48 protein-coding genes, 5 pseudogenes and 1 other annotated feature (1 of these 54 running past the window's edge) are annotated in these 57671 nt (G+C 72.7%); of the genes and pseudogenes, 39 read left to right on the plus strand and 14 right to left on the minus strand.

Features of this window, described 5'->3' with window-relative positions; translation table 11 throughout:
* Positions 1 to 117: 117 nt before the first annotated feature.
* The 4 genes and pseudogenes from O3T09_RS06305 to O3T09_RS06320 all read right to left on the minus strand — a co-directional run.
* A pseudogene (locus O3T09_RS06305) lies at positions 118 to 1061 on the minus strand (IS3 family transposase); the annotation flags it as partial.
* Positions 628 to 762: a sequence feature (AL1L pseudoknot), on the minus strand. Its footprint overlaps the pseudogene before it by 135 nt.
* Before the next feature lie 59 nt (positions 1062 to 1120).
* Positions 1121 to 1318, minus strand: a complete 198-nt coding sequence (locus O3T09_RS06310) for a hypothetical protein (RefSeq protein WP_010078466.1) — start codon at positions 1316 to 1318, stop codon at positions 1121 to 1123.
* A gap of 44 nt (positions 1319 to 1362) precedes the next feature.
* Positions 1363 to 1695 (minus strand): DUF3024 domain-containing protein, encoded by a 333-nt coding sequence (locus tag O3T09_RS06315; protein ID WP_036315702.1) that lies wholly within the window; start codon positions 1693 to 1695, stop codon positions 1363 to 1365.
* Positions 1696 to 1757: 62 nt separating this feature from the next.
* Positions 1758 to 3041 (minus strand): IS256 family transposase, encoded by a 1284-nt coding sequence (locus tag O3T09_RS06320; protein WP_100057176.1) that lies wholly within the window; start codon positions 3039 to 3041, stop codon positions 1758 to 1760.
* 137 nt (positions 3042 to 3178) lie between these two features.
* Between O3T09_RS06320 and O3T09_RS06325 the strand changes: the two are divergent.
* Positions 3179 to 3619, plus strand: a pseudogene (locus tag O3T09_RS06325) (ISL3 family transposase); the annotation flags it as partial.
* Positions 3620 to 3626: 7 nt separating this feature from the next.
* Here O3T09_RS06325 and O3T09_RS06330 read toward each other — a convergent pair.
* Positions 3627 to 4765, minus strand: a pseudogene (locus tag O3T09_RS06330) (IS1380 family transposase); the annotation flags it as partial.
* A gap of 46 nt (positions 4766 to 4811) precedes the next feature.
* Here O3T09_RS06330 and O3T09_RS06335 point away from each other — a divergent pair.
* A protein-coding gene (locus O3T09_RS06335; RefSeq protein WP_136940265.1) for an IS5 family transposase occupies positions 4812 to 5706 on the plus strand; the annotation gives its coding sequence in 2 pieces (ribosomal slippage) (positions 4812 to 5168 and positions 5170 to 5706; 894 coding nt in all).
* Here O3T09_RS06335 and O3T09_RS06340 read toward each other — a convergent pair.
* Positions 5704 to 5901: pseudogene (locus O3T09_RS06340) on the minus strand (IS1380 family transposase); the annotation flags it as partial. The gene O3T09_RS06335 and the pseudogene O3T09_RS06340 sit on opposite strands and share 3 nt — an antisense overlap.
* A gap of 172 nt (positions 5902 to 6073) precedes the next feature.
* Here O3T09_RS06340 and O3T09_RS06345 point away from each other — a divergent pair.
* The gene (locus O3T09_RS06345; protein ID WP_043282823.1) at positions 6074 to 7216 is read left to right on the plus strand and encodes a calcium/sodium antiporter; all 1143 of its coding nucleotides are present in this window, start codon (positions 6074 to 6076) and stop codon (positions 7214 to 7216) included.
* A 141-nt stretch (positions 7217 to 7357) separates the two neighbouring features.
* Positions 7358 to 7720 (plus strand): annotated as a pseudogene (locus O3T09_RS06350) (transposase); the annotation flags it as partial.
* 12 nt (positions 7721 to 7732) lie between these two features.
* Here O3T09_RS06350 and O3T09_RS06355 read toward each other — a convergent pair.
* Both O3T09_RS06355 and O3T09_RS06360 read right to left on the minus strand, forming a co-directional pair.
* Positions 7733 to 8883, minus strand: a protein-coding gene (locus O3T09_RS06355; protein WP_206400145.1) for an IS3 family transposase whose coding sequence is annotated in 2 segments (ribosomal slippage) — positions 7733 to 8613 and positions 8613 to 8883 — 1152 coding nt in all. Because the reading frame shifts where the segments join, the coding sequence is not laid out codon by codon here.
* 287 nt (positions 8884 to 9170) lie between these two features.
* Positions 9171 to 9692 (minus strand): adenine phosphoribosyltransferase, encoded by a 522-nt coding sequence (locus tag O3T09_RS06360; RefSeq protein ID WP_043278777.1) that lies wholly within the window; start codon positions 9690 to 9692, stop codon positions 9171 to 9173.
* A 100-nt stretch (positions 9693 to 9792) separates the two neighbouring features.
* Between O3T09_RS06360 and O3T09_RS06365 the strand changes: the two genes are divergently transcribed.
* From O3T09_RS06365 to O3T09_RS06400, 8 genes are all read left to right on the plus strand, one after another.
* Complete coding sequence (locus tag O3T09_RS06365; RefSeq protein ID WP_136939948.1) at positions 9793 to 11328, plus strand: peptide MFS transporter; 1536 nt, start codon at positions 9793 to 9795, stop codon at positions 11326 to 11328.
* Positions 11329 to 11413: 85 nt separating this feature from the next.
* Complete coding sequence (gcvH, locus tag O3T09_RS06370) at positions 11414 to 11800, plus strand: glycine cleavage system protein GcvH (protein ID WP_002854607.1); 387 nt, start codon at positions 11414 to 11416, stop codon at positions 11798 to 11800.
* 101 nt (positions 11801 to 11901) lie between these two features.
* A complete protein-coding gene (locus O3T09_RS06375) occupies positions 11902 to 12327 on the plus strand; it encodes an FHA domain-containing protein (RefSeq protein WP_002854606.1) in 426 nt (141 codons plus the stop codon).
* 12 nt (positions 12328 to 12339) lie between these two features.
* Positions 12340 to 13083 (plus strand): transcriptional regulator FtsR, encoded by a 744-nt coding sequence (ftsR, locus tag O3T09_RS06380; protein WP_136939949.1) that lies wholly within the window; start codon positions 12340 to 12342, stop codon positions 13081 to 13083.
* Positions 13076 to 13591, plus strand: coding sequence for a bifunctional nuclease family protein (locus O3T09_RS06385; RefSeq protein WP_136939950.1), 516 nt, complete (start codon positions 13076 to 13078; stop codon positions 13589 to 13591). The genes ftsR and O3T09_RS06385 overlap by 8 nt, the downstream gene beginning before the upstream one ends.
* 212 nt (positions 13592 to 13803) lie before the next feature.
* Positions 13804 to 14367: a MerR family transcriptional regulator gene (locus tag O3T09_RS06390; RefSeq protein WP_036384587.1), complete on the plus strand. Its 564-nt coding sequence runs from the start codon at positions 13804 to 13806 to the stop codon at positions 14365 to 14367.
* A gap of 158 nt (positions 14368 to 14525) precedes the next feature.
* Positions 14526 to 18044, plus strand: coding sequence for a pyruvate carboxylase (locus O3T09_RS06395; RefSeq protein ID WP_269295445.1), 3519 nt, complete (start codon positions 14526 to 14528; stop codon positions 18042 to 18044).
* 82 nt (positions 18045 to 18126) lie between these two features.
* On the plus strand, positions 18127 to 19590 hold the full coding sequence (locus O3T09_RS06400; RefSeq protein ID WP_269295446.1) for a mycothione reductase: 1464 nt from the start codon (positions 18127 to 18129) through the stop codon (positions 19588 to 19590).
* Positions 19591 to 19651: 61 nt separating this feature from the next.
* Here O3T09_RS06400 and O3T09_RS06405 read toward each other — a convergent pair whose 3' ends face one another.
* Together O3T09_RS06405 and O3T09_RS06410 are read right to left on the minus strand one after the other, a co-directional pair.
* Positions 19652 to 21487, minus strand: a complete 1836-nt coding sequence (locus O3T09_RS06405; protein WP_122054385.1) for an AMP-dependent synthetase/ligase — start codon at positions 21485 to 21487, stop codon at positions 19652 to 19654.
* Between the two features lie 114 nt (positions 21488 to 21601).
* Positions 21602 to 22372, minus strand: a complete 771-nt coding sequence (locus O3T09_RS06410; RefSeq protein ID WP_060974301.1) for an alpha/beta hydrolase — start codon at positions 22370 to 22372, stop codon at positions 21602 to 21604.
* Between the two features lie 68 nt (positions 22373 to 22440).
* Between O3T09_RS06410 and O3T09_RS06415 the strand changes: the two genes are divergently transcribed.
* The gene (locus tag O3T09_RS06415) at positions 22441 to 23148 is read left to right on the plus strand and encodes a lysophospholipid acyltransferase family protein (protein WP_098092486.1); all 708 of its coding nucleotides are present in this window, start codon (positions 22441 to 22443) and stop codon (positions 23146 to 23148) included.
* A gap of 71 nt (positions 23149 to 23219) precedes the next feature.
* The gene (locus O3T09_RS06420) at positions 23220 to 24632 is read left to right on the plus strand and encodes a class II 3-deoxy-7-phosphoheptulonate synthase (RefSeq protein ID WP_002854593.1); all 1413 of its coding nucleotides are present in this window, start codon (positions 23220 to 23222) and stop codon (positions 24630 to 24632) included.
* Positions 24633 to 24656: 24 nt separating this feature from the next.
* Here the strand turns inward: O3T09_RS06420 and pknB are convergent, their stop codons facing one another.
* Positions 24657 to 26594 (minus strand): Stk1 family PASTA domain-containing Ser/Thr kinase, encoded by a 1938-nt coding sequence (gene pknB / locus O3T09_RS06425; RefSeq protein ID WP_223247544.1) that lies wholly within the window; start codon positions 26592 to 26594, stop codon positions 24657 to 24659.
* A 55-nt stretch (positions 26595 to 26649) separates the two neighbouring features.
* Positions 26650 to 27765 (minus strand): LysM peptidoglycan-binding domain-containing protein, encoded by a 1116-nt coding sequence (locus tag O3T09_RS06430; protein WP_269295447.1) that lies wholly within the window; start codon positions 27763 to 27765, stop codon positions 26650 to 26652.
* A gap of 267 nt (positions 27766 to 28032) precedes the next feature.
* Between O3T09_RS06430 and O3T09_RS06435 the strand changes: the two genes are divergently transcribed.
* A complete protein-coding gene (locus O3T09_RS06435) occupies positions 28033 to 28431 on the plus strand; it encodes an Rv2175c family DNA-binding protein (RefSeq protein WP_044659490.1) in 399 nt (132 codons plus the stop codon).
* A 43-nt stretch (positions 28432 to 28474) separates the two neighbouring features.
* Here O3T09_RS06435 and O3T09_RS06440 read toward each other — a convergent pair whose 3' ends face one another.
* Positions 28475 to 29590 carry a polyprenyl synthetase family protein gene (locus O3T09_RS06440; protein ID WP_036384567.1) on the minus strand — a complete coding sequence of 372 codons (1116 nt, stop codon included), beginning with the start codon at positions 29588 to 29590 and terminating at the stop codon, positions 28475 to 28477.
* 56 nt (positions 29591 to 29646) lie between these two features.
* Between O3T09_RS06440 and dinB the strand changes: the two genes are divergently transcribed.
* The 24 genes from dinB (at position 29647) to nrdR (ending at position 57180) form a co-directional block, all read left to right on the plus strand.
* Entirely contained in the window at positions 29647 to 30942 is a 1296-nt protein-coding gene (gene dinB, locus O3T09_RS06445; protein WP_269295448.1) for a DNA polymerase IV, read from the plus strand.
* A gap of 133 nt (positions 30943 to 31075) precedes the next feature.
* A complete protein-coding gene (locus O3T09_RS06450) occupies positions 31076 to 31462 on the plus strand; it encodes a DUF3040 domain-containing protein (RefSeq protein WP_012750919.1) in 387 nt (128 codons plus the stop codon).
* 322 nt (positions 31463 to 31784) lie between these two features.
* Positions 31785 to 32216 (plus strand): division/cell wall cluster transcriptional repressor MraZ, encoded by a 432-nt coding sequence (mraZ, locus tag O3T09_RS06455; RefSeq protein ID WP_044659496.1) that lies wholly within the window; start codon positions 31785 to 31787, stop codon positions 32214 to 32216.
* Between the two features lie 142 nt (positions 32217 to 32358).
* Positions 32359 to 33354: a 16S rRNA (cytosine(1402)-N(4))-methyltransferase RsmH gene (gene rsmH / locus O3T09_RS06460; RefSeq protein WP_095694689.1), complete on the plus strand. Its 996-nt coding sequence runs from the start codon at positions 32359 to 32361 to the stop codon at positions 33352 to 33354.
* A 20-nt stretch (positions 33355 to 33374) separates the two neighbouring features.
* A complete protein-coding gene (locus O3T09_RS06465) occupies positions 33375 to 33941 on the plus strand; it encodes a hypothetical protein (protein ID WP_230956246.1) in 567 nt (188 codons plus the stop codon).
* 68 nt (positions 33942 to 34009) lie between these two features.
* Positions 34010 to 35764 carry a peptidoglycan D,D-transpeptidase FtsI family protein gene (locus O3T09_RS06470; RefSeq protein ID WP_269295449.1) on the plus strand — a complete coding sequence of 585 codons (1755 nt, stop codon included), beginning with the start codon at positions 34010 to 34012 and terminating at the stop codon, positions 35762 to 35764.
* Positions 35765 to 35802: 38 nt separating this feature from the next.
* Positions 35803 to 37560, plus strand: a complete 1758-nt coding sequence (locus tag O3T09_RS06475; protein WP_144862065.1) for a Mur ligase family protein — start codon at positions 35803 to 35805, stop codon at positions 37558 to 37560.
* A complete protein-coding gene (locus tag O3T09_RS06480) occupies positions 37557 to 39071 on the plus strand; it encodes a UDP-N-acetylmuramoyl-tripeptide--D-alanyl-D-alanine ligase (protein ID WP_144862063.1) in 1515 nt (504 codons plus the stop codon). The genes O3T09_RS06475 and O3T09_RS06480 overlap by 4 nt, the downstream gene beginning before the upstream one ends.
* A complete protein-coding gene (gene mraY / locus O3T09_RS06485) occupies positions 39068 to 40195 on the plus strand; it encodes a phospho-N-acetylmuramoyl-pentapeptide-transferase (protein WP_036341564.1) in 1128 nt (375 codons plus the stop codon). The genes O3T09_RS06480 and mraY overlap by 4 nt, the downstream gene beginning before the upstream one ends.
* Positions 40192 to 41787, plus strand: coding sequence for a UDP-N-acetylmuramoyl-L-alanine--D-glutamate ligase (gene murD / locus O3T09_RS06490; RefSeq protein WP_060973594.1), 1596 nt, complete (start codon positions 40192 to 40194; stop codon positions 41785 to 41787). The genes mraY and murD overlap by 4 nt, the downstream gene beginning before the upstream one ends.
* Before the next feature lie 44 nt (positions 41788 to 41831).
* Complete coding sequence (gene ftsW / locus O3T09_RS06495; protein ID WP_144820191.1) at positions 41832 to 43124, plus strand: putative lipid II flippase FtsW; 1293 nt, start codon at positions 41832 to 41834, stop codon at positions 43122 to 43124.
* Positions 43121 to 44251, plus strand: a complete 1131-nt coding sequence (gene murG / locus O3T09_RS06500; protein WP_144820190.1) for an undecaprenyldiphospho-muramoylpentapeptide beta-N-acetylglucosaminyltransferase — start codon at positions 43121 to 43123, stop codon at positions 44249 to 44251. The genes ftsW and murG overlap by 4 nt, the downstream gene beginning before the upstream one ends.
* Positions 44248 to 45735: a UDP-N-acetylmuramate--L-alanine ligase gene (gene murC / locus O3T09_RS06505; protein ID WP_144820189.1), complete on the plus strand. Its 1488-nt coding sequence runs from the start codon at positions 44248 to 44250 to the stop codon at positions 45733 to 45735. Before murG ends, murC begins: the two co-directional genes overlap by 4 nt.
* On the plus strand, positions 45732 to 46517 hold the full coding sequence (locus O3T09_RS06510; protein ID WP_239664496.1) for a cell division protein FtsQ/DivIB: 786 nt from the start codon (positions 45732 to 45734) through the stop codon (positions 46515 to 46517). The genes murC and O3T09_RS06510 overlap by 4 nt, the downstream gene beginning before the upstream one ends.
* 317 nt (positions 46518 to 46834) lie before the next feature.
* Positions 46835 to 48055: a cell division protein FtsZ gene (gene ftsZ / locus O3T09_RS06515; RefSeq protein ID WP_169577780.1), complete on the plus strand. Its 1221-nt coding sequence runs from the start codon at positions 46835 to 46837 to the stop codon at positions 48053 to 48055.
* On the plus strand, positions 48052 to 48873 hold the full coding sequence (locus tag O3T09_RS06520) for a polyphenol oxidase family protein (protein WP_102708623.1): 822 nt from the start codon (positions 48052 to 48054) through the stop codon (positions 48871 to 48873). Before ftsZ ends, O3T09_RS06520 begins: the two co-directional genes overlap by 4 nt.
* Positions 48870 to 49658, plus strand: a complete 789-nt coding sequence (locus tag O3T09_RS06525) for a YggS family pyridoxal phosphate-dependent enzyme (protein WP_101966004.1) — start codon at positions 48870 to 48872, stop codon at positions 49656 to 49658. The genes O3T09_RS06520 and O3T09_RS06525 overlap by 4 nt, the downstream gene beginning before the upstream one ends.
* A 110-nt stretch (positions 49659 to 49768) precedes the next feature.
* On the plus strand, positions 49769 to 50401 hold the full coding sequence (gene sepF / locus O3T09_RS06530; protein ID WP_101966003.1) for a cell division protein SepF: 633 nt from the start codon (positions 49769 to 49771) through the stop codon (positions 50399 to 50401).
* Positions 50402 to 50408: 7 nt separating this feature from the next.
* A complete protein-coding gene (locus tag O3T09_RS06535) occupies positions 50409 to 50705 on the plus strand; it encodes a YggT family protein (protein ID WP_100059287.1) in 297 nt (98 codons plus the stop codon).
* A 139-nt stretch (positions 50706 to 50844) separates the two neighbouring features.
* Positions 50845 to 51444 carry a DivIVA domain-containing protein gene (locus O3T09_RS06540; RefSeq protein WP_036314182.1) on the plus strand — a complete coding sequence of 200 codons (600 nt, stop codon included), beginning with the start codon at positions 50845 to 50847 and terminating at the stop codon, positions 51442 to 51444.
* Between the two features lie 56 nt (positions 51445 to 51500).
* Positions 51501 to 51971: a signal peptidase II gene (gene lspA, locus O3T09_RS06545; RefSeq protein WP_036314214.1), complete on the plus strand. Its 471-nt coding sequence runs from the start codon at positions 51501 to 51503 to the stop codon at positions 51969 to 51971.
* 4 nt (positions 51972 to 51975) lie between these two features.
* Positions 51976 to 52938, plus strand: a complete 963-nt coding sequence (locus tag O3T09_RS06550) for an RluA family pseudouridine synthase (RefSeq protein WP_078025836.1) — start codon at positions 51976 to 51978, stop codon at positions 52936 to 52938.
* Between the two features lie 107 nt (positions 52939 to 53045).
* A complete protein-coding gene (dnaE, locus tag O3T09_RS06555) occupies positions 53046 to 56642 on the plus strand; it encodes a DNA polymerase III subunit alpha (protein WP_049146940.1) in 3597 nt (1198 codons plus the stop codon).
* A gap of 43 nt (positions 56643 to 56685) precedes the next feature.
* On the plus strand, positions 56686 to 57180 hold the full coding sequence (gene nrdR / locus O3T09_RS06560; protein ID WP_002855838.1) for a transcriptional regulator NrdR: 495 nt from the start codon (positions 56686 to 56688) through the stop codon (positions 57178 to 57180).
* A gap of 158 nt (positions 57181 to 57338) precedes the next feature.
* On the opposite strand, the gene ppgK is transcribed toward nrdR, so the two are convergent.
* Positions 57339 to 57671, minus strand: partial view of a polyphosphate--glucose phosphotransferase gene (gene ppgK / locus O3T09_RS06565; RefSeq protein WP_136939963.1) — the end only. Its footprint extends 492 nt past the window's final position; the window shows 333 of its 825 coding nt (coding positions 493-825); its start codon lies beyond the right edge, outside the window; it ends in the stop codon at positions 57339 to 57341.

Below are 57671 nucleotides of genomic sequence, written 5' to 3' on the forward strand. Positions count from 1 at the left end.
CCCATCACGGTGGCCAGCACCACCACCCAAACGGGCAAACCAGCTGGCCACCAGTGGGCAGTTCTGATGGCCACCAGCGGGAAGAAACACTGGCCGCCTATGGGCAGAACTCAATGGCCCTTGACAGCTGTGGCAGCGCAGGTCCTCGTGGCGAGCGCCGCGGGACCAGCGGGCCATCTCGATCGCGTCGAGGACCATCTCGGTGCGCATGTGTGACGCGCACCGCCACCCGACGATCATCCGGGAGAACGCGTCGACGATGAAGCAGACGTACGCGACGCCGGCCCACGTCGGCACGAACGCCAGGTCGGTGACCCAGAGCCGGTTCGGGGCAGGCGCGGTGAACTCCCGCTTCACGAGGTCCGGGTGCCGCGCCGCGGTCGGATCTGGCCGGGTCGTCTTCACCCGCTTCGACCTGGTCGCGCCCTTAATCCCTGCGGCGCGCATGAGCCGGCCCGTCTGATCTCGGCCGATGTCGATCCCGGCGCGACGCGCGGTCTTCCAGAGCTTTCTGACCCCGTAGACGCGGTAGTTCGTCTCCTAGAGCTCGACCAGCTGCGGGATCAGCTCCTCGTCCCGCACCGCGCGAGCCGAGGGGGCGCGGGTCTTGGCGGCGTAGTAGCTGCTCGGAGCCACCTGCAGCAGCCTGCAGATGAGCTCGACTCCGAGCCGGCGAGCGTCGACCAGGTCATCCTTGTTCGCGTCGATGAACGCGACTACTTCCGGTAGTGGCGGTCGAGCTCCGCCCCGAAGAAAGACGCAGCACGCTTGAGGACCTCGTTGGCCCGCCGCAACTCCCGGACTTCCTGCTCCAGTTCACGCACCCGCCGCGCCTCAGCGCTGCTCACGCCAGAGGTGACGCCGTCGTCGATGTCGGCTTGCTTGACCCACATCCGCACGGACTCGACCCCGTACCCGAGCTGCGTCGCGACCCGATTGACGGTCCCATGCTCGGTCCCCAGCTCGGCACGCAGCGTCCTCACCATCCGGACCGCCGCGGCCTTCTCCTCCGGCGAATACCGACGCGTCGTCGGCTTCCCCGCTGTCTGCTCTTTCGGCATAACTCCATCCTCGTTTCCAAGGTCAGGAGTCTCCAACAAACCCAGGGCGCTTCAATCGGTCAGGAAGGCAGCAGGAGCACCTTGATGTCGTAGTCGAGCTTGCAGAGATAGAAGATCAACTCGACGACGGGACGGTGACTATCCCAGCGGGGCTGTGAGGGGCCGATCTCGCAGAACCTTGCGGCAAACTCAACCTTCTCGCGCGCGGCCGGGATCGATGCGCGGAAGGCCGCTTCATCCCATTGCTCTTCGCTCATACTCCCGACCGTAGCGGTGAGTACCGACACGGCCGTGGGAGCTCTCAGCCCCAGAAGATCGGATCCTGGTGGCTGCCGATGTAGTCGAGCAGACTCTGGACGTTCTTCGTCGGGCGCCTCTTCGTGTACTCGTGGAACTTCATGTGCCGGTCACGCCAGTAGATGCTCCACTGGCCGGTCTTGACGGTGTATCGCAGGCGCGCGACCGGGAACCGCGTCCAGTCGCCCTGCCCGTCCCACGGCGGCCGCGTCTCGATGATCGTGACGTGCCGGTCGGCGATCTCGGCTTCTACTCTCACCTGATCCCACAGGTGCTCGGGCACGCGTTCACGGCACCAGCGGCCGATGCGCAGCAGGTCGGTCTCGGGCATAGCCATGGTCAAGTCCTTTTGAGTGGTGTATCGAGGCTTTGTCGGGTTCCTCGTGGTCGGGTGGGTTGTCAGGCGGCGAGTGCCGCGTGGCCGGGGTCGTCGGTCATGGTGTCGCTGACCTGTAGGGCGGCTTGTTCAGCCGCGGCTTTCGCGGCTGCTTCGGCGAGCATCGTGTCGGTCGCGGTCAGCAATTCCAGGCTCATGTAGCGCCGTGATTCGGTCCATTCGTCGTGCTGCTCGGCCAGCACCGCGCCGAGGAGTCTAATCACCGCGACTCGGCTGGGGAAGATGCCGACGACGTCGGTGCGTCTCCGGATCTCCTTGTTGAGCCGTTCGTTCGGGTTGTTCGACCAGATCTTCTTCCACACCTCCTTCGGGAACTTCGTGAACGTGAGCACCTCATCGCGGGCGCCCTCGAGGTGCTCGGCAGCGGCCGGCAGATGGGTGGCCAGGCTGTCGATCATGTGCTCGTACTGGGCGATCACCGCCTCGACGTCGGGCTGGGTGTAGACGCTGTGCAGCAGCGCTTTCACCGCGGGCCACTGCGACTTCGGGCACACCGCCATCAGGTTGGCCGCGTAGTGGGTGCGGCAGCGCTGCCACTGCGCCGTCCCGAACACCGCCCCGGCCGCTTCGACCAGCCCGGCATGGGCATCGGAGGTGATCAGCTCCACCCCCGACAGGCCGCGGGCAGCCAGATCACGGAAGAACCCGAGCCACCCCTCCCTGGTCTCCGCGGTGCCCAGTTGCAGGCCGAGGATCTCGCGGTAGCCGTCGTTGTTGATGCCGGTGGCGACCATGGCGGCGACCTTGACGACCCGGCCGTGTTCACGCACTTTGAGCACGAGCGCGTCGGCGGCGACAAACCGATACGGCCCAGCATCGAGCGGCCGGGTGCGGAACGCTTCGACCGGTGCATCCAGGTCTTTACTCATCTCTGAGACCTGCGATTTCGACAGGCCCGTGATGCCGAGAGTCTGCACCAGTTTGTCCATCCGGCGGGTGGAGACGCCGAGCAGGTAGCAGGTGGCGACCACCGTGGTCAGCGCTGCCTCGGCGCGGCGGCGCCGCTCCAGGAGCCAGTCGGGAAAGTAGGTGCCTTCGCGCAGTTTCGGGATCGCGACGTCGATGGTGCCGGCGCGGGTGTCCAGGTCCCGGTGCCGGTAGCCGTTACGCCGGTTGGTGCGCTCATCCGAGCGGGCGCCGTAGGCGGCGCCGCACACGCTGTCAGCCTCGGCCGACAGCAGGGCATTGATGAAGGTGGTGAGCATCTGACGCATCAAGTCCGGCGAGGCCTGGGTGAGCAGATCGGACAGAAACGCCTGGGGGTCGATATCGTGGGGAGCGGTCATCGCGGGTGTCCCTTTCGAGTGGGATGTGAGAGTTTCCTCGAAAGCCTCCCGCGGTGACCGCTTCTACTTCGCGGTCGACACGCCAACCGGAGTCAACGTGCTGCGGGATTCGTACACCACTCTGCCGGACGCAACTGCGCCGCACCCTCCACACCGGGATGAGCCTGCTGACCGACCGCCAAAAAGAACACCTCAGCGTCCTCTTCGCCCACGAGAAGCACGCCGCGGTCGAAGCGGCCTGGGAGATCTACCAGGCCATGGTCGCCGCGTATCGAGAATTCGACCGCGCAAAGGCTAAGGCCAAGATGGAGAAGGTGATCGCGGCGCTGAGCAAGAAGGTCCCCGACACCCTCGAGGAACTGGGCAAGCTCGGCCGGACACTGACCAAACGCGCCGCCGACGTGCTGGCGTTCTTCGAGCGACTGGGCACCAGCAACGGTCCGACGGAGGCGATCAACGGCCGGCTCGAACACCTGCGCGGCTCCGCCCTCGGCTTCCGCAACCTCACCAACTACATCGCCCGCAGCCTCCTCGAATCAGGCGGCTTCAGACCCTTGCTACACCCTCAAATGCGATGAGCCTCGAATGCAGGATCTTGTGCCGACAGCGGCGCACGATGGTCGCGGGGATCTCGAACAACCGTGCGCGAAACCGTTTGGGCTCCCAGCGACGTGCATCATGGCCGGCCAGCGCGATGGCCTGCATCCAGGCGACGATGACGCCGGCGAGCTGGACGATCTGGCACCAGACCTGGTTCTGCGCGAATCCCTGCAGCGGGAACTTCATCAGGCCCATGTCCTTGGCGTTGCGGATCCGGTCCTCGCAGCGCGCGCGGCGGCGGTGACGCAGCTCCAGCACTGGAAGCTGGCCGCGTGGGGCGTTGGTCGCGAACGCAGTGATCCGCATCCCTTTGTGATCGGTGATCCGTAGCTGCACTCCGGGGTGGGGGCGTTCCTTCCTTACGGTTACCCGCATTCCGGGGGCCACCCGGGCAGGTCCAGTAGTCCGGTCAGTTCCGCGACCCATGCCCCATCGCGGATCCCTTCGGTGTCGGTGTCGTAGGCAGGAGTCCACGCCTTCGCCTCATCAATACGTTCCAACAGGTCAGGAGTGTTCGCGGGGAGGGTGAACCCGACTGAGTAGGCCAGACGCTGCCGCTCCAGCCAGCCCGCGAAGTCCTTGGGGCCGCCGGCCCCGTCGGTGCGAATCAGGACCTTTTTCGATCCCCGCCCGCCCCGGCCCAGCAGGGCCGGTGGGAGCTGCGCAAGGGCCAGACGGGTGACGGCGATGTGATCGCTGGCGGTGTTCGAGCCCGCGTTGCCGGGGCGAAGGTGGATCGCGAGCGGTTCCCCGGTTCCTTCGCTGCCGTGGTCCAGGAACGCGTACAGAGGGTGGTAGCCGAAGCCGCGTTTGAACGTCGGGGCGGCTTGCTCCTTCTCACTGTGGACGTTGATCAGGGTGGCGTCGAGGTCGATGACCAGCGGGGTCTTCGCGCTCGTCCCCTCGGCCGGGGAATGCTCGCCGGCCAGGGCCCAGGCCTGCTCGCGCGCGGTCCTGCGAGCCCTGGCGATCGCGGTCATCACGGCGGGCGCGTCCTCAGCGAGGGTGGTGAGCGTGCGGGAGATCGTTGGGGCCGAGGCGACGTCACCGAACAGGCCCGGCTCGCACCGCAGCAGGTCGGTGTCACGGGCGACCTCCCCGCCCACCGCGAGAGTCATCGCTAGGGCGTGTCTGAGAATAGATGCACGAGTCAGCTGAGACCCTGGGGACATGTCCCGGTTCCAGATGCTCTCTGACGCCCAATGGGAGTTGATCGCCCCGATGCTCCCGACCCGGACCGGCCGCGCCGGCAGGCCGTTCGCCGACGCCCGCACCATGGTGGAGGCGATCATCTACCGATACAGGTGCGGAATCGCTTGGAGGGATCTGCCCGAGGTCTACGGGCCCTGGCAGACCGTGTGGACCTGGCATCGGCGCTTGGCCGAAGAAGGCACATGGGACACGGTGCTGGCCACGCTGACCGCCGCCGCTGACGCCGAAGGCCTGATCGATTGGTCGGTCTCGGTGGACTCCACGATCGCCCGCGCGCATCAGCACGCGACGAACATCACCCGCCTCACAGGGGGATGGGTCGAACTACAAGAATCCGCGTGAGGAGCCGGCCGATCACGGCATCGGGCGCTCCCGTGGCGGGCTGAGCACGAAGATCCATCAGCTCGTGGACGGGACCGGGCTGCCGCTGGTCAGCCTGATCACCCCCGGCCAGGCAGGGGACTCCCCGATGCTGCTTCCTCTTCTGGAGCAGCTGCGCGTGACCCGGCCAGTAGGGCGGCCCCGGACCCGCCCTGCGGCGGTGCTGGGCGATAAGGCGTACTCCTCCCGGGCGATCCGCACTCACCTACGTGCCCGTGGGATCAAAGCGGTCATCCCCGAACCGGCCGACCAGCAGGGCCACCGCAGACGGCGCGGTGCCCGCGGCGGGCGCCCCGTCAGCCTCGACGCGGACGCCTACAAGGGCCGCAACGTCATCGAGCGTCAGTACGCTCACCTGAAGCAGTGGCGGGGTCTGGCGACCCGGTATGACAAGTACGCGATCATCTACAGGGCCGCTGTGGTCCTGAATGCTGTGCTCGCATGGTCAAAACGATTGTCAGACATGCCCTAGGTCCAGCAGGACCTTGGAGGCGTGATGCTCGGCCAGCGGTTTCGTCCATGAACCCAACGCTTCACGCAGCGAAGAGGCGAGGCCGGTGGCGTGGATCGTGTCGGTCAGCAGCACCGCGCCCGCATGCGAGGCCGCCGGGACCTCAGCGACGTCCACACGCGGGCGGGGGTAGAAGAACACGGTAGGGTGGGACACCTGAAAGGTGCTCCTTCCGGCCAGGGATTACGAGACTCGACACCCCGTATCATCCCAGGCCAGGAGCACCTTTCTCTATGACGCCCACCCGTCGAGACCACACCCCAGTGAAATCTCGAGGTCAGCGGGTGCTCGTGGCAGGGCCTGAACTGTGGTCCGTACACTCCTACTCATGGATGCGCTTGATATTGGACGGATCGTGGCCGGACTGGTGCTGCTGGTCTTGGGTGGGGAATTTTTGGTGCGTGGGGCGTCAGCACTGGCCGGACGTTTCGGGATTTCGTCATTGGTGATCGGTCTCACCGTAGTGTCAGCGGCGACGTCGGCACCCGAGTTCGCAGTGAGCGTCGGTGCTGTACTGCGTGATGAACCGGGGCTTGCCGTGGGCAATGCGGTTGGCAGCAACATCATTAATGTCCTGCTCATCCTGGGACTGTCCGCGCTGGTCGTTCCCCTCGCTGTAAAGCGGAGGCTGATCCGCTTTGACCTGCCCCTGATGGTCGTCTTGTCAGTTCTACTGCTCCTTGTGTCCCTGGATGGGAGGATCAGTGCGGTGGACGGGCTGATACTATTTTTCGGTGTGGTGGTCCACACCATAATGTCCGTGGTGATTAGTCGGCGGGACGCCAAGACCGCGGTGAATGCCCGGGAAGGGACAGGAGATTCGGCAACCGTCGATCCAGCCGACGAGGAAGGGGCTGCGCTAGGCGCCTCGGTCAGCAGGTCGCTCTTCTTTGTGCTGCTGGGGGTCGCGTTGCTGGTCGCCGGTGCCACGCTGCTCGTGGAAGGAGCAGTGAACATAGCCACCACGTTGGGCGTAAGCAGCCTCGTGGTCGGACTGACCGTTGTGGCTGTCGGGACATCGCTGCCCGAGCTGGCGACGTCCATCATTGCCGTGCGTCGCGGTGAACGCGACCTAGCGGTGGGCAACGTGGTCGGCAGCAATATCTTCAACATAGGGGTAGTGCTAGGACTAACCGCGCTCATCTCTCTTGAGGGCATTCCCGTATCCGGCGCCGCAGTGGCCTTCGATATCCCAGTAATGCTGGCGGCCGCAGTGGCACTACTGCCGATCGCGTTCACGGGCTTCGCGGTGGCGCGTTGGGAGGGCGGCTTGTTCGTGGTTTTGTACGCCGCCTACACCGGATACCTTGTGCTGGCTGCCACAGCGCACGATGCACTGGAGGGATTCACCGTAGCCATGGCGTGGTTCGTGCTGCCGTTAATCGCACTGACGCTCATTTCCTTTACAGCCTACGAAATCGGGCTCCGCAAGGGACGCCGAGACCTGGACCAGACCACGACTTCGACGTAGACCGTCGAGTGCATTCGGCTGCTGGCTTCATTCAGGTCGTCGGCTGAATGTAAATCGGCAAGAGATGACTGTCGGTTGGTGGTGTCATAGCGTCGTAGCAACACTCCCGGTCGGTGGGGGCTCGAGGCGAGGAGGCCTGGGATGGTGCGGCGGCGACTCACGTTCACGGAGCGGATGGAGATCTCGACGGGATCGAAGGCCGGGTGGGGAGTCCGGAAGATCGCGTCTCACCTGGGTAGATGCCCTTCGGTGGTCTCCAGAGAGCTTCGACCGAACTCGACGAAGACGCGCGGCTATCAAGCCGTGACCGCGGACGTGAAAGCGCAACGCCAGCGCTCTCGCCCACAGGTCCGGAAAGTGGCAAAGGACCCGGTACTCGAGGCCCGCGTCAACGCCGACCTCGCAGCGTCATGGATGCCGAACGAGATCGCGGGTCGCTTGCGTCTGGAGGCCGCAGACCCGACCGTTGAACGCATGGCGAACTCTCCCGACGCTCAGGGCCGTGAGCCGCCCCCTTCATTCGGTCCGGACGTTCTGTGAGTCGTCGGTTTCCATTTGATGGGTGCACTGCCGAGCGTACTCGGCTGGGGTTAGGTAGCCGAGCGAGGAGTGCCGGCGGTGGTGGTTGTACTCGTCCTTCCAGTCGCCGATGATGACCTGTGCGTGCAGCAGCGAGTAGAAGCTGTTGATGTTGAGGCACTCGTCGCGGATCCGGCTGTTGAACGACTCGACGTACCCGTTGCGCCACGGCGAGCCCGGAGGGATGTAGGACAGGCCGGTGCGGGTGCCGGCCCAGTCGGCCATCGCCTCGCTGATGAACTCCGGCCCGTTGTCCGACCTGAGCACCGCCGGGGCGCCCCGGGCGGCGACGAGGTCCTCGAGGTGGGCGGTGAGTCGGTCGGCGGTAATCGAGCGCTCCACGAGCCCGCCGATGCACTCCCGGGTGTGTTCGTCGACGATCGAGCAGATCTTGATCGGTCGTCCGTGCTCGTCGGCGTCGAACTGGAAGTCCACCGCCCACACCACGTTCGGCGCGTCCGCCGTCGGCGCGTCGACGGTCGAGGACCCGACGCGCTTGCGTCGACGCCGCTGCGGGACCCGGAGCCCTTCGTCACGCCACAGGCGTTGGATCTTCTTGTGGTTCACCACCCACCCCTCGGCGCGGGCGTCGTGATACGCCCGCCGATACCCGTAGCGGGGATGGTCCTTCGCCCAGGCGCGCAGCCACTTCCTGAGCGCCCGATCCGGGTCCGCGACCGTGTCGCCCTTGAGCGGTCGCCGGTACGCGGAGCGGCTCAGCCCGACCAGACGGCACGCCATCCGTTCGCTCACCCGCAACTTGCGCTTGAGGTGATCGACGGCGGCGCGGCGCCTGTCCGGGCTTAGAAGTTTCCCTCAGCCAGCTCCTTGAGCGCGGCCTTCTCCAGCTCCGCTTCCGCGAGCAGACGCTTCAGGGTCGCGTTCTGCTTCTCCAGCTCCTTCAGGCGCTTTGCGTCGTCGGCCTTGAGGCCGCCGTACTGGTTCCGCCACCGGTAGTACGTCTGCTCGGACACCCCGAGCTCCCGGCACACCGCCGCGACGTCCTGACCATCGGCGAGCATCCTGTCGGCCTGCCCGAGCTTACGGACGACCTGCTCGGGGGTGTGACGCTTCCTGCTGTTCGTCATGATCTGACCAGTCTCCCTGCCCGCGACCGCGGGCAACAGGACGACTCTCATAACGACTGGACCTACGAAACGGGGTCAGCCCAGGCGGTCGCCCGGGCTCCGCGTCGACTCGCGTGCCGTGGCCAGGAGCTCGGCCAGTTCCGCGGTTCTCCGCGCTTGTTGGCAGTAGTTTCGCAGCAGCCCGACCACATTCACGAGGCCGGAGTCCTGCAGCGCAGGGCTCCGGCTTCGTCGTACCCGGGGCCGGGCCACCTTTGCCGCCACTCCCCGTCGGTCGGGCGGGCGGTTCAGGCTGCGAACAGCACGTGCGTGTCCGGCACGACGGCCCGGCCGCCGAGGGCCCTGAGTTCCAGCAGGCAGGCCGCGCCCACCACCTCCGCACCCCGTGCCTCGATGAGCCGTCGGCCGGCGGCGAGGGTGCCGCCCGTGGCGAGGACGTCGTCGAGCAGGAGCACCCGTGACCCGGCCCGCAGGTCCTCGGAGACCTCGATGCTCGCGGTCCCGTACTCCAGCGTGTAGTCCGCGCGGGCTGCGGGCGCCGGGAGGCGCCCGGCCTTGCGCAGCGGCACGAGGCCGGTGCCTGTCAGGACGGCGGCCGCCCCGGCGAGCAGGAACCCGCGGGCCTCGAGGCCGGCCACGAGGTCGAACCGCCCCTCGAACGGCGCCACCAGGGCCTCAACACACTCCCTCAGGGCGCGGGCGTCGGCGAGCAGGGGCGTGATGTCCTGGAAGGCCACGCCCGGGCTGGGATGGTCGGGGACCACACGGATGAGCGAGCGGGCACGGGCGATCTCGGAGGTGACGGACACGGCCTCCACTCTAGGACGTACGCCGCCCGGGCCGCGGATGTGATCGGCGTCATCGGGCGGGGAGTTTGCTCTGGCTCCCTCAGGGGAGGACAGTAGATCGGTGGAAAATCCCCAGAATCCTCTCGCGGGCCGCGTGCCCGACGTCGAGCCGTCCGCCCGCGTGGCGGCGTCGACGGCCACCCGTCCCGACGACGCCACCCCCGACTGGCGCGGCCGCCCGTTCCTCGGCCAGCCCGGCCCGCTGGCGAACCTGTTCTCCGTGGAGCTGTGGGAGCGCTTCTCCTTCTACGGCATGCAGGCGATGCTCGTGTACTACATGTCCTGGACCGCCGCGGAGGGCGGCCTCGGGATCGACCCGGCCGTGGCCACGGGCATCGTCGGCGCCTACGGCGGCATGGTGTACGTGTTCTGCATCCTCGGCGGCTGGGTCGCCGACCGCCTGCTCGGTTCCGAGCGCACCATGTTCGTCAGCGCCGTCGGGATCATGTTGGGCCACATCGCGCTGGCCCTCGTCCCGGGCGTCCCGGGCCTGACCCTGGGCCTCGTGCTCGTCGCCGTCGGTTCGGGCGGCCTCAAGGCCAACGCCACGAACCTCGTCGGCTCCCTGTACTCCCGCGAGGACCCCAAGCGCGATGCCGGCTTCTCCATCTTCTACATGGGCGTGAACATCGGCGCCCTCTTCGGCCCGCTGCTCACCGGCCTGGCGCGCGACACGATGGGCTTCCACGTGGGCTTCGGCCTCGCCGCCGCCGGCATGGCCATCGGCCTGACGCAGTACGCCCTGACCCGCAAGAACCTGCCCACGGACGTGCACCGGGTCCCGGATCCGCTGCCGCGGTCGCAGTACGGCCGCTGGGGCCTGATCGGCCTGGGGATGGTCGCCGTCGTCGTGGCCCTGTTCCTCACGGACGTCATCACCCTGGACAACCTCTCCGACGCCGTCGTCGTGCTCGCCGCCGTCGCGGCCATCGCGATCTTCGCGGTCCTGCTGACCTCGACGAAGGTCTCGGAGGAGGAGCGCTCGCGCGTGAAGGCGTTCATCCCGCTGTTCATCGGCACGTCCGTGTTCTTCGCCCTCTTCCAGCAGCAGTTCACCGTGATCGCGCTGTACTCCGAGCACCGCCTCGACCGGAACCTGTTCGGCTGGCTCATGCCCATGGAGTGGGTCAACTCCATCAACCCGATCTTCATCATCGTGTTCGCCCCGGTGTTCGCCGCGCTGTGGACCAAGCTGGGCACCCGCCAGCCCGCCACCCCGGTGAAGTTCGGCATCGGCATCGTCCTGATCGGCATCGCCTTCCTGCTGTTCATCCCGGTGGCCGACATCGCCGCCGTGCCGCTGCTGTGGCTGACGCTGATCCTCTTCGTCTGCACCATGGGCGAGCTGCTCGTCTCCCCGGTGGGCCTCTCCCTGGCCACCAAGGTCGCCCCGCGCAGCTTCCCGGTGATGATGGTGTCGCTGTACAACCTGTCCGTCGCCCTGGGCACGGCCCTGGCCGGCTCCCTGGCCGGCTCCTACTCGGAGCAGAACGAGGTGGGCTACTTCGGCACGATCGGTGCGGTCACCCTCGGCGTGGGCCTGATCGTGCTGGCCATCGCCAAGCCGGTGCGTCGCGGCATGCGCGGCGTGCTCTGAGCACGCCAGTGGCGCGAATCACGCGCCGCTCGGTAGTCTGCGAGACGACGTCATCCCTCCCGACCACACAAAGGACGCGCACTCCATGAGCTCCATCCCCGAAGGCCTGAAGTACTCCGCCGAGCACGAGTGGATCGCCGAGGCCGGTGCCGCCGGCACGGTCCGCGTGGGCATCACCGACTTCGCCCAGGATGCGCTGGGTGACGTCGTGTACGTGGACCTGCCGGAGGTCGGCACCGAGGTCACCGCGGGCACCGCGGTGGGCGAGGTCGAGTCCACGAAGTCCGTCTCGGACATCTACGCCCCGGTCTCCGGCACCGTGGCCGCCGTCAACGACGAGCTCGACGGCGAGCCCGGCCTGGTCAACTCCGCCCCCTACGAGGGCGGCTGGCTGTTCGAGATCACCCTCGCGGACGAGGCCCAGCTCGAGGGCCTCATGGACGCCGAGGGCTACGCCTCGCACACCAGCTGAGCCCCGTCCGCCGGCGCCCCGCCGCCGGCCGGCGGGGCGACGGCGTCCCCTTCGTCTCTCCCTCCGGCGCCGCGGCGCCGGCCCCCGCACAGGAGCACCCCATGAACCAGCCCGGACGTGAACCGGACCTGTCCACATCCGCCATCAACCTCACCGAGCTGGCGCCGCTGGTCTCGGCGGACCTCACCCGTGAGGAGTCGGACGCGATCCGCGCCCTCCCGGCCGGTTCCGCGCTGCTGCTCGCCCACGAGGGCCCGGACCAGTCGGCCCGCTTCCTGCTGGACGAGGACGTGGTCTCCGTGGGGCGCCACCCGGACGCGGACATCTTCCTCGACGACGTCACCGTCTCCCGTCGTCACGCGGAGTTCCGGGCCGAGGACGGCGGCCACCGGCTCGTGGACCTGAACTCCCTCAACGGCACCTTCGTGAACCACGACCGCGTGGACGAGATCCTGCTGCGCTCCGGGATGCACGTGCAGATCGGCAAGTACCGGCTCACGTACTACGCCGGGCCGGCGCGGGGCTGAGCCGTCATCCTCGTGACCGATCCGCGCCCGCGCCCCGACGCCGTCCCCACCGCCCGCCCTGCGGGCCGGCTGGGCATCGGCGAGGTCGTAGCCTCCCTCGAAGTCGAATTCCCCGGCGTCACCGCGTCCAAGGTGCGCTTCCTGGAGGAGCGTGGCCTCGTGCTGCCCGAGCGGACCAGCGCCGGCTACCGGCGCTTCCGGCCCGAGGACGTGGACCGGCTCCGGTTCGTCCTCGCCCTGCAGCGCGACCACTTCCTGCCGCTCAAGGTGATCGCCGAACACCTGGCCGCGCTGGACCGCGGTGAACGCCCCACCGGCCTGCCCGGAACCGCGGCGGCCCCGGCGTCCTCGGACGCGGAGCGGCTCGGCCGCGAGGTCGCCGGGGGCCGCCGGTCGTGGACCCGTGCCGAGCTCGCCGCCGAATCCGGGGCGGGCGAGGAGCTGCTGGCCGAGCTGGATCAGTACTCGCTCCTGCCCGTCGATCCCGACGGCGGCTACCCGAGCCACGCGATGGACGTGGCCCGGGCCGCCGTCGTGCTCGCGGGCCACGGCCTGGAGCCCCGGCACCTGCGCCCGCTGCGGGCCGCCGCCGACCGCGAACTGGGCCTGGTGGAGCGTGCCGTCGCCCCGCTGCAGGCCCGCCGCGACGCCGGCACCCGCCCCCGCGTGGCCCGCTCGGCACGGGAGATCGCGCAGGCCAGCCTGCGGCTGCACGCGGCCCTCGTGGCCGAGGGGCTGGAGCAGTGGGATGACTGAGCCGCGCCCCGTGCCCGCCGACGACGTCGGCGACGTGCCGCTCTCCGTGCTCGGCGTGCGCGTCGAGCTGCCCGAGCAGCACCACGTGATCCTGCTGGTGGATCCGCCTGGCCGCACGATGGTCCCGCTGTGGGTGGGCGCGCCCGAGGCCGCCGCCGCCGCGCTCGCGCTCGAGGGCGTCCGCGCGCCCCGGCCCCTCACCCATGAGCTGCTCCTGGCCGCCGTCGACGCCCTGGGTGCCGAGGTCGTGCGGGTGCGGCTCACCGAGGTCCGGGGCGAGGTCGTGCACGCCGAGCTCGTGCTCTCCACGGGCGCCCGGGTCGACGCCCGCGCGTCGGACGCCGTCGTGGTCGCCCTGCGCGCCGACGCCCCCGTGCTCGGCAGCCCCGCCGTGCTCGCGGACGCCGGCATGCCGGCGCGGACGGGGGAGGAGGACGCCGGCCAGGAGCGCGCCGTCGAGGACTTCCGCGACTTCCTGGACACGGTGCGCCCCGAGGACTTCGCCTGAGCGGAGCCGGGGCGACACGGCGCGGCCTCGCCGCCGGCTTCGTTGACCGCCCCCGGACCCGCGCGTACCTTCGAGGGGAAGAGGGCCCCGCCACCCGGGGCGCCTCCGTCGCCCTCCCCACGGTCACCGGGGAGCGCCGCCACGGTCACCGGCGGCACACGACGGTCGCGTCCCCCTCCCCGCACCGGGGGCCCCGCACCAGGAGGTTCCCCGTGACACCCACTGCAGGTCCTGGCCGGCCCCCCGCGCTCGGCACCCAGGGCACGCTCTTCGACGAGGGCGCGACCCGGGGCGACGACGTCGGCTTCCGCGGTCCCACCGCGTGCAAGGCCGCCGGCATCACCTATCGCCAGCTCGACTACTGGGCCCGCACGGACCTCGTGGTCCCCACGGTCCGCAGCGCCTCCGGCTCCGGCTCCCAGCGGCTCTACTCGTTCCGCGACATCCTCGTCCTCAAGGTGGTCAAGCGCCTCCTGGACACCGGCGTCTCGCTCCAGCAGATCCGCACCGCCGTGGGCCACCTGCGCGAGCGGGGTGTCGAGGACCTGGCGCAGATCACCCTGATGAGCGACGGCGCCTCGGTGTACGAGTGCACCTCGGCGGACGAGGTCGTGGACCTCGTCCAGGGCGGCCAGGGCGTCTTCGGGATCGCCGTCGGCCGCGTGTGGCGCGAGGTCGAGGGCAGCCTCGCCGAGCTGCCCCGCGAGAGCGTGGTCGGGGCCCCCGAGCCGGGGGACGAGCTGGCCGGGCGGCGTCGGGCCCGCCGCTCCGCCTGACCCTCCTCCGCGGGGCGCCCGCGGCCGACGCCGGCCCCGGCACGAGGCCGGGCCGGCGTCGGCGCCCCACAGCGCCGAGTCAGTCATCTTTCGTCTCGCAGCGGTGACTGTGCGCGACATGAGGCGGAACTCCGGCGCGGTGTGACACACTCCCAACCATGACCGCACCTGTCGAGAACTTCACCCCTCCAGAGGACGCGGCCGGGTCGACCGGAGCCGGCGCCGTCTTCTCCAAGGTCTTGGTGGCCAACCGCGGCGAGATCGCCGTCCGCGCCTTCCGCGCCTGCTACGAGCTGGGCGCCCGCACCGTCGCCGTCTTCCCCTACGAGGACCGCAATTCGATCCACCGCCAGAAGGCGGACGAGGCCTACCGCATCGGCGAGGAGGGCCACCCCGTGCGCGCCTACCTCGACGTGGACGAGATCATCCGCGTGGCGAAGGACGCCGGGGCCGACGCGATCTACCCGGGCTACGGCTTCCTGTCGGAGAACGCCGGCCTGGCCCGTGCCGCGGCTGAGAACGGGATCACCTTCGTCGGCCCGCCCGCCGACGTCCTCGAGCTGACCGGCAACAAGGTCGAGGCCCTGCGCGCGGCCAAGCGTGCGGGCATCCCCACCCTGGCCTCCTCGGACCCGAGCGCCGACGTCGAGTGGCTCCTGGAGCAGGCCGAGGAGATCGGCTTCCCCATCTTCGTCAAGGCCGTCGCCGGCGGCGGCGGCCGCGGCATGCGCCGCGTCGAGCGCCGCGAGGACCTGCGCGGCTCCCTCCAGGCCGCGATGCGCGAGGCGGACACCGCCTTCGGCGACCCCACCGTGTTCCTCGAGCAGGCCGTCCTGCGGCCGCGGCACATCGAGGTGCAGATCCTCGCCGACGGCGAGGGCAACGTCGTGCACCTCTTCGAGCGGGACTGCTCGCTCCAGCGCCGCCACCAGAAGGTCATCGAGATGGCCCCGGCCCCGAACCTGGACGAGGAGATCCGGCAGGCCCTGCACCGGGACGCCGTCGCCTTCGCCAAGGAGATGGGGTACGTCAACGCGGGCACCGTCGAGTTCCTCGTGGACACGGCGGGCGAGCGTGCGGGCCAGCACGTGTTCATCGAGATGAACCCCCGCATCCAGGTGGAGCACACCGTGACCGAGGAGGTCACGGACGTGGACCTGGTGGGCGCGCAGCTGCGCATCGCCGCCGGCGCCACCCTGCCCGAGCTGGGCATCACCCAGGACGCCCTCCAGGTCCGCGGCTTCGCCATCCAGTGCCGCATCACCACCGAGGACCCGGCCAACGGCTTCCGCCCGGACACCGGCACCATCACCGCCTACCGCTCGGCCGGCGGCTCCGGTGTGCGCCTCGACGGCGGCACCATCTACGCCGGTGCGGAGATCAGCCCCCACTTCGACTCCATGCTGGTCAAGCTCACCTGCCGCGGACGCGACTACGCCACGGCCGTGCGCCGCGTGCGCCGCGCCCTGGCCGAGTTCCGCGTGCGCGGCGTGGCCACCAACATCCCGTTCCTGATGAACGTGATGGACGACCCGCAGTTCGTCAGCGGCGACGTCGCCACGGACTTCATCGACAAGCACCCCGAGCTGGCCACGGTGAACCGCTCCCAGGACCGCGGATCCAAGGCCCTGCAGTATCTCGTGGACGTCACCGTCAACCAGCCGCACGGCCCGCGCGTCGAGGGCATCGACCCTCGCGACCGCCTCCCCGAGCACCCGGGCGACAAGCACCAGGAGCCGGACCGCTCGCCCTTCGACGGCCCGAGCCGGAACGAGGACGCGGTGCCCCCGCGCGGCTGGCGTCAGGTGCTGCTGGAGCAGGGCCCCGAGGGCTTCGCCCGCACCCTGCGCGAGCAGACCGCGCTGGCCGTCACGGACACCACGTTCCGCGACGCCCACCAGTCCCTGCTGGCCACCCGCGTCCGCACGCGCGACCTGCTGGCCGCCGCCCCCGCCGTCGCGCACACCCTGCCGGGGCTGCTCTCGGTGGAGGCCTGGGGCGGGGCGACGTACGACGTCGCGCTGCGCTTCCTCCACGAGGACCCGTGGCAGCGCCTCGAGCTGCTGCGCGCGGAGCTGCCGAACATCCCGATCCAGATGCTGCTGCGCGGCCGCAACACGGTGGGCTACACGCCGTACCCCACCGAGGTGACGGACGCGTTCGTGGCCGAGGCCGCGGCGTCCGGCGTCGACGTGTTCCGCATCTTCGATGCGCTCAACGACGTCGAGCAGATCACCCCGGCCATCGAGGCGGTGCGTGCCACGGGCACCGCCGTGGCCGAGGCGGCCCTGTGCTACACGGGCAACATGACGGATCCCCAGGAGACGCTCTACACGCTCGACTACTACCTGGGCCTCGCCCGCCGGATGGTCGACGCCGGCGCCCACGTCCTGGCGATCAAGGACATGGCGGGCCTGCTGCGGCCCGCCGCGGCGCGCGAGCTGGTCACCGCCCTGCGCGCCGAGTTCGACCTGCCCGTGCACCTGCACACGCACGACACCGCCGGCGGTCAGCTGGCCACCCTGCTCGCAGCGGCGGAGGCCGGCGTGGACGCCGTCGACGCGGCCACCGCGTCCATGGCGGGCACCACCAGCCAGGTGCCGCTGTCCGCCCTGGTGGCGGCGCTCGAGCACACGGAGCGGGACACCGGTCTCGGCCTCGAGGCCGCCACCGCGATGGAGCCCTACTGGGAGTCCGTCCGCTCGGCGTACGCGCCCTTCGAGGCGGGGCTGCCCGCCCCGACCGGCCGCGTGTACCACCACGAGATCCCGGGCGGCCAGCTGTCCAACCTGCGCACGCAGGCGATCGCGCTCGGCCTGGGGGAGCGGTTCGAGGCCATCGAGTCGATGTACGCCGCGGCCGACGACCTGCTCGGCCACCTCGTCAAGGTCACCCCGTCCTCCAAGGTGGTGGGCGATCTGGCGCTGCAGCTGGTCGGCTCCGGCGTGGACCCGAAGGAGTTCGCGGAGCGTCCGCAGGAGTTCGACATCCCGGACTCCGTGATCGGCTTCCTGCGCGGCGAGCTCGGCGACCCGCCCGGCGGCTGGCCGGAGCCCTTCCGGACCAAGGCCCTCCAGGGTCGCCGCGAGGGCGCGGGCATGGTGGAGATCTCCGCGGAGGACTCGAGCGCCCTCGGCGAGGCCGGACAGACCCGCCGCGGGGTGCTGAACCGCCTGCTCTTCCCCGGCCCCACGAAGGAGTTCGAGGCGCACCGCGAGGAGTTCGGGGACACCGTCACCCTGCACACCCGCGACTTCCTCTACGGCCTCGTCCCCGGGCGCGAGCACGTCATCTCGCTCGGACGCGGTGTGCGGCTGCTCGCCACCCTCATGTCCGTCTCCGAGCCGGACGAGAAGGGCATGCGCACCGTGATGGTCACCCTGAACGGCCAGCTGCGCCAGATGACCGTCCGCGACCGCTCGATCGAGTCCACCGTGCGGACCGCGGAGAAGGCGGACCCCGGCACCCCCGGCCACGTCGCCGCCCCGTTCGCGGGCTCGGTCACCGTCCAGGTGGCCGAGGGCGACGCCGTCGAGGTCGGCCAGGCGGTGGCCACGATCGAGGCGATGAAGATGGAGGCCACGATCACGGCCCAGGTCGCGGGCACCGTGCGCCGCGTGGTCACGGAGGGCGTCACGCCCGTCAACGGCGGAGACCTGCTGCTCGTGATCGAGTGAGCCCCGCGTGAGCCCGCCGCCGGCGGGCCGCCCCACGGGCCCGGACGCCACCGCGTCCGGGCCCGCGCCTATCCTGGAGGGCATGGCCACCGCTGCGGAACACCACGACCTGCTCATCATCGGATCCGGATCGGGGAACTCCCTGGTCAGCGAACACTGGAAGGGCCGGAGCGTCGTGATCGCCGACTCCGGCACGTTCGGCGGCACCTGCCTGAACGTCGGCTGCATCCCCACCAAGATGTACGCCTACCCGGCCGGCCTGGCCGCGCTGCCCCCCGAGGCCCGGAGCCTCGGGGTGGGGCTGGAGTTCACGGGCGCCGACTTCCCGGCCATCCGGGACCGCATCTTCACGCGCATCGACGGCATCAGCCGGGACGGGCTGCGCTACCGCCGGGACGATCTGGACTACACGAGCGTGATCCAGGAGGAGGTCCGCTTCGTCGGCCCCCGCCGCGTGCGCACCGCCTCGGGCCGGGAGATCACGGCGGACCAGGTGGTGGTCGCCGCGGGGTCTCGGCCCACCCTCCCGGCGATCCCGGGCCTGGACCTGCCGTCGGTGCACACCTCGGACACCGTCATGCGACTGGATCGGCTGCCGCGGCGGCTGCTCGTGGTGGGCGGCGGGTTCATCGCCTGCGAGTTCGCCTCCGTCTTCGCCGGGCTGGGGACCGAGGTCGTCCAGGTCAACCGCGGCCACCGGCTGCTCAAGCAGCACGACATGTCCGTGTCCACGACGTTCACGAAGATCGCTGCCCGACGGTGGGACCTGCGCACGGGGTGGACCCCGGCCGGGATCGAACCGGTCGAGGACGCCGAGCGGGCCGCGGACGGCTGGGTCCGGGTGCGCCTGGATCGCGCGGAGGGCCAGGAGCAGACCGGCATCGTGGAGGAGGCCATCGAGGCGGACACGGTGCTGATCGCGGTCGGCCGGACGCCGAACACGGACCGCCTCGACCCCGCCGCCGCGGGACTGGACGTCACCGACGACGGCGTCCTGGCCAGCGACGAGCATCAGCGCGCACTCTCCGACGGTGCTCCGGTGGAGGGGGTCTACGTGCTCGGGGACGTCGCCAACACGTGGCAGCTCAAGCACGTAGCCAATCACGAGGCCCGCGTCGTCGCGCACAACCTGGAGCATCCGGACGATCTCCGCGCCAACACGCTCGGCCCCGTGCCGGCGGCCGTGTTCACCCATCCGCAGGTGGCCTCCGTCGGTCTCACGGTGGAGCAGGCGCTCGCCGACTACGGCGCGGACGCGATCACGGTGAAGACCCAGTCCTTCGGGGACGTCGCCTACGGCTGGGCCATGGAGGACACCGAGGGCGTGTGCACCGTCGTCGCGGAGAAGGCCACGGGACGGATCCTGGGCGGGCACATCCTGGGGCACGAGGCCGCGAACCTCATCCAGCCGCTCGTGACCGGCATGGCGTTCGGCATCGACGCCCACCGGCTCGCGCGGGGCCAGTACTGGCCCCACCCGGCCCTCACCGAGGTCGTCGAGAACGCGCTGCTGGGCCTGGACGTGCCGGACTCCGGTCTGCTCTGACCGGAACCGCGGGGACGACGACGCCCGGCCGCGGGGCCGGGCGCCGTCGTCGAGGGGGCGTTCAGTTGTGCGGGGCGGGCTCCCCGTAGATGTCCGCGATCTGCGCGGCGAAGTCCTTCATGATCGCCGACCGGCGCATCTTCAGGGACGGGGTCACATGGCCCTCCTCCAGGGAGAAGTCGCGGTCGAGGATGCGGAACTCCCGGATCCCCTCGGCGCGCGAGACCAGGCTGTTGGCCTTGTCCACGGCCTCCTGGATGTGGCGGCGCACCGCGTCCTCGCGTGCGGCCGCAGCGACGTCGAGGTCCTTCGGCAGCCCGTTCGCGGCGAGCCACGCGGGCAGGGTGTCGGTGTCGAGGGTGACGATCGCCGCGATGAAGGGCTTGCCGTCGCCGACCACCATCACCTGGGAGACGAGCGCGTCGCTGCGGATCGCGTCCTCGAGCATCGCCGGTGCCACGTTCTTGCCGCCGGCCGTCACCAGCAGCTCCTTCTTGCGGCCGGTGATCGTGAGGAAGCCGTCGTCGTCCAGGGCCCCGAGGTCGCCGGTGCGGAACCAGCCGTCTTCGAAGGCCTCCTCGTTCGCCTCCGGCCGGTTGTGGTAGCCGCGCATCAGCGACGTGCCGCGCGTGAGGATCTCGCCGTCCTCGGCGATCCGCACCTGGTTGCCGCCGAGGGGGTGTCCGACCGTGCCGATCTTCAGCCGGTCCGGCCGGCCCACGGTGATGGGGGCCGTCGTCTCGGTGAGGCCGTAGCCCTCGAGGATGGTCACGCCCACGCCGCGGAAGAAGTGCGCCAGGTCGGTGGAGAGGGGGCCGCCGCCGGAGACCGCGTACGCGAGCCGGCCGCCCATGGCCGTCCGGATCCGGCGGTAGACCAGCGCGGAGTAGAACGCGCGCTGCAGCCGCAGGGGCGCCGTCATCTGGCCCGAGTCCAGCGCCCGGGACCAGCGGATCGCCACGTCCGCGCCACGGCGGAAGATCTTCTCCTTGCCGCCGCTCTGCGCGTTGAGCAGCGCCGCGTTGTAGATCTTCTCGAACACGCGCGGCACGGCCAGCACGAAGCTCGGCTGGAAGGTCTGCAGCGAGACCGAGAGCCGCTTGATGTCCGAGACGTGCCCGCAGCGTGCGCCCGCGGCGACGGTGAGCACCGAGACGAAGCGCGCGAACACGTGCGCCAGGGGGATGAACAGCACGGTGGAGGTGTCCTGGCGGACGACGTCGCCGAGCGAGGAGGACAGGGTCTGGTTGACGAGCTCCGCGAAGTTCTCGTGCGTGAGCTCGCAGCCCTTGGGCCGGCCCGTGGTGCCGGAGGTGTAGATGATGGTCGCCAGGTCGGCCAGGCCGGCGGAGGACCGGCGCGTCTCGAGCTCCTCATCGGTGACGTCCGTGCCCAGGGCGACGAGCGCCTCGAGACCGGAGCCGGGGGCGCCGTCGGCCGGGTCCATCGTCCACAGGCCGATCAGCTCCGGCAGGCCCTCGCGCTGCACCGCGTCCCGCACCGTCTTGGCGAGGTTCTCGTTCCCGGTCACGACGGCGCGCACGTGCGAGTCCTCGATGATCCAGGACACCTGGCTGACGGAGGAGGTCTCGTACACGGGCACGGTGACCGCGCCGGCATACCAGATGGCGAAGTCGACCAGTGTCCACTCCAGGCGGGTGGAGGCCAGGAGCCCGACCGTCTCCCCGGGCTGGATCCCGGCGGCGATCAGCCCCTTGGCCAGGGCCCGCACGCGCTCGCGGGCGTCCCGGGCGGAGACGTCCGTCCACTGGTCCTGCGCGTCGGGCACCGCGAAGAGGCCGTGGTCGGGACGCTCCGTGGCCTGGCGTTCCAGGAAGTCCGTGATGTTCGCCTCCGGGGACAGGCGGGGGTGGTACGGCTCGCTGATCTCGTGCATGGGACTCCTCGGGCGTTGGGTCGGTCCCGCCGACCGGTGGTCGGCGGAACGGAAGTATGTGTGAGTCGTGTCACGCACACTCTACAACCGGCAGCGGTGGGGTCCGGGCGCGACTCAGTGCGTCGTCATGGCGGCGACCGCGCTCCGGCCGTGGTCGATCAGCAGCGGCAGGTCGTGGTCGAGCGTGGCGACGTGGCGGCTGCGGGGCAGTCCCACCACCTCCACGGGGGCCTGGCGCAGGCCCCGCACCAGGGTCCGGTGGCTCGAGGCGGGCACGACGGCGTCGCGGGCGGACCGGTAGACCGTCACGGGAGCGGTGATCCGCGGCAGGGCGCGGCGGGCGGCCCGCTGGATGCGGCCGACGGCGGCGACGCCGGCCACCGGCGTGCGGGGGTAGGCGCGCTCGCGTGCCGTCGGGTCCGCGATGTCGTCCGCGATCGGGGCGACCGTGGGGACGAACGGGGCCAGCAACGGGGCGAAGGGGGCGAGGGGGCTGGCGAAGCGCAGCGCGGGGTTCACCACGAGCACGCCGGCCACGGGTCGGTGGGCCGCGGCGTCGAGCGCGAGGGCGCCGCCCATCGAGATGCCCGCCATGACCACGCGGCCGTGTCGGGCGAGCTCGAGGTCCACGACGGCCCGGACGGCGGCGCGGATCTCGTCCGCACCCGTGGCGGCGAGGTCCTCCCACCGCGTGCCGTGCCCCGGCAGCAGGGGCACGCTCACGGGGGAGCCGCCTGCCGCGAGCCCCTCGGCCCAGGCGCGGACGGAGGCCGGAGTCGAGGTGAACCCGTGCAGGAGCACGACGCAGTGGTCGCGCCGGGCGGGAGCGGCGGGCATGAGGCGCAGGGGCAGGTCTTCGGGGGCGACGGCGACGGGGCGGGGCATGCTCCCAGGGTAAGGCAGGCGGACCGTACGATGGGCAGGCACCCGACCGCCCCGACCGGAAGGCCCTCGTGTCCACGTTCTACTGGTCCGCCAAGACGTTCGCCGTGGCTCCGGCCACCCGCCTGCTGTTCCGCCCCTGGGTGAAGGGCCTCGCGAACGTGCCGGCCGAGGGCCCGGCGATCCTGGCCAGCAACCACCTGTCCGTCTCGGACTCGGTGTTCATGCCGGCCATGCTCGACCGCCAGGTGCACTTCCTGGCCAAGCACGAGTACTTCACCGGCCCGGGCGTGAAGGGGTGGGTCACCCGCCGGTTCTTCGAGGCCGCGAACCAGCTGCCCATGGACCGCTCCGGCGGAGAGGCGTCCCTGCGCTCGCTGGACGCGGGCCTCGCGGCGCTGCGGGAGGGCCGGCTGCTCGGGATCTACCCGGAGGGCACCCGCAGCCCGGACGGGCGGCTGCATCGCGGCAAGATCGGCGTGGCCAAGCTCGCGCTGGCCTCGGGCGTGCCCGTGGTGCCCATCGCGATGATCGGCACGGACCGGGTCCAGCCGATCGGCCACGTGCTGCCGCGGATCCGGCGCCTGGGCATGATCTTCGGCGAGCCGCTGGACTTCTCCGGCCGTGCCGCGGCAGCCGACGACCGCCGGGTGCTGCGGGAGGTGACGGACGAGATCATGGAGGCCATCCGGCGCCTGTCGGGCCAGGAATACGTGGACACCTACGCGGCGGACGTGAAGGCGGGCCGGGTGGCCGCTCCGCCGCGCGCCGGCGACTGAGCGGGGCCCGCGCGTCGTCATCCGGGGACGCCCAGACCGGGGCGCGGCACGCGGCCCCTAGCCTGGTGTGCATGACTGAAGACCCCCGCGAGAAGATCCTGGCCTTCGGCACCGCCATCTCGGAGGGCGCCGCCGACATCCCCGGCCTGGACCACTGGCGCTCGCTGCCGATCGCACAGGCGCCGTCCTGGGCGGACGAGGCCGACCACCGCGCCGCCGTCGCCGAGCTGAGCGCCCTGCCCCCGCTCGTCTTCGCGGGCGAGGTCGACCTGCTGCGCGCCCGTCTGGCCGACGTCGCCCAGGGCCGCGCGTTCCTCCTGCAGGGCGGCGACTGCGCCGAGACGTTCGCCGGGTCCACCGCCAACCGGATCAGCGCCCGGGTGAAGACCATCCTGCAGATGGCCGCAGTGCTGACCTACGGCGCCTCCATGCCGGTCGTGAAGATGGGCCGGATCGCCGGCCAGTTCGCCAAGCCGCGGTCCTCGGACACGGAGACCCGCGACGGCGTCACGCTGCCCAGCTTCCGCGGCGAGATCGTGAACGGCTACGAGTTCACCGAGCAGGCCCGCCGGCACGACGCCCGGCGGATGGTGCAGGCGTACCACACCTCCGCCTCCACCCTGAATCTGGTCCGCGCCTTCACCCAGGGCGGCTTCGCCGATCTGCGCAGCGTGCACCAGTGGAACCAGGGCTTCATGGCCAACCCGGCCTACGCCCAGTACGAGGAGATGGCCGCCGAGATCGACCGCGCGGTCCGCTTCATGAACGCCGCGGGCGTGGACTTCGAGGCCATGCGCCGCACCGAGTTCTACTCGGCCCACGAGGCGCTCCTGCTCGACTACGAGCGCGCCCTGACCCGCGTGGACTCGCGCAGCGGCGACCCCTACGCCACGAGCGCCCACTTCCTGTGGATCGGCGAGCGCACCCGCCAGGTGGACGGCGCCCACGTCGACTTCCTCTCCCGGGTCCGCAACCCGATCGGCGTGAAGCTCGGCCCGACCACCACGACCGCGGACGCCCTCGAGCTCGCGGAGCGGCTGGACCCGGAGCGCGAGCCGGGCCGCCTGACCTTCATCACCCGCATGGGCGCGGAGCGGATCCGGGACGTGCTGCCCGGCATCGTCGAGGGCGTCCGGGACGCGGGGCTGGAACCGGTGTGGGTCACCGACCCCATGCACGGCAACACCGTGACCGCGGCCAACGGCTACAAGACCCGCCGGTTCGAGGACGTGATGGACGAGGTCAGCGGCTTCTTCGAGGTGCACCGCGAGCTCGGCACGCATCCGGGCGGCATGCACGTCGAGCTGACCGGCGACGACGTCGCCGAGTGCCTGGGCGGCTCCGACCCGATCAACGAGGCCGACTTCGACGCCCGCTACGAGACGCTCTGCGACCCGCGGCTGAACCACCAGCAGTCCCTGGAGATGGCGTTCAAGGTCACCGAGGCCCTCTCGCACCCCGAGCGTCGCGCGCCGCGGGCCTGACCTCGCGGCCGGGCACGCCCCGGCTCAGCCGACCCAGACGTGGACCGCGGTGCCCTCGGGCAGGGCGGTCCCGGCGGCGGGGGACTGGTGCAGGACCCGGGACTCGCCCCGGCCGGCGAGCGGCAGCGGCAGGCGATGCACGCGGGCGTCCCAGCCGTCGTCCGCCAGCGTCGTGCGCGCCGTCTCCGGATCCTGCCCGGTCACGTCCGGCACCGGGCGCACGGCGCGGCCCTCGGAGAGCACCACGCGGACCGCGGTGCCCGGCGTCGCCTGCTCGCCGGGGGCCGGGTGCTGCTCGATCACGGCCCCGGCCGGCACCGCGGGATCGGTGCGGCGCTCCGCGACCTCCACGGTGAATCGGGCGTCCCGGGCCACGCCGTGGGCCCGCCGGATCACGACGCCGGTCAGGTCCGGCACCGGCACCGGCGCGGGGCCGGCGGAGACGGTGAGCTCGACGGGGGTGCCGCGCCCCGCCGGCTCCCCGGCCGCGGGCGAGCTGGCGACGACCGTGCCCTCCGTGCGGAGTTCGTTGTGCCGGGCCGTGACCGCCGCGGTGAAGCCCGCGGCGGTCAGCCGTTCCTCCGCCGCCTCCCGGGCCAGCCCGTCGAGGTCGGGGACCACCGCCACGCCACCGACTCCGAGGCCGCCGGAGCCCAGCGTCCAGCCCAGCAGCAGGGCGACGCCGGTGAGCAGCAGGGTCACGGCCGCGCCGATCGCCGCGGCCCGGCCGGTGCCCTGGCCGAGGTCGAGGGCGGGGCGGCGGGCCGCCCGACGCAGCCGCCGCGGGGACTCGCGCCCCGGATGCCGGTCCGCCGGAGCGGGGTCGAGCCCGAGCGGGCCGATCGGCTCCGCCGGATGCGCGGCGGGCCGCCGGTCGGCCCCGCGCGTCGCCGCACGGGTGTCGATGACGTCGGTCATGTCCGCGTCGAGGTCGGACTCGGCCAGGGCGGGGAGCACGCGCGTCGCGTGGTGGTCGCCGGCGTCGAGGGCCCGGGTCTGCAGGTTCCCGTCCGGGGCTGCGTCCTCAGGGCCATCGGCGGCGGGGGCGGCCACCGCCGGCTCCGCGCCCGGACCCTCGGCGGGGTGGCGGTCCGGTTCGTCGGGGTCTAGGCCCGCCGCCACGGCGTCGATGCGGTGCAGGAGCTCGCCGGCACCGGCGGGCCGGTCGGCCGGGTCCGGCTCGGTGCACCACAGCACGAGGTCGTCGAGGTCCTCGGGGAGCCCGGGGTGCAGCGTGGACGGCACGGGGACCCGCTCGTGGACATGCCGGTAGGCGACCTGCAGCGCGGTCGCCGCGGTGTACGGCTGGCGGCCCGTGAGCAGCTCGAACAGGATGATGCCCACGGCGTACACGTCGGAGCGGGCGTCGGCGGGCGCCCCGGCGATGTGCTCGGGGGCGAGGTAGGCGGGCGTGCCCACGACGGCCTGCCCGGCCATGGTGTGGGCCGTGGCGGCGCGGGACAGGCCGAAGTCCGCGACCGTCACCCGGCCGTCGTCGCGGACGAGCACGTTCTCGGGCTTCACGTCCCGGTGCACCAGCCCGGCGCGGTGCGCGGCGGCCAGGCCGTCGACGAGCGGACGCAGGAACCGCAGCGCCTCCCGGGGCGAGAGCGGTGCACGGTCCCGGATGACGGTGCGCAGCGTGCGGCCGGGCACGTGCTCCATCACGAGGTAGGCCAGCACGTCGCCGTCCTCGGCCTCGGTGTGGCCCTGGTCCAGGACCGCGACGACGTGGGGGTGGGACAGCCGCGCCGTCGTCTTGGCCTCCTGCTCGAACCGGCCGACGAGGACGGGGTCCTCCGCCAGGTGCGGGTGCATGACCTTGAGCGCCACCTGGCGGTCGAGACGCTCGTCCACGGCCAGGTAGACGGTGGACATGCCGCCCCGGGCCAGCCGCTCGACGACCCGGTAGCGGCCGTCGACGATGCCCCCCACGAGGGGGTCCCGGCGTGCGCTGCTCATCGTCCCAGGGTAGGACAGGCGGCGGACCCCCTCGGGGCGGCCCGCCGCCGGCGGATCAGAACATCGCCATCGCGGCGCGCACCTTGGCCACGTAGTCCCGTGCCTCCGGGTTCAAGCCGCTGTCCAGCACTCCGCCGAGGCCCTGGTAGTAGGCCCCGATGCCCTGGTCGAGGGTGGGGGTGCGGTCCTGCACGTACTTGATGAACGCGATGCCGGCCACCGCGTTGTCGTGGGGGTCCAGCAGGTTCAGCTCGCGGCCCACCAGCTCCGAGGCGAACTCGCCCGTGATCGGGATGACCTGCATCGCCCCCACGGCGTTGCCGGGGGAGACCGAGGCCATGCGGAAGCGGGACTCGGTGTACGCGTGGCCCAGGGCCAGGCGGGGGTCCACGCCCATCCGCTCGGCGGTCTCGCGGATGATCTGCTGCATCTGCTCGGGGGTGGGCTGCGGGACGGAGCGCAGCAGGCGTAGGTTCTCGTTCGCCGAGGCCGTGACGTGCGGCGCGTAGGTGCGCCCGAGGAAGGTGTCGCCGACCGCCTGGACGGCGGAGACCGGCTCCACCTCGAGGGTGCCGTCGGAGATCACGAGCACGTCGCCGGGGTGCAGCGTCGAGGCCCGCGTCAGGCCGTTGAGCTCGCGCAGACGGGGGATGGAGACCTCGAACCGCTGGGAGATCCCCCAGAGGGAGTCGCCGGAGACCACGGTGTACCGGACCGTCCCGCCGGCCGCCGCCGGGGCCGTCGACGCCGGCGCGGAGGCCGGGGTCGTGGCCGGGGCGGTCGACGCGGGGGTCTTCGGTGCGGCGGCCGTGCGCTGCGTGGTCAGGACCATGCCCGGGTGGAGCATGCTCGACGCGCTCATGCCGTTGAGCCGCTGCAGCTGCGCGGCGGAGACGCCGGTGCGGCGGGCGATGATCCACCACCCGTCGTTCGGCTGCACCGTGTAGGTCCCGACGGCCGGGGCCGGGGCCGCCGCGCCGGTCAGGCGGAGCTCGTCACCCGGGTAGAGCACGGTCTCCAGGCCCAGGCCGTTGAACCGCAGCAGGTCGGCGACGGAGACGCCGCGGGCGGCCGAGATCCGGGTGAGGGTGTCGCCCGGGCGCACGGTGTGCACCGCAGCCTCCTGGGCGTGGGCCTGGGCGGGCAGACCGGTGAGCAGCAGCAGGGGCACCGCGCCGCCGGTCAGGACGGAGCGCAGGCGGCGGGAGCGGACGGGGTGTGGGACACGGCAGACCTCGGCATCGGATCGGACGGATGGAACACGACGGGGAAGTGACGGGCGGGACCCGTGGCCCCCCGCGGTCGACCGACGACGTCGGCGCCCGGCCGTGGAGCCTCGGCGATGTTATCGGAATGTGATCTTCGTGACCATACCGAGATCCATGCCGTCCGGGGCGCGGTGGGCCGGGCCCGTCGGCGGCCACGTAGGCTGGCGCCCGTGAGCACCACTTCCTCCGACACCCCGGTCCCCGCTGACGCGATCCCCGCCGAGCTCGACGCCCTCGTGGGCGAGTGGCTCTCCGTGCCCGACGTGGCGGAACACCTCGACCAGCGCGTGACCCGCGTCCACAACCTCGTGCATGATCGCCGCCTGCTGGCCGTGCGTCGTCCCGAGCCCGCGGTGCGGTCCGTGCCGGCCCTGTTCCTCACCGAGACCGGCGTGCTCGACTCCCTGCAGGGCACGCTCGTGCTGCTGGCCGACGCCGGCTTCTCCGACGAGGAGGCCCTCCGTTGGCTGTTCACCGAGGACGAGTCGTTGCCCGGCCGGCCCATCGACGCACTCCGGGACGGCCGGAAGACCGAGATCCGGCGCCGCGCCCAGGCCCTGGCCTGGTGAGCCGGCCCCGCGGGCGGTCATCCGCCCGCGGGGTCCGTGCCGCTCAGTGGCGGCGCGACGTGTAGGCGTCGATCAGCCGCGTGAGCTCGGCGCTCACGTCCTCGGGGACGCCGTGCGCGAGCAGGCCCGCCACGGCCCCGGCCGCCTCATGCGAGAGCGCCGCGACCCGCTCTTCGACGGCCCGGCGTGCGCCGCACGCCTCGAGGACGGCCTGCCAGTGGGCCACCCGGTCCGCGCCGAGGTCCGGGTCGCCGAGGTCCGCGTCGAGCGCGGCGGCCTCGTCCGGGGCGAGCAGCTCGACGGCGCGGGCGATGAGCACCGTCTGCTTCCCCTCCCGCAGGTCGTCGCCCGCGGGCTTGCCCGTGGTCGCCGGATCGCCGAACACGCCGAGCAGGTCGTCGCGGTACTGGAAGGCCATGCCGAACGGCAGCGACACCCGGGCGAACGCGGTCACCAGCCCGTCGTCCGCCCCCGCCAGCAGCCCCCCGAGGGCGAGCGGGTGCACCGCCGAATAGCGCGCCGACTTGTGCTCCACGACCGCCTCGGCGGCCGCCTCGGCCTCGCGGGCACCGCGCGCCGCCGGGGCCATCTCGGCCACCACGTCGAGGTACTGACCCGCCATCACCCCGAAGCGCATCCGCTCGAGCTCGGCCCGCGCCCGGTCCTCCCGGGGGGTGCCGGCGAGGACACGCGCGAAGGCCGTCTCGCTCATCCCCAGGGCGACGTCGCCGGCGAGGATCGCGGCGGAGACGCCGAAGTGCTCCGCAGCGTGGCGCCAGCCCGCCTCCCGGTGGAGGGACTCGAAGCGGCGGTGCACGCTGGGCATCCCGCGGCGGGTGTCCGAGCGGTCCAGGATGTCGTCGTGGATCAGCGCCGCGGCCTGGAACAGCTCGAACGCCGCGCCCGCCTCGGCGATGCGGGGGTCCTCCGCCTCGCCACCGGCCGCCCGCCAGCCGAGCCAGGCCAGGACGGCGCGCAGGCGCTTGCCGCCCGCGGTCAGGTCCGCGATCGCGTCCACGAGGGGCGCCGTCAGCGGGTGGACGTCCCGGGCGAGGTCCCGGTGCTCCGCCAGCAGGCGGTCGAGGGCGTCGGCGACGGCGGCGCGGAAGCGGTCCTGGTCGGCGGGACGGGGGCGGGGGACGGCGACGTCGGCGGGCATGGCCCCACCCTAGCCGCGCCGCGCGACGGATCGCCGGTCCCGGATAGGCTCGGTCCATGTCCGAGACCGCGCCCGCTGCACCCCGCGAGGAGGCGACGATCCTGCACGTGGACATGGACGCGTTCTTCCTGTCCGTCGAGCTGCGCGAACGGCCCGACCTCGAGGGGCGTCCCGCCGCCGTCGCCGCCCCGAGCGGCCGGTCCGTGGTGCTCTCCGCCTCGTACGCGGCGCGGGCCTACGGGGTCCGCTCGGCGATGCCCCTGGCGCACGCCCGCGCCCTGTGCCCGCCCCTCGTGGTCATCCCGCCGCGCCAGCAGCTCTACCGGGCCGTCTCCGCCGAGGTGATGGCCGTGTTCGCGGACGTGACCCCCGTGATGGAGCAGCTCAGCGTGGACGAGGCGTTCCTCGACGTCGCCGGCGCCCGCCGCCGGCTCGGCCCGCCCGAGCACATCGGCCACCTGATCCGGGAGCGCGTCCGCTCCGCGCTGGGGCTGCCGTGCACCGTGGGCGGCTCGGCCGTGAAGTTCGTGGCCAAGACGGCGTCCACCGCGGCCAAGCCCGACGGCCTGCTGATCGTGCCGCCGCAGCGCACCCTGGACTTCCTCCATCCGCTGCCCGTGGGCCGGCTGTGGGGCGTGGGCCCCAAGGCGGCCGAGCGGCTCGCCCGGCGGGGGGTGGCGACCATCGGTGACCTCGCCCGGGTGGACCCCGCGCGGCTGGAGGCGTCGTTCGGGGCCGCCGGCCGGGAGTGGGCGTCGCTCGCCCGGGGCATCGACCCGCGTCCCGTCGCCCCGCGCCCGGCGGCCCGCAGCATCGGTGCGGACCACACCTTCGACGTCGACCCCGTCGACGTCGCGGGCGTCGACCCGGAGGTCCTGCGCCTCTGTCACCGGGTCGCGGCCCGGCTGCGCGCGGAGCAGGTCACCGCCGGGGCGGTCACAGTCCGCCTCAAGGCGCCGGACGGGTCCGTGCGCAGCCGCACCGCCCGCCTCGCCCGGCCCACCGCCACGGGCCACGACCTCCTCGGCCCGGCGCGGCGGCTCGTCCGCGAGCTGCACGCCGAACGGCCGCATCCGGTCCGGCTCGTGGGCGTGCGCGCCGAGCGCCTCGGGGACGAGGCCGATCAACCCCCGGCCCAGGAGGCGCTCTTCGGCGGTCCCGCCTGGGGGACGGAGGGCGAGGCGTCGGAGGCGGGCGACTGGGCCGGTGCCGAGGCCGCCCTGGACGCCGTCGCCCGGCGCTTCCCGACGGCGGCCGTGCGGCCGGCGTCGCTGCTGGGTCGCCGCGAGGCCCGCGCCGACGCCCGCCGGGACGCGCCGCGGCCGGGCCCCGGAGGCCCGGACCGGGAGTGAGGGGTTCCGGGGCCGGCGACGTCGCCACCTGGCTAGGGTGGGGCGGCAGGTCCTATCCTGGAGGGCAAGTCGGACGCGCGGGCGTCCCCTCCCGGTCCCGGAGGTGTCGGAGGCCGCGTTCGAAGGAGTCGCCATGCCCCTCTCAGAGCATGAGCAGCGGATGCTGGACCAGCTGGAGCAGCAGCTGCGCACCGAGGACCCCCGGCTGGCCACCCAGATGGCGGACACGGGGCGGCATCGGCTGCCCGTGGGTCGCGTCGTGGCCGGGGCCGTCCTCGCCGTGGTCGGGCTGCTCGTCGTGGTCCTCGGGGTCGCCAACCACGCGATCCTCCTGGGCGTGCTCGGCGTCGTCGTCATCGGGGCCGGCATCTTCCTGCTGACCACGCGGCCCCGCGCTGTCGCCTCCGGGGCCTCGGGCCCGGAGGCCCGCCGGTCGGGCGCACCGCGACGGCAGGGAGGCGGCGACTTCATGGGCCGCCTCGAGCGGCGCTGGGACGAGCGGCGCGCCGGAGGCGACTGAGCGCCTGGCCCGCCGGGCCCCCACTATCCTCCACTCCAGGCCCCGATCCGCTCCGGATCGGGGCCTTTCCGCTGCCCGAGGCTCCGTCGTCGCCGCGGCCCTCCACCGGGGCCCACCGGTCCTCCACTTCCCTCCACGGCGACACCGGTCCCGGGATCCGCGGGATGGCGCGCCGGACCCGGGGGCCTCGACACGCCCGTGGCGCCGTGACCCGCGTTCCGGGGTTGAGGGTGGAGGGAAGTGGGGTAATGTGGAGGAAAGGAGAGAGCATGGGTCCCGACCTTGGTCGGGAGGGACCGCTCGACGAGCCAGGGGGTGTGCCGTGTTCTTGGGCACGTACACCCCCCGGCTCGACGAGAAGTCCCGGCTGATCCTCCCCGCCAAGTTCCGCGAGGAGCTGGCGGAGGGGCTGGTCCTGACCCGGGGTCAGGAGCGCTGCGTCTACGTGTTCAGCGCTCGTGAGTTCGAGCGGGTCCACGAGCAGATGAGGTCGGCTCCACTGTCCTCCCGCCAGGCCCGTGACTACATCCGCGTCTTCCTCTCGGGGGCGTCGGACGAGGTCCCGGACAAGCAGGGTCGGGTGACCGTGCCGGCGCCGCTGCGGCAGTACGCGGGGCTGGACCGGGACGTGACCGTGATCGGCGCGGGGACGCGAGTGGAGATCTGGGACTCGGAGTCCTGGAACACCTACCTCGCCGAGCAGGAAGCCGCCTTCTCCGAGACCGACGAGGACGTCCTGCCCGGCGTCTTCTGACCGTGACCACCCGACCTCGAGCGAGACCTCCAGCCGACGCCGCCGCACCTGACCCGTCTTCCCCTGGGCCAGGCGTGGCGGCGGACGGATGGGGATCCCGCCCGAGGTCCGCCAGGACCGCGATGTGAGCAGGAGGTCGAGAGTGGACGCAGGCCAGCCGCGCCCCGAGGACCGCCACCTGCCCGTGATGCGGGACCGCGTCGTCGACCTCCTCGCCCCCGCCGTCCAGGCCGCGCTCGAGGCCGGCCGCACGCCCGTCGCCGTCGACGGCACGCTGGGCATGGGCGGGCACACCGAGGCCCTGCTGACCCGGTTCCCCCACCTGCGCGTCATCGGCATCGACCGCGACGTCCACGCCCAGGCCATGGCCGCCGAGCGCCTCGGCCCCCTCGCCGACCGTCTGATCCCCTTCCACGGCACCTACGACCGGGTGCCCGAGGCCATGGCCGCCGCGGGCGTCACGAAGGTCGATGCCGCGCTCTACGACCTCGGCGTGTCCTCCTATCAGCTGGACGACCGGGAACGCGGCTTCGCCTACTCCTACGACGCTCCGCTGGACATGCGCATGGACGACACCGCCGAGCGCTCCGCCGCGACGCTCGTGGCGGAGCTGGACGAGCAGGAGCTGCGCCGCATCATCCGTCGCGACGGCGAGGAGCGCTTCGCCGGCCCCATCGCACGGGCCATCGTCCGGGCCCGCGCCGAAGCCCCCATCGAGACCACCGGCCGCCTCGTCGAGGTGATCCGCTCGGCCGTCCCCGTCGCCGCGGGGGCCACCGGCGGGCACCCGGCCAAGCGCACCTTCCAGGCCCTGCGCATCGCCGTGAACGAGGAGCTCGACATCCTCGACGCCGCCGTGCCCGCCATCCTCGACGCCCTCCACGTGGGCGGCCGCCTCGTGGTGATGAGCTACCACTCCCTCGAGGACCGCATCACGAAGCGGCATCTGAGCGCGTGGGCCACGTCCACGGCGCCCCCGGGGTTCCCGGTGGTGCTGGAGGAGCACGAACCCGTGGTGCGGGTGCTCACCCGCGGCACCGAGAAGCCCACCGAAGAAGAAATCTCAGAGAACCGTCGCGCCTCCTCCGCGAAAGTGCGTGCGGTTGAGAAGATCAGGACGTCCAGGACCACGGCATGACGCTGCACGAGGAGATGAGCATGGCCGCACACGCACGGATCGCAGAGTCGCTGCGCCCCGGGTCGACCCCCGTCGCCCCCGCGCGGCCGGCTCCGCAGGAGCGCACGCCGCTCTCGGTGGTGCCCGCCCCGCTGCCCCGATCCCGCTCCGGGGTGACCGTGCTGTGCGTCCTCGTGGTGCTCGCCGCGCTCGCGGCGGTGCTCGTCATGAACATCACCATGTCCAACCGGCAGTACGCCCTCCTCGACCTGCGCCAGGAGCAGCAGGCCGTCACCGAGACCAATGAGCGGCTGGCCGAACAGGTGGGCCACCTCGAGGCGCCGCAGAACCTGGCCGCGCGCGCCGACGCCCTCGGGATGGTCGCCCCCGCCGGCACCGCCTCCGTGGACGCGGGCACGGGCGAGTTCAGCGGCGAGGCCCAGGCGGCCCAGGACGGCGACGTCTCCGCCACCTACGTCGCGCCGCCGGCGGACGCGGACGCGGTCCGCCAGGGGGCGTCCGACGACGGCCAGGACGAGATCGAGGGACCGCGCACCTTCAGCGGCGAGGACGCCTCCGCCGCCGACCAGGACGCCGCCGACCGTTGATCGACCGTCCCGCCTCGCACCTTCCCCGCGGCGGATCGACGGTCGGGCCCGCTCCCGGGCACCCCGCCGTGCGCACCCGCATCCTGCTGCTGCTCGTCCTCGTCCTGCTCGGCGGGCTCGCGCTGCGGCTCGTCTACGTGCAGGGCATCGACCCCACGGGGCAGGCCGCGGCGGCCATGGATCAGCGCCTGACCCACCAGGAGACCCTGCCGCAACGCGGGTCCATCCTGGACCGTGACGGCGACGTGCTGGCCGCCAGCGTGCGCCGATACGACATCGTCGTGGACCAGCGCCTCGTCAAGGACTTCAACGAATGGGACCGCGAGGCCCGGAAGACCGTGCTCGTGGACGTGGACTCCCGCCTGGCCAGCCTGGCCGAGGTGCTCGGCATGACGGAGGAGGAGGTGCGCGAGGCCACCATCGGCTCCCGCCCGTACGCCGTGGTGCGTCGCTCCGTGACCCCGGAGGTCCGGGACAAGGCCATGGCGCTCAACGTGCCGGGCCTGCTCTCCGAGGCGGTGGACCGCCGCACCTACCCGAACGGGTCGGTCGCCGGCAGCATCATCGGCTTCATGGGCGGTGACGGCACCGCCCTCGAAGGCCTCGAGCTCAGCCAGGACGACGTCATGACCGGCACCCCGGGCACCCGCACGTTCGAGGTGGGCGCGGACGGCATCCGCATCCCCAACGCCCCGCTCGAGGAGGTTCCGGCCGTGGACGGCGCCGACCTGCGCCTGACCGTGGACAAGGACGCCCAGTGGTTCGCGCAGGAGACCCTCGGCGCCCTCGCCGCCGAGTACGACGCGGAATGGGCGAACGCCGTCGTGATGGACGTGAAGACGGGCGACGTGATCGTCATGGCGGACTCCACCACGGTGGACCCCGCCGACCCCGACGCCACCGAGGGGAACTTCCGCACCTCCACCGTGATGAGCACCCCGTACGAGCCGGGCTCCACGGGCAAGGCGCTGCCGATCGCGGCCGCCGTCGACGCCGGGAAGGTCACCGCCACGGACGGCTTCACCGTCCCCAGCAGCCAGGACTTCGACAGGCAGACCATCCGGGACTTCTCCCCGCACCCGACGTTCGACATGACCGTGGCCGGCATCTACGCGCGCTCCTACAACACGGGCACGGTGCAGATCGCCGAGAAGATCACGGACGAGCAGCGCTACGAGTACATGCGCTCCTTCGGCGTCGGCCAGCCCATCGACCTCGGCCTGCCGCAGCAGGCGGGCAGCGTCCTCGTCCCGCCCGAACAGTGGGACGGCCGCCAGCGCCTGACCACGGCCTTCGGCCAGGGCTACACCCAGACCACCCTGCACACCGCCCAGATGTACCAGGCCCTCGCCAACGACGGCGTGCTGATCCCGGCCCGGCTGATCGACGCCACGGTGGACGGCGACGGCGCGGAGAAGCGCTGGGAGTCGTCCGCGGAGCCCCACCGCGTGGTCTCCGAGGAGACGGCGGCGCAGATGCTCCGCATGATGGAGACCGTCGTGACGCAGGGCACCAGCAAGGCCGCCGCGATCCCCGGGTATCGCGTGGGCGGCAAGTCCTCCACCGCCGAGGCCGCGAGCGACACCGGCACGTACGACGGCTACAACCTCGGCTTCACCGCCGTCGCCCCGCTCGACGACCCCCGCTTCGTGGTGTCCGTGTCCATGCATCGGCCGCCGTCGAAGCAGGGCTCCCGGGACGTGTCCGTCGCGGCCGCCACGATCATGGAGTACATGCTCCGCCAGGCGGACGTGCCCGCCACCGGAGCCGAGCCGAACGACTACCGCGTCTTCGTGGACGATCCGCAGGACCGGCCGTGGTGACCCACGCCTCCGGCCCCGAGCACCCCAGGAGCACCCCCATGACCACCCCGAGCGACCCCCCTGCGCCGCTGACCCCGGCCGAGCAGGACGCCGCCTTCCGGCCCTCCCACACCCCCGCCGCGCCCTGGCCCGCCCTCGCACACGCGCTGGCCGAGGCGGGGATCGCGGCCCACGTCCACGGCGCGGCCCCGGCCGACGGCGTCACGGGGGTCAGCCTCGACTCGCGTGTCGTGCGCCCGGGCGACCTCTACGTCGCCGTTCCGGGGGCGCGCGCCCACGGCGCGGCGTTCGCGGCCACGGCGCTGGAGGCCGGGGCCGTCGGCGTCCTGACGGACGCGGCGGGCCGCGCGCTCCTGGCGGAGCAGGGCCTGGTCGACGTCCCGGTGCTCGAGGTCGACGCCGTGCGCACCGCCGCCGGCACCGTGGCGGCCCGCGTCTACGGCGGCGGGGGCGACGCCGGCCCGCGCCTGGTCGGCGTGACCGGCACCAACGGCAAGACCACCACGAGCTTCCTCGCCGCCGCCCTGCTTGAGGCCCTGGGGCGCCGGTCGGGCATCGTGGGCACGATCCTGATCCGCGCGGGGGAGCGGGAGGTCCCCTCCACGCTCACCACGCCCGAGGCCACCCAGCTGCACGCCCTCATGGCGCTCATGCGCGAGGAGGAGGTGGACACCGCCGTCATGGAGGTCTCCTCCCACGCCGTGGCGTACCAGCGGATCGCCGGCCTGCGCTACGCGGTGGCCGGGTTCACCAACCTGACCCAGGACCACCTGGACATGCACGGCTCGATGCAGGAGTACTTCGCGGCCAAGGCCGGTCTGTTCGACCCCGCCCGCACCGACCACGCCGTCATCACGCTCGACGGCGGCGAGGGGCCCCGCTGGGGCGTCGCCATGGCCCGGGCCGCCGGCGCTCCCGTCACCACGCTCGCCCTCGGGCCGGCCGCGCCGACGCCGGGCGCCCTGGCCGAACACGACCCCGGCCTCCGGGCGGACTGGGAGGTCGCCGAGCTCGCGCCGGACGGCCTCGGCCATCGCTTCACGCTGCGCCACGCGGCCACGGGCCGGGAGCTGCGGGCCTCCGTCGGTCTGCCGGGCCGCTTCAACGTGGCCAACGCGGCCCTCGCGGTCCTGCTCGTGCTGCACGCCGTGGGGGAGGAGCACCTGGACGCGCTCGCCGCCGTCCTGGACGTGCCCGCGGGCGAGGGCCCTCTGGCCGCCGCCGTCCCGGGACGGATGGAGGTCGTGGGCCGCGAGCCGGACGCCGTCGTCGACTTCGCGCACAACCCGGACGGCATGGTCCAGGCGCTGCGCTCCCTCGCCGACGCCCGGGCGGCGGCCGGGACGCGCGGCCGCACCCTGATCGTGTTCGGCTCCGCCGGTGACCGTGACCGTGACAAGCGGCCCGTGATGGGCGCGATCGCGGCCCGGGCGGCGGATGTGGTGATCGTCACCGACGACACCCCCCACTCGGAGGACCCGGCCCCGATCCGTGCCCACATCCTCGCCGGCGCCCGCGCCGAGGCCGACCGCATCGCGCGGGAGGAGGGCCGCACGGTCGTGATCGAGGAGGTGGCCGACCGTGCCGCGGCCATCCGCCGCGCCGTGGAGCTGGCGGGGCCGCAGGACGGCATCCTCCTGGCCGGCCGCGGGCACGAGACCACGATGGACTACGACGGCGAGCTCGTCCCGCTGGACGATCGGGTGGCCCTCCGCGAGGCCCTGGCAGCCCGTGTCGCGGCGGCCTCCGCCTCGGGCTCCGGCCCCGCCCGCGAGGGTAAGGTCATCGAGTCATGATCGCTCTCACCGCAGCCCAGATCGCCGAGGCCGTGTCCGGCACGCTCTCGGCCACCCTCGACCCCGCCACCGTGCTGGTGCACGTCACCCCCGACTCGCGGGAGGTCACCGCCGAGGGCACGCTCTACGTGGCGAAGCCGGGGGAGCGCGCCGACGGCCACGACTTCATCGACGCCGCGCTGGGCGCCGGCGCCGCCGCTGTGCTCGCCGAGCGCGCCACGCACGCCCCCGACGGCGCCGCGCACCCGGCGATCCTCGTGGAGGACGCCGTGCTCGCGATGGGCGCGCTCGCCCGGGAGGTCGTGCGCCGCGTCCGGGAGCACTCCCCGACCACCGTCATCGGCATCACCGGCTCGGCCGGCAAGACCACCACGAAGGACCTGCTCGCCGCCCTGCTGGCCACCCAGGGCCCCACCGTCGCACCGGTCGGCTCGTACAACGGCGAGGTCGGCGTGCCGCTCACGGTGTTCCGGGCGGAGCTGGACACGCGCTTCCTCGTGGTCGAGATGGGCGCGGACCACGTCGGCAACATCGCGTACCTCTGCGACCTCGTGCGCCCGGACATCGGCGTCGTGCTCATGGTGGGCACCGCCCACGCGGGCAGCTTCGGCGGCGTGGCGAACATCGCACGCACCAAGGGCGAGCTCGTGGAGGCCCTCGGCCCCGACGGCATCGCCGTCCTCAACCTCGACGACGAGCGTGTCGCCGGCATGGCGGCGCGGACCGCCGCCCCGATCACCTGGTTCACCGCGGACGAGCGGGGCGTCGCCCGCGCGGCCGAGGACGTGGCCGCCGGCCGTGCGTCGGGCCTCGTCGCCGCACGGGACGTGCACGCCGACGACCAGGAGCGCCCCGTGTTCGACCTGCAGGTCGGGACGGAGGAGGCCGCCCTGCGGCACCCGGTCGCCTCCGGACTGACCGGCCTGCACCACGTGCACAACGTGCTGGCCGCCGCCGCGGCCGCCCACGCCGCCGGCATGGACCCGGCCGAGATCGCCCGTGGTCTCGACGGGCTCGGGCCCGCCAGCCGCTTCCGGATGGAGCGCACCGACCGCGCGGACGGCGTCACGGTCATCAACGACGCGTACAACGCCAACCCCGAGTCCATGCGCGCCGCGCTCCGGACGCTGGCCACCCTCGGCCGCTCCAGCGGCCGCCGCACCTGGGCCGTCCTGGGGGAGATGCTCGAACTCGGCGATGCCCGCGTCCGTGAGCACACCCTCGTGGGCGAGTCCGTGGTGCGCCTGAACATCGCCCAGCTGCTGGTGGTGGGCGCCGGAGCCCGGCCGCTCTACATCGGCGCCCTCAACGAGGGCAGCTGGGGCGAAGAGGCGCACTTCGTCGACGACGCCGCGCAGGCCGAGGCGTTCCTCACCGAGCACCTGCGCCCCGGCGACCTCGTCCTCGTCAAGTCCTCCAACGGCGTCGGGCTCGCGGCCCTCGGCGAGCGCCTCGCCACGGCCGACGCCGTCGCCGCCCCCTCCGCCTCCCCGAAGGAGTCCCGACCGTGATCGGACTGCTCATCGGCGGCGTGCTCGGCCTGGTCCTCTCGGCCGCCGGCACCCCGCTGTTCATCCGGTTCCTCGTCAAGCGCGGGTACGGCCAGTTCGTCCGCGACGACGGCCCGACCACCCACAAGACCAAGCGCGGCACGCCCACGATGGGCGGCGCGGTCATCATCGGGTCCCTCGTGCTGGCGTATCTGATCACCCACGGGCTGCTCGCGGTGCTCGGCGTCGACTTCGGCGGGCCCACGGCCTCCGGCCTCATCCTGTTGCTGCTCACCGTGGGCATGGCCTTCGTCGGGTTCGTGGACGACTTCACGAAGATCACGAAGCAGCGCTCGCTCGGCCTGACGCCGCGCGGCAAGATCATCCTCCAGGCCCTGATCGGCACCGCCTTCGCCGTCCTCGCCCTGAACTTCCCGGACGAGCGGGGCCTGACCCCCGCCTCGACGGCGATCTCCTTCGCCCGGGACGTCCCGTGGCTCGACCTGGCCTTCGCCGGACCCGCGATCGGCGTCATCCTGTTCGTGATCTGGTCGAACCTCATCACCACCGCCACCACGAACGCCGTGAACCTCACGGACGGCCTCGACGGGCTCGCCACGGGCGCCACCGCCATGATCACGGGCGCCTACGTCCTGATGTCGCTCTTCCAGTCGAGCCAGTCGTGCGCGCTCGAGGGCACCCGCGGCTGCTACGAGGTCCGCGACCCCATGGACCTCGCCCTGCTCGCGGCGATCCTCACGGGCAGCCTGCTGGGCTTCCTCTGGTGGAACACCTCCCCGGCCAAGATCTTCATGGGGGACACCGGCTCCCTGGGCCTGGGCGGCGCCCTGGCCGGCTTCGCGATCTTCACGCGCACCGAGATCCTGGTGGCCGTGCTGGCCGGCCTCATGGTCGCGATCACCCTCTCCGTCATCATCCAGGTGGGCTGGTTCAAGGTCTCCGGCGGCAAGCGCGTGTTCCTCATGGCGCCGCTGCAGCACCACTTCGAGCTCAAGGGCTGGGCCGAGGTGACCGTCGTGGTCCGCTTCTGGCTGCTGTCCCTGATGTGCGTCACCGTGGGGCTCGCGATCTTCTACGGCGACTGGCTCATCCGCCAGGGCGGCCTCGCGGGGGTGACCCCGTGACCGGCCCCGCGTCCGACGCCGCGCCCGCACCGGTGCGCCGGCCCCGCGCCGACACCGCCCGCACCGCCGACCTCACGTCCTGGGACGCCCCGGGGTGGGCCGGCCTGCGCGTCGTCGTCACGGGCCTGGGCGTCACCGGCTTCTCCGTGGCCGACACCCTGGCCGAGCTGGGCGCCGCCGTCGTGGTGGTGGACGGCGACGACGGCCCCGAGAACCGGGCGCGCGCCGAGACCCTGCGGATCGTGGGGGTCCGCGAGGTCCTGCTCGACCGGGCGGCCACGCAGGCGCTGCCCGAGGTCGACGGCGCCGCCGCGGACCTCGTCGTGACCTCCCCGGGCTGGCGTCCGGACCAGCCGCTGCTGATGGCCGCCCACGCGGCGGGCCTGCCGATCTGGTCCGACGTCGAGCTGGCCTGGCGGCTGCGCGAGCGCGCCGGCCGGAAGACCGCCGACTGGGTGTGCCTGACGGGCACGAACGGCAAGACGACCACCGTGACGATGGTCGAGGCCATCCTGCGGGCGGACGGCCGTCGGGCGGTGGCCTGCGGCAACGTCGGCACCCCCGTGCTCGACGCGATCCGCGACCCGGAGGGCTTCGACGTGCTCGCCCTCGAGCTCTCCAGCTTCCAGCTGCACTGGACGCACGGACTGGCGCCGGCGTCATCGGCGGTGCTGAACCTGGCCGAGGACCACGTGGACTGGCACGGCTCGATGGACGAGTACGCCGCCGCCAAGGGCAAGGTGTATGCGAACACGCGGGTGGCCTGCGTGTTCAACGAGCAGGACCCGCTGACCCGCACCCTCGTGGAACGCGCGGACGTCCAGGAGGGCTGCCGCGCGATCGGCTTCACCACGGACACCCCGGGCCTGTCCGACATCGGCGTCGTGGACGGGATCCTCGTGGACCGTGCGTTCCTGGACAACCGGCGTCACGAGGCGATCGCCCTGGCCGAGCGCGCCGACCTGGGCCCGGTGGCGCCGCGCCACACCATGGCCAACGCGGCCGCCGCGGCGGCGCTGACCCGGGCCGTCGGGGTGAGCCCCGCGGCCGTGGCCGAGGGCCTGCGCGCCTACGACCGCGGCGAGCACCGCATCCAGCTCGTGGCCACCTCCCGCGACGTCATGTGGGTCAACGACTCCAAGGCGACGAACCCGCACGCCGCGGACGCGTCGCTGGCGGCGTTCAGCTCCGTGGTGTGGCTGGCCGGCGGCCTGCCCAAGGGCGTGACCTATCACGAGCTGGTGGCCGCGCACGCCGACCGGCTCCGCGCGGTGGTGCTCCTGGGCAGGGACACCTCGGCCCTGCGCGCGGCCCTGGCCGCGCACGCCCCCGAGGTCCCCGTCCACGCCCCCCTCACCGCGGCCGACGGCACCGGCCCCGCCGACGGCGCGGCCGTGATGGCCGAGGCGGTGCGCGTGGCCGACGGCCTGGCCCGCCCCGGCGACACCGTGCTCATGGCGCCCGCCGCGGCGTCGATGGACCAGTTCCGCTCCTACGCGGCCCGCGGCGAGGCGTTCATCGAGGCCGTCGCCGGGCTGATGCGCGAGCACGGCTGGGACGTGCACGACGACGCCGCGCCCGACGCCGACTGACCCGCCGCCCACCCGACCGTCTCGCTTCCCCCGTGAGGAGGGCCATGTCCCCGATCGAGCTCCGCCCGGTCCGCCCCCGCGCGGACGACGACGCCCCCGAGCACCGGGAGCGGCTCCTGCGCCGGATGTGGCGGGTCCTCGAGGGTCGCCGCGCCCTCGACCTGTCGGTCCTGCTCATCAGCGGCTGCACCGCCCTGCTCACGGTGCTGGGCCTCGTGATGGTGCTCTCCTCGTCCTCCGTCGAGGCGATCGGCACCGGCGGCGGCTCGTACGCCCTGTTCCTGCGCCAGACCGCCTGGGCGGTGGCGGGCGTGGCGGCCCTGCTCGTGTTCTCGCGCCTGCCGGTGCGCGTCTTCAAGGCGCTCGCCTGGCCGGCGTTCGGCGTGGCCGTGATCCTGCTCGCGCTGGTCGCGTTCTCCCCGCTCGGGGTCACCGTGGGCGGCAATCGCAACTGGCTCGGCATCGGCGGGTTCCGGATGCAGCCCTCCGAGGCCGCCAAGCTCGCCCTGGCCCTGTGGGCGGCGGCGGTCCTGGAGCGCAAGCACCGCCTTGTCACCCAGGTGCGGCACGCGCTGATCCCGGTGCTGCCCGGCGGCCTGTTGCTGCTGGTCCTGGTGATGGCGGGCAGCGACCTCGGGACCGCGATCATCCTCGCGCTCGTGCTGGCCACGGTGCTGTACGTGGCCGGCACCCACTGGGGGGTCTTCCTCACCTTCCTGGCGCTGAGCGTGCTGGGCATCCTGGCCCTGACCCTCCTCGCCCCGCACCGCATGGTCCGGGTGCAGGCCTGGCTGGGGGACTGCTCCGACGCCACCGACCCCTGCTTCCAGCCGGCGCACGGGATGTACGCCCTGGCCTCGGGCGGCTGGTGGGGCGCGGGCCTCGGCCAGTCCCGCCAGAAGTGGAGCTACATCCCGGAGGCCGAGAACGACTTCATCTTCACCATCCTCGGCGAGGAGCTCGGGCTCGTGGGCACGCTGGTGGTGCTGCTGGCCTACCTCGGCCTGGCGATCGGCATCTACCGCGTCGCCGCCGGGACCACGTCCACGTTCATCCGCCTGTCCACGTGGGGGATCCTGGCCTGGCTGGTGGGTCAGGCGTCCGTCAACATCGCGATGGTCTCCGGGATCATCCCCGTGGTGGGCGTCCCGCTGCCCTTCATCTCCTATGGTGGTTCCGCGCTCACCCTGTCCTTGAGCGCGGTCGGCATCGTGCTGGCCTTCGCCCGCCACGAGCGCCGCCGTGCCGCGCAGCCCGACGCCCGCCCGCAGACGGACGAGCCGGACACCGACCCCCTCCCCGTGATCCCCACCCCCGCCCTCCAGGAGCCCCGATGACGCAGACCCCTCATCCCTCCGGACCCCTGCGGGTGGTGCTGGCCGGCGGCGGCACCGCCGGCCACATCTCCCCGATGCTCGCGATCGCCCGCGCCCTGGAGGGCGACGGCGGCGGTCCCGTCAAGTGCACCATGGTCGGCACCGCCTCCGGCATGGAGACGCGTCTCGTCCCCGAGGCGGGCTACGAGCTCGACCTGATCGACCGGGTCCCGATGCCGCGCCGCCCGTCGATGGACGTCGTCCGCTTCCCGGCCCGCATGCGCGCCGCGGTCGCCACGGCGGCCCGGATCCTGCGGGACCGGCGCGCCGACGTCGTCGTGGGCGTGGGCGGCTACGTCGCCACCCCCGTGTACCTCGCCGCGTTCCGGGCCGGTGTGCCCGTGGTGGTCCACGAGGCCAACGCCCGCCCCGGCCTGGCCAACCGCATCGGCGCCCTGCGGGCCACGCACGTCGGCACCGCCCTGCCGGATACCCGCCTCCGCGGCGCCCGCTGGGTGGGCATGCCGATGCGCCCCGAGATCTCCGGCCTGGACCGGGCGGCCGCCGGCCGTGCCGCCCGTGAGGCCCTCGGCCTCGACCCGGACCGGACCACCGTCGTGGTGACCGGCGGCAGCTCGGGTGCGCTGGCCGTGAACCGCACTGTGCGCGCCGCGCTGGGCGACCTCCTCGACGCCGGTCTGCAGGTCTTCCACCTGACCGGGCGGGACAAGGCCCTCACCGAGGACGACGGCAGCCTCCTGGTCCGGGACGGCTACGTCCAGCGGGAGTACCTGGCGGGCATGGAGCAGGCCTACGCCGCCGCCGACCTGATCGTCGCCCGCTCGGGCGCCGGCACGGTCTGCGAGGTGTCCGCGGTCGGCCTGCCCGCCGTCTACGTCCCCCTGCCCATCGGCAACGGCGAGCAGGCGCTCAACGCCCGCCCCGTGGTGGAGGCGGAGGGTGCGCTGCTCGTCCGCGACGACGCCTTCGGGCGCGCGTGGGTGCAGCGTCAGCTGATCCCGCTGGCGACCGACCCCGAGCGTCTGGCGCGCATGGGGGAGGCGGCCGCCCGCTTCGGCGTCCGGGACGCGGACGTCACCATGGCCGGCCTCGTGCGCTCGGCCGCCCAGGAAGGAGCCCGGCGATGAGCCGCGACGAGAGCACCCGTCCCGCGGCCGAGGGCCGCTTCGCCGACCTGGGCCGCGTGCACCTGCTGGGGATCGGCGGCGTCGGCGTGTCGGGGGTCGCCCGCATCCTCCAGGAGCAGGGCGTCGCGGTGTCCGGCTCCGACGCGAAGGACCTGCCCGTGATGCGCGAGCTCGCCGCGGGCGGCGCCCGGATCACGGTCGGCTACGACGCCGCGCACCTGGGCGAGGACGTCACCACGGTGATCGCCTCCTCGATCGCCGGGCCGGGCAACCCGGAGCACGACGCCGCCGTGGCGCGCGGACTGCGCGTGCTGCACCGTTCCGAGGGCCTCGCCCTGGCCATGCGCGGCCACCGGGTGCTGGCCGTCGCCGGCACGCACGGGAAGACCACCACGTCCTCCATGGCCGCCATGGCCTTCTCCGACGCCGGCTGGGACCCCACGTTCGCCGTCGGCGCCGCCGTCGCCGGGCTCGGCACCAACGCCCGGGCGGGCCGGGGCGAGTGGTTCATCGCGGAGGCCGACGAGTCCGACGGCACCCTGGTGAACTACCCGAGCACGATCGGGATCGTCACGACCGTGGAGGCCGACCACCTGGACCACTACGGGACCGAGGAGGCGGTGCACCAGGTCTTCCGGGACTTCGCGGGCGGGCTGCCGGCCGCCGCCCAGGGCGGGGTCCTCGTGGCCTGCCTCGACGACGCCGGCGCGGCGGACCTGGCCGCGTGGGCCCGTGGCCACGCGGCCGCCGACGTCGTGACCTACGGCTCGGCGCCCCGCGACGGCGTGGCGCCGGACCTGCTGGTCACCGACCTCGCGGTGGAGCCGGGCGAGACCGGAGTGGGCCAGCGCGCCACGTTCCGGATGGCGGACGGACCGGAGCGCACCCTGCACCTGCAGGTGCCCGGCCGGCACAACGCGCTGAACGCCGCCGCCGTGGTCCTGGCCGCCGTCCGGGCGGGCATGGCCTTCGAGGCCGCCGTGCGGGGCGTCGAGGCCTTCCGGGGCACGGCCCGCCGATTCGAGTTCCGTGGCGCCGCGCGCGGCGTGCGGGTCTTCGACGACTACGCGCACCATCCCACGGAGGTGGCCGCCGCGGTCTCCGCCGGCCGTGCCGTGGCCGGTGACGCCCGCGTGCACGTCCTGTTCCAGCCCCACCTGTTCTCCCGCACCCGGGACTTCGCCGCCGAGTTCGCCGCCGCCCTCTCCGGGGCGGACGTGGTGCGCGTGCTGCCCGTGTACGCGGCCCGGGAGGAGCCGATGCCCGGCGTCGACTCGTCCCTCATCGCCTCCCGCCTCACCACGGGTGCCGCCGAGGACCGCGTCGTCGCCGAGGACCGCGCCGAGGCGGTGCGCTCGCTCGCGGCGGGCGCCACGGCCGGCGACGTCGTCCTCACGATGGGCGCGGGGGACGTGACCGCCCTGGGCCCGGACCTGCTCGCTGAGCTCGGCCGGGACGCGGCGCTCAGCGTCGCCCACCCGTGAGGCGCGGCCACGGGACGCCGCCGGTCGCACCGGCCGGGGCCGACGCCTCCACCGTCGTCCGGTTCCCGGGGCGCACCGCGCGCCGGCGCCGCGCCACGCGCTGGGGTGTGGCGGCCGCGGTGCTCGCGGTGCTGGGCGCCCTGGGCTGGGTCGTGCTCTTCTCGCCCGTGCTCGCGGTGCACCGCGTCGAGGTCACCGGCATCCGCCATGTCTCCGCCACCGCCGTCCAGGAGCGCCTGGAGCCCGTGTACGGCGTGCCGCTGTCCCGCGTCGGGGCCGGCCGTGTGGGCGAGCTGGTCGGCGGTCTGCCCGGGGTGGCCGAGGTCCATACCGTGCCCCGCCTGCCCACCGGCCTGGAGGTCGTGGTCCGGGAGCACGAGGCGCGGGCCCGGCGGGACGGTGACGACGGCGCGCAGCTGCTGCTCGCGGACGGCACCGTCCTGACGAGAGTGCCGGAGGAGCGGCTCGAGGGCGAGGACCTCCCCGCGTTCTCGGAGGAGCTGGCGCAGCGGGCACAGGAGGAGCGCGCCGAGGTGGCCGAGGTGCTGGCCGCCCTGCCGGAGCCTGTGGCCGATCGTGTCGAGACCGCCGACTCCCGGGGCCCGGGCCAGGTCCGTCTGGCGCTCGAGGGCGGGGTGACCCTGGTCTGGGGCGACGCGCAGGACGCCGGCCTCAAGGGGTCCGTGGCCGAGGCGTTCCTGGCGGACGAGCGGCACGGGTCCGCGGCGGGCGGCGTCGCCGAGATCGACGTCTCCGTTCCCACGCGGCCGATCACGCGCTGAACCGGGGCCACAGAAGTCTCCAGTAGAACGTGAAGGTGAAGGTCGGGGCGCGGGGCCTCGAGCGGGTCGGGGTGCCATCACCACGGCGGCTGGTCCTTATAGTTTCACGTGAAGGTTGAGTTGGAGGCCGTCTTTTCCGCGTAGACACGCCGTTTTCTTTTGCACGTGACGCGGGCCTCCCAGTACGGTGGACCCGAACGCGCGCGAGGCTCGCTTCACGCTGTACTTGAAGGTGTCCACCCCGGGTGGCCGCCGATCACCGGGGCGATGTGCCTCGCGCTGACCTCTCGAGATCTCGAACAAAGGGAACCAACACCGTGGCTGCACCCCAGAACTACCTGGCCGTCATCAAGGTCGTCGGCATCGGCGGCGGCGGCGTGAACGCCGTGAACCGCATGATCGAGGTGGGGCTCCGCGGCGTGGAGTTCATCGCCATCAACACGGACGCCCAGGCGCTGCTGATGTCGGATGCGGACGTGAAGCTGGACGTGGGCCGCGAGCTCACCCGTGGACTCGGCGCGGGCGCGAACCCCGAGGTGGGCCGCCAGGCCGCCGAGGACCACGCGGAGGAGATCGAGGAGGTCCTGCGGGGCGCGGACATGGTGTTCGTGACCGCGGGCGAGGGCGGCGGCACCGGCACCGGCGGAGCGCCCGTCGTGGCCCGCATCGCGCGCTCGCTCGGCGCCCTGACCATCGGCGTCGTGACCCGTCCGTTCACGTTCGAGGGCCGCCGTCGCGCCGGCTCCGCCGAGGCGGGCATCGACGCCCTGCGGGACGAGGTCGACACCCTCATCGTGATCCCGAACGACCGCCTGCTGTCCATCTCGGACCGCAACGTCTCGGTCATGGACGCCTTCCGTCAGGCGGACCAGGTGCTCCTTTCCGGCGTCCAGGGCATCACCGACCTGATCACCACCCCGGGCCTGATCAACCTCGACTTCGCGGACGTGAAGTCCGTGATGCAGGGCGCGGGCTCCGCGCTCATGGGCATCGGCCACGCGCAGGGCGAGGACCGCGCCGTCAAGGCGGCCGAGCTGGCGATCGCCTCGCCGCTGCTCGAGGCCTCCATCGACGGCGCGTACGGCGTGCTGCTCTCCATCCAGGGCGGCTCCGACCTCGGCCTCTTCGAGATCAACGAGGCCGCGCGCCTGGTCCAGGAGGTCGCCCACCCGGAGGCCAACATCATCTTCGGCGCGGTCATCGACGACGCCCTCGGCGACGAGGTGCGCGTGACCGTGATCGCCGCGGGCTTCGACAAGGTGGACGTCACCTCCGCCCCGGCCGCCCCGCAGGCCGGGCAGCAGCAGGCAGCCCCGCAGCGGGCCGCGGCCCCCGCGCAGCCGCAGCCCGTCCCCGCCCAGCCTCAGCCCGCCGCCCCGGCCCAGCCGCAGCAGGCCGAGCGCCCCGCCGTGCGCGGCACCGTGCCGCTGGCCCCGCAGGAGCAGCAGCCGCGCCGCCAGCAGGACCTGCCCACCGTGGTGGAGCCGGACCTCGGCGCCGGGTCCTCGGACCTGGATGTCCCGGACTTCCTCAAGTGATGGCCGCGGAGGGGCCGGCCGGGACCGCACGGGTCCCCGCCGGCCCCTTCGTGCACCGCGAGACCGTCCGCACCGCGACGGGCGCCGTGCACGTGGCCTGGACGTCCGTGGCCGCCGGCAACCTCGCGCTGCACGTGGTCCCGCCGGACGAGGCCGAAGGGCTCGCCCGCGTCAGCGCCGCCCGTCGCGCCCTGGAGCGCGTGATGGGGGTCCCCGAGGGCGCCACGCTCTATCTGGACCAGGTGCACTCGGCCGACGTCGTGTGGGCGGACGGACCCGGGCGCGGCGGTGCCCCGGCCCCCGTGGCCGACGCCGCCGTGAGCCGCGACGGGTCCCGGCCGCTGGCCGTCATGGTGGCCGACTGCCTCCCCGTGGTCGTCGTCGACGAGACGACCGGCGCGACCGCCGTGGCCCACGCCGGGCGGCGCGGGCTGCTGGACGGCGTCCTGGAGGCGACCGTCGATCGGCTTCTCTCCCTGCGCCCGGAGGTCGACCGGACCGGTCCCGGCCTGCGCGCCTGGATCGGCCCCGGCGTGTGCGGCCGCTGCTACGAGGTGCCCGCGGCCATGCGCGCCGGCGCCGCCGCCCGCCTCCCGTCGACCGCCGCCACCACGTCCTGGGGCACCCCCGCCCTCGACCTGCCCGCCGGTGCCGCGGAGGTCCTCCGTGCCCGCGGGGTGGCCGCCGCGACGATCGACGTGTGCACGCGGGAGGACGAGCGCCTGTTCTCGCACCGTCGAGCGCCTGGCGAGGGCCGGTTCGCCGGCCTCGTCTGGCGCGCCGACCCCGACGCCACCAGCCCGAGAGGAGACGCATGACCGCCCCCGCCACCGCCGGGCCGACCCCGACGGACCCCCGCGCCCGGGAGATCGCCGACGCGCTCGCCGCGGTGCACTCCCGCATCGTCGACGCCGCGCGGGACGCCGGGCGCGAGGCGGAGCCCGCGCTCGTCGTCGTGACCAAGACCCACCCCGCCGAGGACGTCGTGCGCCTCGCCGCGCTCGGCGTGACCGACGTGGGGGAGAACCGCGACCAGGAGGCCCGGCCCAAGGCCGAGGCCGCCGCCGCGGCCCTGGGGGTGGACGCCCCGCGCTGGCACTTCGTGGGCCAGCTGCAGACCAACAAGGCCAAGTACGTGGTGCGCTACGCGTCCGTGGTGGAGTCGGTGGACCGACCCGAACTGGCCGAGGCGCTCTCGCGGGCGCTCGTGCTGCGGCGCGAGCGCGAGCCCGAGGCCGCGATCCCCGACCTGGAGTGCCTCGTGCAGGTGGACGTCGACGACCGCGCCGACGAGGACCGTCCCGAGGGGATCGGTCCGCGCGGCGGCGCCCGCCCCGAGGACGTCGCCGCCCTCGCGGCCGTCGTCGCCGGCCTGCCGGGCCTGCGGCTGGGCGGGCTGATGTGCGTGGCACCGCGCGGCCTGGACCCGGAGGGCGCCTTCCGCCGGCTCGCAGCACTCGGCGCGCGCCTGCGGCAGACGCATCCGGAGGCCACCGCCCTGTCCATGGGCATGAGCGCGGACCTCGAGGCGGCCGTGCGCGCCGGGGCGACACAGGTGCGCATCGGCTCCGACGTTCTGGGGGCCCGGGACGCGGTGGGCTAACGTTGACCCCGCGCGTCCCGGCGGGACGCGACAGGACCGTGCGGACGCACGCGCACCGACGACGAACGACGGCGGCCCCCGGGGCCGGAGGACGTGGTGAAGGAAGACTCATGGCTGGTGCCCTGAAGAAGACGATGATCTACCTCGGCCTGGCCGACGGCGACGAGTACGACGAGCAGCCGCGTGCCGCCGAGCGGGAGCCCGCGCCCCGGCACGAGGTCGTCGAGGCGCGCCGCCCCGCGGAGCCGGACACCGACCCCCACATGGAGGCCGTCCGCCCCGCTGCGGTCCGCGATCCCGAGCCGGCCGAGCGGCCGGAGCCCGTGACCCCGTCCGGCTCCACCGCGGCCGATCCCGTCGAACCCCGGCGTCCGGCGCGTCCCGAGCCGGTCGACCCGGGCTACCGGGCCCCGGTGACCCCCATCAAGCGAGCCGCAGCGTCGTCTGCCGAAGGAGCCTCCGTGCACACCCTGTCCACCGTCCACCCCCGCTCCTACAACGACGCGAAGGCGATCGGCGAGGCCTTCCGCTCCGGCGTCCCCGTGATCATGAACGTGACCGACCTCGGTGAGAACGAGGCCAAGCGCCTCGTGGACTTCGCAGCCGGCCTCGTCTTCGGCCTGCACGGCTCGATCTCCCGCATCACCAGCAAGGTGTTCCTGCTGACCCCGGCCACCGTGGACGTCGTCGGCGCCGAGCAGGGCGAGTCCGGCGCGGCCGACTCCCCGTTCGACGGCGACTGAGGCGCCCATGCAGCTGCTCCTCGCCCTCGCCTACCTCGCCCTGACGGTGGTGCTCGCGGCACTGACCGTGCGGATCGTCCTGGACGTCACGCAGTCGTTCGCCCGCCACTGGCGCCCCACCGGGGCGGTCCTCGTGCTGGCCAGCGGCGTGTACGGGGCCACCGATCCGTTGCTGCGCCCCGTGCGTCGTGCCGTGCCGCCGGTGAACCTGGGCGGCATCGGCCTGGACGTGGCCTTCCTCATCGTGTTCCTCGGCGTCGTGCTGCTGCGGGTCCTGGTGCTGAGCCTGGCCGGCGTGGCCTGACCCCCGGCCCGGGGCGGCTGTCGGCCTCGGTGGTAGTCTTCGCGGCAGGATCGGCGCCGCCCCTCACCGGCGCGCCGGCCGCCGACGCGCCGGGCCGCCCGGCCGTCCCCGAGCACCGAGCAGAGAGCGAGACGGTTCCATGGCGCTGTCCTGGGAAGACGTGGTCAACAAGCAGTTCCAGCCCACGAAGTTCCGCGAGGGCTACGACCAGACCGAGGTGGATGACTTCCTCGACGAGATCGTGGCGGAGTTCAAGCGCCTGATCGCCCTCAACGAGCAGCTCGAGTCCGAGAACGCGGAGCTGCGCGCCGGCGGCGCCGCCCCGGCCGCCGGCCCCGCTGCGGACACCCCGGAGGCCGCCGCGACCCCGGCCTCCGCCGAGGAGTCGGCCCCGGCCGCCGCCCCCGAGTCCGCCGACGCGGCCGCGACCTCCGCCGCCGGCGTCCTGGCCATGGCCCAGCGGCTGCACGACGAGCACGTCGCCGCGGGCGAGCAGCGCAGCACCGAGCTCGTCGCCGAGGCCGAGGCCACCGCGGCCCGGCTCGTCAGCGACGCCGAGGAGCAGAAGGCCCGCACCCTCGAAGCCCTGGCCGAGGAGAAGGCCGGCCTGGAGGGCGAGGTCGAACAGCTGCGCAGCTTCGAGACCGACTACCGCAGCCGCCTCACCTCCTACATCGAGGGCCAGCTGCGCGAGATCCGCGCCCAGAAGCGCGTCGAGCCCCCCACGCCCACGGCGTGAGCCGAGCCGTCGACGCCGCGCCGGCCCCGCGATCCCCTCGCGCGGGCCGGCGAGCCGTGCTCACCGCCCTCATCGTGGCGGTGCTGGCCTACGCCCTCGACCAGCTGACCAAGTACGCGGTCGAGAGCACGATGCAGCTGGGGGACTCCGTCGCGGTGATCCCCGGGGTGCTGCGCTGGCACTACATCCTGAACCCGGGCGCGGCCTTCTCCATCGGCGAGGACCACACCTGGGTGTTCACCATCATCCAAGCCGTGGTGGCGGTCGCCGCCCTCGTCGGGATCGCCCGCGTGCGCTCGACGCCGTGGGCCCTGGCGCTGGGCGGGCTCGCCGGCGGCGTGCTCGGCAACCTCACGGACCGGCTGTTCCGGCCCCCGGCGTTCGGGCGCGGCCACGTGGTCGACATGATCTCCGTGCCGCACTTCGCGATCTTCAACGTGGCGGACTCGTTCATCGTCTGCTCCGTCATCGGCGTCGCCCTGCTCGTGATGACCGGCCGCCGCCTGGACGGCACACGGGAGGCGTGAGGACATGGGCATGAGACCGGGACTGACCGAGCGGCTCGAGGTCACCGAGGCCGAGGCGGGCCGGAGGGTCGACGCGGTGCTCGCCGACGCGTTCGGCGTCTCCCGCTCGCTGCTGGCGGACTGGTTCTCCCGGGGCCTGGTGCGGGCCGAGTCGCGCTCCGGCCGCCGGGACCGTGTCCTGGCCAAGTCCGCGAAGGCCGTGGCGGGGGAGACCCTCGCCGTCGACGTCCCCGACGACCCCGACCCCCTGGAAGTGAGGGCAGAGCGCGTGGACGCGCTGAGCATCCTGTACGAGGACGAGGACCTGGTGGCCGTGGACAAGCCCACCGGCGTGGCCGCGCACCCCTCGCCGGGCTGGGTCGGGCCCACCGTGGTGGGCGCCCTGGCCGCCCTCGGCTACGACATCACCACCTCGGGCGCCCCTGAGCGCCAGGGGATCGTGCACCGGCTCGACGTCGGCACCACCGGGGTCATGGTCGTGGCCAAGACCGAGCGCGCCTACACGGCCATGAAGGACCAGTTCCGCGAGCGCGTGCCGGAGAAGGTCTACCACGCCGTGGTCCAGGGCATCCCGGACCCGCTGAGCGGCACCGTGGACGCGCCCATCGGGCGGCATCCCGGCCACCACTGGAAGTTCGCGGTGCTCGAGGACGGCCGGCCGTCCGTGACCCACTACGAGACGCTCGAGGTGTTCGGCCGGGCCACCCTGCTCGAGGTCCACCTGGAGACCGGGCGCACCCACCAGATCCGCGTGCACACCTCGGCGCTGCGCCACCCGTGCGTCGGCGACCTCACGTACGGGGCGGATCCGCGCCTGGCGGCCGAGCTCGGGCTGACCCGCCAGTGGCTGCACGCCCACCGCCTGGCGTTCCCGCACCCGGTCACGGGGGAGCCGGTGACGATCACCTCCCCGTATCCGGACGACCTCGCCCACGCCCTGGCGGCGCTGCGCGGCGACGAGGACTGAGCCTGCACCGTCGATGTGACCCCCGTCCCGGTCCGGCCCCGCCGCCCGGGCACCACGAGTAGGCTGGTGCGGCCCTGCCGTCCTCCCCGTCGAAAGGCCCACCCCGCATGACCGTGTCCGCCGACGCCCGCCCCGACGCCGTGAAGGACGGCGGCTTCGTCCACCTGCACACGCACACCGAGTACTCCATGCTCGACGGCGCCGCGAAGCTGGACGACCTGTTCGCCGAGGCCCAGCGGCTGGGCATGGACTCGCTGGCCATCACGGACCACGGCTACCTCTTCGGCGCCTACGACTTCTGGTCCAAGGCGAAGGCGGCGGGCGTCAAGCCGATCATCGGGCTCGAGGCCTACGTGGCCCCCGGGCAGCAGCACCGCACGGACAAGGAGAAGACCCGCTGGGGCGAGCCCCACCAGCGGGGGGACGACGTGTCCGGCGGCGGTGCGTACACGCACATGACGCTGCTGAGCGAGACCACCGAGGGGATGCACAACCTGTTCCGGATGGGCTCGATCGCCTCGCTGGACTCGGTGTACGCCAAGTGGCCGCGGCTGGACCGGGAGCTGCTGAGCCAGTACTCGAAGGGCCTGATCGCCACCACGGGCTGCCCCTCCGGCGAGGTGCAGACGCGCCTGCGCCTGGGCCAGTACCGGGAGGCGATGCAGGCGGCCTCGGACTTCCGGGACATCTTCGGCAAGGACAACTACTACTGCGAGATCATGCACCACGGCCTCGACATCGAGCGCCGGGTGATGACGGACCTGCGCCGGCTCGCCAAGGACCTGGGCCTGCCGTTCGTGGCCACGAACGACCTGCACTACACCCACGAGCACGACGCCAAGGCGCACGAGGCGCTGCTGGCCCTGCAGTCGGGCTCGAAGCTCAACGAGCCCAGCTACGACCAGGGCGGCTCCCGCTTCGCGTTCTCCGGCACCGAGTACTACCTGAAGTCCCCGCGGCAGATGCGCGAGCTCTTCGCGGAGCTGCCCGAGGCCTGCGACAACACGCTGCTCATCGCCGAGCGGTGCGAGGTCGAGTTCGACACGAAGGCCAACTACATGCCGGTCTTCCCCACGCCGGAGGGCGAGGACGAGACCAGCTGGCTCATCAAGGAGGTCGCCTCCGGTCTGGCCTACCGCTACCCGGACGGCGTGCCGGACCACGTGCGCAAGCAGGCGGACTACGAGCTGGACGTCATCATCTCGATGGGCTTCCCCGGGTACTTCCTCGTCGTGGCCGACTTCATCAACTGGGCCAAGGAGAACGGCATCCGGGTGGGCCCGGGCCGTGGCTCGGGCGCCGGATCGATGGTGGCGTACGCGCTGCGCATCACGGACCTGGACCCGCTCAAGCACGGGCTGATCTTCGAGCGGTTCCTCAACCCGGACCGCGTGTCCATGCCCGACTTCGACGTCGACTTCGACGACCGCCGTCGCTCCGAGGTGATCGACTACGTCACCCGCAAGTACGGCGACGAGCGCGTCACCATGATCGTCACGTACGGCACCATCAAGACCAAGCAGGCCCTGAAGGACTCGGCCCGCGTGATGGACCAGCCGTTCTCGATGGGCGAGTCCCTCACCAAGGCGCTGCCGCCGGCGGTGATGGCCAAGGACATCCCGCTCAAGGACATCGAGGACCCCGCGGCCCCGCGCTACGGGGAGGCCGCGCCCTTCCGCGAGCTGATCGCCACGGACCCGGTGGCGAAGGAGGTCTTCGAGACCGCCAAGGGTCTCGAGGGTCTGAAGCGGCAGTGGGGCGTGCACGCGGCCGGCGTGATCATGTCCTCGGTGCCGGTGATCGACGTCATCCCGATCATGCGTCGTCTCCAGGACGGCCAGGTCATCACCCAGTTCGACTACCCGATGGCGGAGTCCCTGGGCCTGATCAAGATGGACTTCCTGGGGCTGCGCAACCTCACGATCATCTCGGACGCGCTCGAGAACGTGAAGGCGAACCAGGGCGTGGACCTGGACCTGGAGACCCTCGACGTGGACGACCCGGCGGCCTACGAGCTGCTGGCCCGCGGCGACACCCTCGGCGTGTTCCAGCTCGACGGCGGCCCCATGCGCTCGCTGCTGAAGATGATGCGCCCGGACAACTTCGAGGACATCTCGGCGACCATCGCCCTGTACCGCCCCGGCCCCATGGGCGCGAACTCGCACACCAACTACGCGCTGCGCAAGAACGGGCAGCAGGAGATCACCCCGATCCACCCGGAGCTGGAGGAGCCGCTGCGGGAGATCCTGGACACCACCTACGGCCTGATCGTGTATCAGGAGCAGGTCATGGCGATCGCCCAGAAGGTGGCGGGCTACTCGCTCGGCCAGGCCGACATCCTGCGCCGCGCGATGGGCAAGAAGAAGAAGTCGGAGCTGGACAAGCAGTACGAGGCGTTCCACCAGGGCATGCTGGACCGCGGCTACTCGGAGGCCGCGGTGAAGGCCCTGTGGGACATCCTGCTGCCCTTCTCGGACTACGCGTTCAACAAGGCGCACTCGGCCGCCTACGGCCTGGTCTCCTACTGGACGGCCTACCTCAAGGCGCACTACCCGGCGGAGTACATGGCGGCGCTGCTCACCTCGGTGGGCGACGACAAGGACAAGCTGGCCATGTACCTCAACGAGTGCCGCCACATGGGCATCACGGTGCTGCCCCCGGACGTGAACGAGTCCCACCTGACCTTCACCCCCGTCGGCCGGGACATCCGCTTCGGCATGGGCGCCGTCCGCAACGTGGGCGCCAACGTGGTCAAGGGCATGGTCCAGGCGCGCGAGGACAAGGGCTCGTACACGGGCTTCGGCGACTTCCTGGCGAAGGTGCCGCTCGTGGTGTGCAACAAGCGCACCATCGAGTCCATGATCAAGGCCGGCGCCTTCGACTCCCTCGGCTACGCCCGCCGCGCCCTGCTGGCCGTGCACGAGGAGGCCGTGGACGCCACCGTGGCGCAGAAGCGCAAGGAGGATCACGGCGAGTTCACCTTCGACCTGTTCGCGCTCGGCGGCGGCGACGAGGACGACTCCGACGCCGCGGACGGCGTCGCCGTCCCGGACCTGCCGGAGTGGGCGAAGAAGGAGAAGCTCGCGTTCGAGCGCGAGATGCTGGGCCTGTACGTGTCCGACCATCCGCTGCAGGGCCTCGACGGCGTCCTGGCCCAGCACGCCGACGTCCAGATCACCCGCGTGCTCGACGACGACGGGCCCGCCGACGGCGCGATCGTCACCATCGCGGGCCTGATCACCACGCTCGAGCGCCGCATCGCCAAGTCCTCGGGCAACGCGTACGCGCGCTGCGAGATCGAGGACCTCGGCGGCTCGATGGACGTCATGTTCTTCGGCCAGGTGTATGCGCCCATCGCGATGATGCTGGCCGAGGACCTCGTCGTCGCCGTCAAGGGCAGGGTGCAGCGCCGGGACGACGGGTCGGTGTCCCTGTCGGCGATGGAGCTGACCATCCCGGAGCTCTCGGACGGCCCCGGCGGCCCCGTGCGGATCACGCTGCCCGCGTTCAAGGCCACGGAGCAGGTCATGGGCCAGCTGGCGGACGTGCTGCGCACCCACGAGGGCTCCTCGGAGGTGCGGCTGTCCCTGGTGGGCCAGCGTGCCACGCAGGAGTTCCAGCTGGGCCCGCAGTTCCGGGTGAGCCCGAACCCGGCGCTGTTCGGGGACCTCAAGATCCTGCTGGGTCCGGCCTGCCTCGGCTGAGCGGACGTAGCATGGGAGTGCCCCGCCCAGGAGGAGAGAGCTGATGCACTGCCCGTTCTGCCGTCATGAGGACTCGCGCGTGGTGGATTCACGCTCCCTCGACGACGGCTCCGCCATCCGTCGGCGTCGGCAGTGTCAGGCCTGCGGCAAGCGGTTCACCACCATGGAGACCACCGCCCTGACCGTCGTCAAGCGCTCCGGGGTGGCGGAGCCGTTCGACCGCTCCAAGGTGATCAACGGCGTCCGGAAGGCGTGCCAGGGGCGGCCGGTGACGAGCGACGACCTGGCCATGCTCGCCCAGGAGGTCGAGGAGACGGTCCGTGCCACGGGCAACGCCGAGGTGGACGCCCACGACGTCGGCCTGGCCATCCTCGATCCGCTGCGCCGTCTCGACCAGGTGGCCTTCCTGCGCTTCGCCTCCGTCTACCGGGACTTCGAGTCCCTCGACGACTTCGAGGAGGCCATCGCGGAGCTCCGGGCCGGTGACGGGGACGACCGCGGCCGTCCCGCCGTGCAGCCGCGGCTGTTCACCCGCTGACCTGGGCCGATGCGACGGCGCCGCCGGGATCGACGGTGCAGTGGTGCGCACGGCCTCCAGACGCTACAGTGATCCCCGGGCCGACCTCGGTCGGCCCGGCAAGACTGCCGAGGGCGGTTCCGGAGGGGAAGCCGGAACCGCCCTCGGTGTCTGCGCCCTCAGTTGCCGTCGGCGAGCGAGCCGTGCGCGGCCAGGGCGGCGCCCACGATGCCCGCGTTGTTCTGCAGCTGGGCCGGGACGATCGGGGTGCGCAGGCGCAGCAGCGGCAGGTAGTCGTCCGGCCGCTTGGAGATGCCGCCGCCGACGATGAACAGGTCGGGCGAGAAGATCCGCTCCACGTGGGAGAAGAAGCGCTGCAGTCGCTCGGCGTACTCGGCCCAGCTGAGCTGATCGCGCTCCCGGGCCTTCGCGGAGGCCCGCGACTCGGCCATCACGCCGTCGAGCTCCAGGGAGCCGACCTCGAAGTTCGGGACGAGCACGCCGTCGTGGAT

This window comes from Micrococcus sp. H39-S4 (assembly GCF_027158145.1).
In the GTDB taxonomy this organism is placed as follows: Bacteria; Actinomycetota; Actinomycetes; order Actinomycetales; family Micrococcaceae; genus Micrococcus; species Micrococcus luteus.

Bases quoted from the DNA above. Each gene is read 5' to 3' on its own strand.
- O3T09_RS06395 (WP_269295445.1), top strand. From the start codon at position 14,526: ATGACCGCACCTGTCGAGAACTTCACCCCTCCAGAGGACGCGGCCGGG.
- dinB (WP_269295448.1), top strand. From the start codon at position 29,647: ATGTCCGAGACCGCGCCCGCTGCACCCCGCGAGGAGGCGACGATCCTG.
- O3T09_RS06345 (WP_043282823.1), top strand. From the start codon at position 6,074: ATGGATGCGCTTGATATTGGACGGATCGTGGCCGGACTGGTGCTGCTG.
- O3T09_RS06310 (WP_010078466.1), bottom strand. From the start codon at position 1,318: ATGAGCGAAGAGCAATGGGATGAAGCGGCCTTCCGCGCATCGATCCCG.
- sepF (WP_101966003.1), top strand. From the start codon at position 49,769: ATGGCTGGTGCCCTGAAGAAGACGATGATCTACCTCGGCCTGGCCGAC.
- O3T09_RS06535 (WP_100059287.1), top strand. From the start codon at position 50,409: ATGCAGCTGCTCCTCGCCCTCGCCTACCTCGCCCTGACGGTGGTGCTC.
- O3T09_RS06540 (WP_036314182.1), top strand. From the start codon at position 50,845: ATGGCGCTGTCCTGGGAAGACGTGGTCAACAAGCAGTTCCAGCCCACG.
- O3T09_RS06465 (WP_230956246.1), top strand. From the start codon at position 33,375: ATGGCCGCACACGCACGGATCGCAGAGTCGCTGCGCCCCGGGTCGACC.
- O3T09_RS06420 (WP_002854593.1), top strand. From the start codon at position 23,220: ATGACTGAAGACCCCCGCGAGAAGATCCTGGCCTTCGGCACCGCCATC.
- O3T09_RS06375 (WP_002854606.1), top strand. From the start codon at position 11,902: ATGAACCAGCCCGGACGTGAACCGGACCTGTCCACATCCGCCATCAAC.
- ftsW (WP_144820191.1), top strand. From the start codon at position 41,832: ATGTCCCCGATCGAGCTCCGCCCGGTCCGCCCCCGCGCGGACGACGAC.
- O3T09_RS06315 (WP_036315702.1), bottom strand. From the start codon at position 1,695: ATGGCTATGCCCGAGACCGACCTGCTGCGCATCGGCCGCTGGTGCCGT.
- nrdR (WP_002855838.1), top strand. From the start codon at position 56,686: ATGCACTGCCCGTTCTGCCGTCATGAGGACTCGCGCGTGGTGGATTCA.
- O3T09_RS06405 (WP_122054385.1), bottom strand. From the start codon at position 21,487: ATGCACGAGATCAGCGAGCCGTACCACCCCCGCCTGTCCCCGGAGGCG.
- O3T09_RS06450 (WP_012750919.1), top strand. From the start codon at position 31,076: ATGCCCCTCTCAGAGCATGAGCAGCGGATGCTGGACCAGCTGGAGCAG.
- O3T09_RS06475 (WP_144862065.1), top strand. From the start codon at position 35,803: ATGACCACCCCGAGCGACCCCCCTGCGCCGCTGACCCCGGCCGAGCAG.
- O3T09_RS06320 (WP_100057176.1), bottom strand. From the start codon at position 3,041: ATGACCGCTCCCCACGATATCGACCCCCAGGCGTTTCTGTCCGATCTG.
- O3T09_RS06385 (WP_136939950.1), top strand. From the start codon at position 13,076: ATGACTGAGCCGCGCCCCGTGCCCGCCGACGACGTCGGCGACGTGCCG.
- dnaE (WP_049146940.1), top strand. From the start codon at position 53,046: ATGACCGTGTCCGCCGACGCCCGCCCCGACGCCGTGAAGGACGGCGGC.
- pknB (WP_223247544.1), bottom strand. From the start codon at position 26,594: ATGAGCAGCGCACGCCGGGACCCCCTCGTGGGGGGCATCGTCGACGGC.
- O3T09_RS06400 (WP_269295446.1), top strand. From the start codon at position 18,127: ATGGCCACCGCTGCGGAACACCACGACCTGCTCATCATCGGATCCGGA.
- O3T09_RS06550 (WP_078025836.1), top strand. From the start codon at position 51,976: ATGGGCATGAGACCGGGACTGACCGAGCGGCTCGAGGTCACCGAGGCC.
- murG (WP_144820190.1), top strand. From the start codon at position 43,121: ATGACGCAGACCCCTCATCCCTCCGGACCCCTGCGGGTGGTGCTGGCC.
- gcvH (WP_002854607.1), top strand. From the start codon at position 11,414: ATGAGCTCCATCCCCGAAGGCCTGAAGTACTCCGCCGAGCACGAGTGG.
- O3T09_RS06410 (WP_060974301.1), bottom strand. From the start codon at position 22,372: ATGCCCCGCCCCGTCGCCGTCGCCCCCGAAGACCTGCCCCTGCGCCTC.
- murC (WP_144820189.1), top strand. From the start codon at position 44,248: ATGAGCCGCGACGAGAGCACCCGTCCCGCGGCCGAGGGCCGCTTCGCC.
- O3T09_RS06440 (WP_036384567.1), bottom strand. From the start codon at position 29,590: ATGCCCGCCGACGTCGCCGTCCCCCGCCCCCGTCCCGCCGACCAGGAC.
- O3T09_RS06480 (WP_144862063.1), top strand. From the start codon at position 37,557: ATGATCGCTCTCACCGCAGCCCAGATCGCCGAGGCCGTGTCCGGCACG.
- O3T09_RS06525 (WP_101966004.1), top strand. From the start codon at position 48,870: ATGACCGCCCCCGCCACCGCCGGGCCGACCCCGACGGACCCCCGCGCC.